General features: G+C 38.3%; 57 protein-coding genes and 2 pseudogenes (1 of these 59 running past the window's edge). 46 read left to right on the top strand and 13 right to left on the bottom strand.

Translation table 11 applies throughout. The features are described 5' to 3' along the window. The first annotated feature begins 150 nt into the window (after nucleotides 1-150). Entirely contained in the window at nucleotides 151-483 is a 333-nt protein-coding gene (locus FYJ25_RS06695; RefSeq protein ID WP_096241473.1) for a DUF3784 domain-containing protein, read from the top strand. A gap of 104 nt (nucleotides 484-587) precedes the next feature. Further along, nucleotides 588-734: a hypothetical protein gene (locus FYJ25_RS14390; protein WP_167513785.1), complete on the top strand. Its 147-nt coding sequence runs from the start codon at nucleotides 588-590 to the stop codon at nucleotides 732-734. A 106-nt stretch (nucleotides 735-840) separates the two neighbouring features. Here the strand turns inward: FYJ25_RS14390 and FYJ25_RS06700 are convergent, their stop codons facing one another. Beyond that, complete coding sequence (locus FYJ25_RS06700) at nucleotides 841-1,194, bottom strand: cupin domain-containing protein (protein ID WP_004614173.1); 354 nt, start codon at nucleotides 1,192-1,194, stop codon at nucleotides 841-843. Nucleotides 1,195-1,334: 140 nt separating this feature from the next. Between FYJ25_RS06700 and FYJ25_RS06705 the strand changes: the two genes are divergently transcribed. After that, on the top strand, nucleotides 1,335-1,667 hold the full coding sequence (locus FYJ25_RS06705) for a winged helix-turn-helix transcriptional regulator (protein WP_008373705.1): 333 nt from the start codon (nucleotides 1,335-1,337) through the stop codon (nucleotides 1,665-1,667). 293 nt (nucleotides 1,668-1,960) lie between these two features. Here the strand turns inward: FYJ25_RS06705 and FYJ25_RS06710 are convergent, their stop codons facing one another. After that, the gene (locus FYJ25_RS06710; RefSeq protein ID WP_096241472.1) at nucleotides 1,961-2,524 is read right to left on the bottom strand and encodes a TetR/AcrR family transcriptional regulator; all 564 of its coding nucleotides are present in this window, start codon (nucleotides 2,522-2,524) and stop codon (nucleotides 1,961-1,963) included. Between the two features lie 151 nt (nucleotides 2,525-2,675). Here FYJ25_RS06710 and FYJ25_RS06715 point away from each other — a divergent pair, with 151 nt between their 5' ends. Continuing rightward, nucleotides 2,676-3,581, top strand: a complete 906-nt coding sequence (locus FYJ25_RS06715) for a DMT family transporter (RefSeq protein ID WP_096241471.1) — start codon at nucleotides 2,676-2,678, stop codon at nucleotides 3,579-3,581. A gap of 4 nt (nucleotides 3,582-3,585) precedes the next feature. Here FYJ25_RS06715 and FYJ25_RS14990 read toward each other — a convergent pair. Together FYJ25_RS14990 and FYJ25_RS06725 are read right to left on the bottom strand one after the other, a co-directional pair. Beyond that, nucleotides 3,586-3,663: pseudogene (locus tag FYJ25_RS14990) on the bottom strand (ATP-binding protein); the annotation flags it as partial. Between the two features lie 39 nt (nucleotides 3,664-3,702). Next, nucleotides 3,703-5,463, bottom strand: coding sequence for a diguanylate cyclase domain-containing protein (locus FYJ25_RS06725; RefSeq protein WP_330578289.1), 1,761 nt, complete (start codon nucleotides 5,461-5,463; stop codon nucleotides 3,703-3,705). A gap of 230 nt (nucleotides 5,464-5,693) precedes the next feature. On the opposite strand from FYJ25_RS06725, the gene FYJ25_RS06730 reads away from it, so the two are divergent. From FYJ25_RS06730 to FYJ25_RS14605, 5 genes are all read left to right on the top strand, one after another. Then, the gene (locus tag FYJ25_RS06730) at nucleotides 5,694-5,999 is read left to right on the top strand and encodes a winged helix-turn-helix transcriptional regulator (protein ID WP_096241469.1); all 306 of its coding nucleotides are present in this window, start codon (nucleotides 5,694-5,696) and stop codon (nucleotides 5,997-5,999) included. 35 nt (nucleotides 6,000-6,034) lie between these two features. Continuing rightward, entirely contained in the window at nucleotides 6,035-6,208 is a 174-nt protein-coding gene (locus FYJ25_RS14445; RefSeq protein ID WP_205677385.1) for a ParB N-terminal domain-containing protein, read from the top strand. A 225-nt stretch (nucleotides 6,209-6,433) separates the two neighbouring features. Then, nucleotides 6,434-6,883, top strand: coding sequence for a YaiI/YqxD family protein (locus FYJ25_RS06740; RefSeq protein ID WP_096241468.1), 450 nt, complete (start codon nucleotides 6,434-6,436; stop codon nucleotides 6,881-6,883). 84 nt (nucleotides 6,884-6,967) lie between these two features. Continuing rightward, on the top strand, nucleotides 6,968-7,528 hold the full coding sequence (locus FYJ25_RS06745) for a HEPN family nuclease (protein ID WP_096241467.1): 561 nt from the start codon (nucleotides 6,968-6,970) through the stop codon (nucleotides 7,526-7,528). Nucleotides 7,529-7,572: 44 nt separating this feature from the next. After that, a complete protein-coding gene (locus FYJ25_RS14605; protein WP_242970750.1) occupies nucleotides 7,573-7,857 on the top strand; it encodes a response regulator in 285 nt (94 codons plus the stop codon). Nucleotides 7,858-8,045: 188 nt separating this feature from the next. On the opposite strand, the gene FYJ25_RS06755 is transcribed toward FYJ25_RS14605, so the two are convergent. Continuing rightward, entirely contained in the window at nucleotides 8,046-8,762 is a 717-nt protein-coding gene (locus tag FYJ25_RS06755; protein ID WP_154580863.1) for a 4Fe-4S binding protein, read from the bottom strand. Nucleotides 8,763-9,435: 673 nt separating this feature from the next. On the opposite strand from FYJ25_RS06755, the gene FYJ25_RS06760 reads away from it, so the two are divergent. The 11 genes from FYJ25_RS06760 (at nucleotide 9,436) to FYJ25_RS06805 (ending at nucleotide 23,571) form a co-directional block, all read left to right on the top strand. Then, nucleotides 9,436-12,372 (top strand): transporter substrate-binding domain-containing protein, encoded by a 2,937-nt coding sequence (locus tag FYJ25_RS06760; protein WP_096241465.1) that lies wholly within the window; start codon nucleotides 9,436-9,438, stop codon nucleotides 12,370-12,372. A 38-nt stretch (nucleotides 12,373-12,410) separates the two neighbouring features. Then, nucleotides 12,411-13,208 carry a substrate-binding periplasmic protein gene (locus tag FYJ25_RS06765; protein WP_154580864.1) on the top strand — a complete coding sequence of 266 codons (798 nt, stop codon included), beginning with the start codon at nucleotides 12,411-12,413 and terminating at the stop codon, nucleotides 13,206-13,208. 19 nt (nucleotides 13,209-13,227) lie between these two features. Then, on the top strand, nucleotides 13,228-16,116 hold the full coding sequence (locus FYJ25_RS06770; RefSeq protein ID WP_330578290.1) for a response regulator: 2,889 nt from the start codon (nucleotides 13,228-13,230) through the stop codon (nucleotides 16,114-16,116). A 17-nt stretch (nucleotides 16,117-16,133) separates the two neighbouring features. Next, entirely contained in the window at nucleotides 16,134-17,906 is a 1,773-nt protein-coding gene (locus FYJ25_RS06775) for an ABC transporter substrate-binding protein (protein ID WP_154580865.1), read from the top strand. A gap of 13 nt (nucleotides 17,907-17,919) precedes the next feature. Next, nucleotides 17,920-20,172, top strand: a complete 2,253-nt coding sequence (locus FYJ25_RS06780) for an ATP-binding protein (protein WP_154580866.1) — start codon at nucleotides 17,920-17,922, stop codon at nucleotides 20,170-20,172. 54 nt (nucleotides 20,173-20,226) lie between these two features. Next, nucleotides 20,227-20,766, top strand: a complete 540-nt coding sequence (locus tag FYJ25_RS15215) for an AAA family ATPase (protein ID WP_330578291.1) — start codon at nucleotides 20,227-20,229, stop codon at nucleotides 20,764-20,766. Further along, nucleotides 20,708-21,523, top strand: a complete 816-nt coding sequence (locus FYJ25_RS06785) for a P-loop NTPase family protein (RefSeq protein ID WP_330578292.1) — start codon at nucleotides 20,708-20,710, stop codon at nucleotides 21,521-21,523. Before FYJ25_RS15215 ends, FYJ25_RS06785 begins: the two co-directional genes overlap by 59 nt. Nucleotides 21,524-21,546: 23 nt before the next feature. Next, nucleotides 21,547-22,224, top strand: coding sequence for a Crp/Fnr family transcriptional regulator (locus tag FYJ25_RS06790; protein ID WP_096241461.1), 678 nt, complete (start codon nucleotides 21,547-21,549; stop codon nucleotides 22,222-22,224). A gap of 193 nt (nucleotides 22,225-22,417) precedes the next feature. After that, complete coding sequence (locus FYJ25_RS06795) at nucleotides 22,418-22,675, top strand: heavy-metal-associated domain-containing protein (RefSeq protein ID WP_154580867.1); 258 nt, start codon at nucleotides 22,418-22,420, stop codon at nucleotides 22,673-22,675. Nucleotides 22,676-22,781: 106 nt separating this feature from the next. Continuing rightward, nucleotides 22,782-22,997, top strand: coding sequence for a hypothetical protein (locus FYJ25_RS06800; RefSeq protein WP_154580868.1), 216 nt, complete (start codon nucleotides 22,782-22,784; stop codon nucleotides 22,995-22,997). Between the two features lie 10 nt (nucleotides 22,998-23,007). Continuing rightward, nucleotides 23,008-23,571, top strand: coding sequence for an alpha/beta hydrolase (locus FYJ25_RS06805; protein ID WP_154580869.1), 564 nt, complete (start codon nucleotides 23,008-23,010; stop codon nucleotides 23,569-23,571). 55 nt (nucleotides 23,572-23,626) lie between these two features. On the opposite strand, the gene FYJ25_RS06810 is transcribed toward FYJ25_RS06805, so the two are convergent. After that, nucleotides 23,627-23,983 (bottom strand): hypothetical protein, encoded by a 357-nt coding sequence (locus tag FYJ25_RS06810; protein WP_154580870.1) that lies wholly within the window; start codon nucleotides 23,981-23,983, stop codon nucleotides 23,627-23,629. Between the two features lie 204 nt (nucleotides 23,984-24,187). Here FYJ25_RS06810 and FYJ25_RS06815 point away from each other — a divergent pair, with 204 nt between their 5' ends. The 6 genes from FYJ25_RS06815 to FYJ25_RS06835 all read left to right on the top strand — a co-directional run bounded on the left by FYJ25_RS06815 (nucleotide 24,188) and on the right by FYJ25_RS06835 (nucleotide 29,338). Next, the gene (locus FYJ25_RS06815; RefSeq protein ID WP_096241458.1) at nucleotides 24,188-24,625 is read left to right on the top strand and encodes a MarR family winged helix-turn-helix transcriptional regulator; all 438 of its coding nucleotides are present in this window, start codon (nucleotides 24,188-24,190) and stop codon (nucleotides 24,623-24,625) included. 3 nt (nucleotides 24,626-24,628) lie between these two features. Further along, nucleotides 24,629-25,972, top strand: a complete 1,344-nt coding sequence (locus FYJ25_RS06820) for an MATE family efflux transporter (protein ID WP_154580871.1) — start codon at nucleotides 24,629-24,631, stop codon at nucleotides 25,970-25,972. A gap of 84 nt (nucleotides 25,973-26,056) precedes the next feature. Then, nucleotides 26,057-27,418 carry an MATE family efflux transporter gene (locus tag FYJ25_RS06825; protein ID WP_154580872.1) on the top strand — a complete coding sequence of 454 codons (1,362 nt, stop codon included), beginning with the start codon at nucleotides 26,057-26,059 and terminating at the stop codon, nucleotides 27,416-27,418. Between the two features lies 1 nt (nucleotide 27,419). Then, nucleotides 27,420-27,740 carry a macro domain-containing protein gene (locus FYJ25_RS15220; protein WP_330578293.1) on the top strand — a complete coding sequence of 107 codons (321 nt, stop codon included), beginning with the start codon at nucleotides 27,420-27,422 and terminating at the stop codon, nucleotides 27,738-27,740. A 104-nt stretch (nucleotides 27,741-27,844) separates the two neighbouring features. Continuing rightward, on the top strand, nucleotides 27,845-28,039 hold the full coding sequence (locus tag FYJ25_RS15225; RefSeq protein ID WP_330578294.1) for a hypothetical protein: 195 nt from the start codon (nucleotides 27,845-27,847) through the stop codon (nucleotides 28,037-28,039). A 369-nt stretch (nucleotides 28,040-28,408) separates the two neighbouring features. Beyond that, nucleotides 28,409-29,338 (top strand): D-2-hydroxyacid dehydrogenase, encoded by a 930-nt coding sequence (locus FYJ25_RS06835; RefSeq protein WP_154580873.1) that lies wholly within the window; start codon nucleotides 28,409-28,411, stop codon nucleotides 29,336-29,338. On the opposite strand, the gene FYJ25_RS06840 is transcribed toward FYJ25_RS06835, so the two are convergent. Both FYJ25_RS06840 and FYJ25_RS06845 read right to left on the bottom strand, forming a co-directional pair. Further along, nucleotides 29,333-30,658, bottom strand: coding sequence for an MATE family efflux transporter (locus FYJ25_RS06840; RefSeq protein ID WP_205677386.1), 1,326 nt, complete (start codon nucleotides 30,656-30,658; stop codon nucleotides 29,333-29,335). The two genes, FYJ25_RS06835 and FYJ25_RS06840, sit on opposite strands and share 6 nt — an antisense overlap. A 57-nt stretch (nucleotides 30,659-30,715) precedes the next feature. Next, a complete protein-coding gene (locus FYJ25_RS06845) occupies nucleotides 30,716-31,018 on the bottom strand; it encodes a hypothetical protein (RefSeq protein WP_154580875.1) in 303 nt (100 codons plus the stop codon). Nucleotides 31,019-31,169: 151 nt separating this feature from the next. On the opposite strand from FYJ25_RS06845, the gene FYJ25_RS06850 reads away from it, so the two are divergent. The 8 genes from FYJ25_RS06850 (at nucleotide 31,170) to FYJ25_RS06885 (ending at nucleotide 41,843) form a co-directional block, all read left to right on the top strand. Then, the gene (locus tag FYJ25_RS06850; protein WP_154580876.1) at nucleotides 31,170-32,936 is read left to right on the top strand and encodes a transglutaminase domain-containing protein; all 1,767 of its coding nucleotides are present in this window, start codon (nucleotides 31,170-31,172) and stop codon (nucleotides 32,934-32,936) included. A gap of 217 nt (nucleotides 32,937-33,153) precedes the next feature. Next, entirely contained in the window at nucleotides 33,154-34,974 is a 1,821-nt protein-coding gene (pepF, locus tag FYJ25_RS06855; protein ID WP_154580877.1) for an oligoendopeptidase F, read from the top strand. Nucleotides 34,975-34,994: 20 nt separating this feature from the next. Further along, nucleotides 34,995-35,651: a hypothetical protein gene (locus FYJ25_RS06860; protein WP_154580878.1), complete on the top strand. Its 657-nt coding sequence runs from the start codon at nucleotides 34,995-34,997 to the stop codon at nucleotides 35,649-35,651. A gap of 3 nt (nucleotides 35,652-35,654) precedes the next feature. Next, nucleotides 35,655-36,959 (top strand): ATP-binding protein, encoded by a 1,305-nt coding sequence (locus FYJ25_RS06865; RefSeq protein ID WP_096241449.1) that lies wholly within the window; start codon nucleotides 35,655-35,657, stop codon nucleotides 36,957-36,959. Between the two features lie 330 nt (nucleotides 36,960-37,289). Next, the gene (locus FYJ25_RS06870) at nucleotides 37,290-37,469 is read left to right on the top strand and encodes a hypothetical protein (RefSeq protein ID WP_021906847.1); all 180 of its coding nucleotides are present in this window, start codon (nucleotides 37,290-37,292) and stop codon (nucleotides 37,467-37,469) included. A gap of 9 nt (nucleotides 37,470-37,478) precedes the next feature. Continuing rightward, complete coding sequence (locus FYJ25_RS06875) at nucleotides 37,479-38,225, top strand: glycosyltransferase family 2 protein (RefSeq protein WP_154580879.1); 747 nt, start codon at nucleotides 37,479-37,481, stop codon at nucleotides 38,223-38,225. Nucleotides 38,226-38,228: 3 nt separating this feature from the next. Then, nucleotides 38,229-40,850: a YfhO family protein gene (locus FYJ25_RS06880; RefSeq protein ID WP_154580880.1), complete on the top strand. Its 2,622-nt coding sequence runs from the start codon at nucleotides 38,229-38,231 to the stop codon at nucleotides 40,848-40,850. Nucleotides 40,851-40,958: 108 nt separating this feature from the next. Further along, nucleotides 40,959-41,843 (top strand): DUF1002 domain-containing protein, encoded by an 885-nt coding sequence (locus tag FYJ25_RS06885; protein ID WP_021906844.1) that lies wholly within the window; start codon nucleotides 40,959-40,961, stop codon nucleotides 41,841-41,843. Between the two features lie 2 nt (nucleotides 41,844-41,845). Here FYJ25_RS06885 and FYJ25_RS06890 read toward each other — a convergent pair whose 3' ends face one another. Continuing rightward, complete coding sequence (locus tag FYJ25_RS06890; protein ID WP_147608359.1) at nucleotides 41,846-42,118, bottom strand: pro-sigmaK processing inhibitor BofA family protein; 273 nt, start codon at nucleotides 42,116-42,118, stop codon at nucleotides 41,846-41,848. A 238-nt stretch (nucleotides 42,119-42,356) separates the two neighbouring features. Between FYJ25_RS06890 and FYJ25_RS06895 the strand changes: the two genes are divergently transcribed. The 12 genes and pseudogenes from FYJ25_RS06895 to FYJ25_RS15005 form a co-directional block, all read left to right on the top strand. Then, nucleotides 42,357-43,406 carry a hypothetical protein gene (locus FYJ25_RS06895; RefSeq protein ID WP_154580881.1) on the top strand — a complete coding sequence of 350 codons (1,050 nt, stop codon included), beginning with the start codon at nucleotides 42,357-42,359 and terminating at the stop codon, nucleotides 43,404-43,406. After that, entirely contained in the window at nucleotides 43,390-44,646 is a 1,257-nt protein-coding gene (locus tag FYJ25_RS06900; protein ID WP_243145700.1) for a TadA family conjugal transfer-associated ATPase, read from the top strand. The genes FYJ25_RS06895 and FYJ25_RS06900 overlap by 17 nt, the downstream gene beginning before the upstream one ends. A gap of 88 nt (nucleotides 44,647-44,734) precedes the next feature. Continuing rightward, nucleotides 44,735-45,400 carry a type II secretion system F family protein gene (locus FYJ25_RS06905; RefSeq protein ID WP_154580882.1) on the top strand — a complete coding sequence of 222 codons (666 nt, stop codon included), beginning with the start codon at nucleotides 44,735-44,737 and terminating at the stop codon, nucleotides 45,398-45,400. A gap of 97 nt (nucleotides 45,401-45,497) precedes the next feature. Beyond that, on the top strand, nucleotides 45,498-46,862 hold the full coding sequence (locus FYJ25_RS06910) for a type II secretion system F family protein (protein ID WP_154580883.1): 1,365 nt from the start codon (nucleotides 45,498-45,500) through the stop codon (nucleotides 46,860-46,862). 27 nt (nucleotides 46,863-46,889) lie between these two features. After that, complete coding sequence (locus FYJ25_RS06915; RefSeq protein WP_021906839.1) at nucleotides 46,890-47,126, top strand: Flp1 family type IVb pilin; 237 nt, start codon at nucleotides 46,890-46,892, stop codon at nucleotides 47,124-47,126. A 43-nt stretch (nucleotides 47,127-47,169) separates the two neighbouring features. Further along, nucleotides 47,170-48,690 (top strand): DUF5702 domain-containing protein, encoded by a 1,521-nt coding sequence (locus tag FYJ25_RS06920; RefSeq protein WP_154580884.1) that lies wholly within the window; start codon nucleotides 47,170-47,172, stop codon nucleotides 48,688-48,690. Nucleotides 48,691-48,987: 297 nt separating this feature from the next. Next, complete coding sequence (locus FYJ25_RS06925) at nucleotides 48,988-49,632, top strand: hypothetical protein (protein WP_167513786.1); 645 nt, start codon at nucleotides 48,988-48,990, stop codon at nucleotides 49,630-49,632. Between the two features lie 2 nt (nucleotides 49,633-49,634). Beyond that, nucleotides 49,635-50,153: a hypothetical protein gene (locus FYJ25_RS06930; RefSeq protein WP_154580886.1), complete on the top strand. Its 519-nt coding sequence runs from the start codon at nucleotides 49,635-49,637 to the stop codon at nucleotides 50,151-50,153. A 127-nt stretch (nucleotides 50,154-50,280) separates the two neighbouring features. Further along, nucleotides 50,281-51,774: a DUF6382 and FHA domain-containing protein gene (locus tag FYJ25_RS06935; protein WP_154580887.1), complete on the top strand. Its 1,494-nt coding sequence runs from the start codon at nucleotides 50,281-50,283 to the stop codon at nucleotides 51,772-51,774. An 83-nt stretch (nucleotides 51,775-51,857) separates the two neighbouring features. Next, a complete protein-coding gene (locus FYJ25_RS06940) occupies nucleotides 51,858-52,898 on the top strand; it encodes a rhomboid family intramembrane serine protease (RefSeq protein ID WP_096241436.1) in 1,041 nt (346 codons plus the stop codon). Between the two features lie 371 nt (nucleotides 52,899-53,269). Further along, nucleotides 53,270-53,908, top strand: a complete 639-nt coding sequence (locus tag FYJ25_RS14610) for a PBECR4 domain-containing protein (RefSeq protein WP_242970745.1) — start codon at nucleotides 53,270-53,272, stop codon at nucleotides 53,906-53,908. Nucleotides 53,909-54,132: 224 nt separating this feature from the next. Continuing rightward, nucleotides 54,133-54,504 (top strand): annotated as a pseudogene (locus FYJ25_RS15005) (site-specific integrase); the annotation flags it as partial. A gap of 12 nt (nucleotides 54,505-54,516) precedes the next feature. On the opposite strand, the gene FYJ25_RS06960 reads toward FYJ25_RS15005, so the two are convergent. From FYJ25_RS06960 to dnaX, 4 genes are all read right to left on the bottom strand, one after another. Next, entirely contained in the window at nucleotides 54,517-55,590 is a 1,074-nt protein-coding gene (locus tag FYJ25_RS06960) for a 6-phosphofructokinase (protein ID WP_096241435.1), read from the bottom strand. A 146-nt stretch (nucleotides 55,591-55,736) separates the two neighbouring features. Further along, entirely contained in the window at nucleotides 55,737-56,336 is a 600-nt protein-coding gene (gene recR / locus FYJ25_RS06965) for a recombination mediator RecR (RefSeq protein ID WP_096241434.1), read from the bottom strand. Then, nucleotides 56,336-56,680, bottom strand: a complete 345-nt coding sequence (locus tag FYJ25_RS06970) for a YbaB/EbfC family nucleoid-associated protein (RefSeq protein ID WP_021906831.1) — start codon at nucleotides 56,678-56,680, stop codon at nucleotides 56,336-56,338. The genes recR and FYJ25_RS06970 overlap by 1 nt, the downstream gene beginning before the upstream one ends. 120 nt (nucleotides 56,681-56,800) lie before the next feature. Then, on the bottom strand, nucleotides 56,801-57,671 hold the 3' portion of the coding sequence (gene dnaX / locus FYJ25_RS06975) for a DNA polymerase III subunit gamma/tau (RefSeq protein WP_154580899.1). The gene runs 785 nt beyond the window's last position; the window shows 871 of its 1,656 coding nt (coding positions 786-1,656); its start codon lies off the right edge, out of view; the stop codon is at nucleotides 56,801-56,803.

Consider the following 57,671-nt stretch of genomic DNA (forward strand, 5'->3'; position numbering starts at 1 on the left):
GTTGAGTTTGGTCACTTACATTATACATGAAAAAGGGGGTCATTGCTTTTTTATTCGTAAAAAGTGATGAAATCCTTGAAAATATAAGGTTTTAAACAAAAATAGGACTGTAAAACTTTACAGTACCGGAATTTAAGGAGGAGTATGTAAATGAAATTAGCAGATTTAGCAACAGGCTCTGATTGGATAGTGTGGATTGTCTTTGCGATATTTGCTGTACTTTCTATTATTTTACTTTCTGGACATGGAAGCTGGTTCATTTCTGGATATAATACAGCTTCAAATGAAGAAAAGGAAAAATATGATGAAAAGAAGTTATGCAGAACAATGGGAATTGGAATGTCTATTATAGCAATTCTTGCATTAACTATGGGCTTGTTTGAAAATATTTTGCCTGCATTTTTTGTATATATTGCATTGGGGATTATTTTGGTTGATGTCGTGGTAAATATCATTTTAGGAAACACACTATGCAGAAAGTAATAACTTCAAGTTTGGAGAAATTTACGACATTGTTATTGAAGATATGGACAGGCAAGCGAAAGGTTTAAAAGGCTAAATTTCAGTTTGTAACGAAGGTATTTGCGATGAAAGGAATTAAGATTGAGTTATTGGGGATTGCAATAATACCTTTAGGAATTGCTGTGACAACAAATAATTTTGGGGGATATGTCCTAGGTGTTCTTGGATTTGGCGTTGCTGTAGTTGGCTGTTTTCTAAAAGATAATCACTGATAACTTCTTGTTTAAAAAATTGAGAAAACGTAATATTGAACAAAAAAGAAATGCACAGTTCTTAGCTTATCGTGAACTGTGCATTTTTGTAAATAAATACTTTTAATTAGCCGATTACGGCATCCTCTGCTGTAAAATGTTCCAGAGAATTTTCTTTTACCTGAATGCAGATATAAGTAATTCCAGAAATATCGGATGCAAAAAACTGACGCTTTGCAGCAGGTGCGATTTTTAGCCAGTCTCCAGTTGAAAGGCTAATTTCTTCTCCATCAATTATGGCTTTGCCGTTACCTGAAAGAATTCCATAGATTTCTTCATTTTCTTTATGAGAATGAACAAATGGGACATTTGCTCCTGCAGGTAGTTCGTTCAAACTGATTTCTGCACCTGTTAAAGACAACTTTTCATGCAGCTCAATTCGGTTTTCCTTTCCAATAGTTGTTTTTGTGTAATTTGCCATAATAACCTCCATAGTTAATTTGTAGTTTCTGGTTGCTTGGTATTAGTATAGTATGAGGCACATACAAAAACAAGTACGCACCTTTTTGTAACTGTACACTCAAAAATGAATGTGTTACAATAGACTCGGAGGTGAGAATTATGCGAGCAAAAGAAGAATTACCGGAATGCCCAGTTGCAACAGCAGTATCTCTTATCGGAGGAAAATGGAAACTGCTGATTTTGCGTAACTTGAAAGAGCGTCCATGGAGATTCAATGAGCTACAACGAAGTATAGATGGTATTTCACAAAAGGTTTTGACAGATAGTTTAAGACAAATGATGAGTGATGGGCTGGCATATCGCCACGATTACCATGAGCAGCCACCGAGAGTTGAATACGGCTTAACGGAACTCGGAACAAAAATGCTTCCAATTGTTAATTCACTTGCTGACTTTGGTAACTACTATAAATCAATTATTGAACAGAATTAAGGACGTTAGTATTTGAAAAGTTCGAACAATTCCAGTTTGTCAATTACAGGTGACATTGAAAGAGCCAGCCCATTCAAGGTGCTGGCTGTTTCAAAAATTCCATTCTAATAAATCGCACGACAACTTAGCGAAAAATAAGCTCTCCATTAGCAAAAAATGAATAGAAAATGTATAAAAGTGGCAAAAACGAATAATTATAAGGGCTTATGCATTAGACACACATTTGTAAAAAAGGAGTAATTATAAATAGTGGGCAACGATATCAAAATGAGATTTGTTGCCCACTTAATTTTTTATAAAATCGGCTCAATAACAGCACGAAAATAGTAATCTAATTCTTCTGGTGTATGTTTTTTTTTATCTTTCAACCACCATAAAACCATTTCTACAAAGCTTCCTGAAATATGATTAACAAGAAATTCTTGGGGTAAGTCTTGATTTCGCTTGCGGTTGTGATTTATAAATTGTGTTTGTACCAATTCATTTAAGCTATCCTTAAAGTAACGAAGGAAAATTTCGCTACTTTCACAAGATAGTAATCCTAAAATATTGTTATCATTTTCTTGCAAATGCTGTAAAAGATGGCAAAAAACAGATTGTGGCAGTTCTTCATTTGAGTAAAGCCCGTGTATATGAGTTTTATCCATAGCACTGTCGATGATATGTCCGAACAGTTCCTTACAGACTGCATTTAATAATTCGTCTTTCGTTTCAAAATGGGCATAAAAGGTACTTCTGCCGATGTTTGCGGTATCAAGTATTTCTTGTACTGTGATATGATTGTAGCTTTTCTTTTCAAGCAATGTGCTGAATGCATGAAAAATTGCTTCTCGTGTCTTTTGCTGTCGTCTATCCATTATCTTCCTCCGTACAAATTTGAAGAAATGTTCAATAACGTACATTTCTTTTGATTTAATTATTGTTCGCCTAAATATGCTAATGATATAATCGAACAAGATGTTAGATAACATACAAATTATATCGTAGTACTTTGGAGGTGTCAAGAAAATGGAAACTGAACAGAAAATCAAGAAAGGGATAGCATTTGCGATACTTGCAGCAGTACTGTATGCCATAAATGCTCCTTTTTCAAAGATATTGCTTGAATTTATGCCGCCTACTTTAATGGCTGGTTTTCTTTATGTTGGTGCAGGAATAGGAATGATATTTATTGCTCTTATGCGGAAAATAAAGAAATATGAAGCAAAAGAATTGAAATTAACAAAATCAGAATTACCATACACCATTGCAATGATAGTTTTAGATATTGCTGCTCCTATTTGTTTGCTGTTTGGTCTAAACTCTACAACTGCCGCAAATGCGTCGTTACTTAATAACTTTGAAATTGTAGCAACAGCGATAATTGCCCTTATGGTATTCAAAGAAAAAATTAGCACAAGATTGTGGTTTGGAATATTTTTTGTAACGTTATCCTGTGGAATACTGTCTTTTGAAGATGTATCAAGTCTGCGTTTCTCATATGGTTCGTTATTTGTTTTACTTTCCACCATTTGTTGGGGGTTTGAGAATAATTGCACTCGAAAAATATCGTCAAAAGATCCATTGCAGATTGTTCTGCTAAAAGGAATATTTTCGGGTATCGGATCCCTCATTATCGGCTTGTTTATTGGAGAACGGATAGAGGCACTTTGGAGTATCGTTGCTGTTCTTTGTGTAGGATTTGTGGCATACGGATTGAGTATTTACTTTTATGTATATGCACAAAGATTACTTGGTGCAGCACGAACAAGTGCTTATTATGCCGTTGCTCCATTTATAGCGGCAATTCTTTCGTTGATTATCTTTAGAGAAATACCTGATGTTACTTACTTTGTCGCACTTGTGTTAATGATTGTAGGTGCTTGGCTTTCTTCGCAAGATAAGCCGCTAATCAGAAAAGTTAAAAATGAGTAAAGGAAATATAAAACTTCTCGTTGCTTCTCTGAGCAACAAAGTCGATTTCCTTTTGATAGAGCTTGCCGACATAAACATTATATGAAAATAGATCATACGCTCTGTTTTTTGCAATATTTTATTATTTTGCGAATTTATCATTGTAACGAATATGCATATCTTCCCAATCCATGAACAATACATAAAATACTTTCCCGTATTGCGGGCTCTCTACAATTCTTCCATGATCAAGCACAGAAAAATAAGTTCCGTCAGCTTTTCGAAGATGGAAGTGAATATAGTCATTTTCATTACCACTGTCAATCTGTTCCCAGATACTTGATTCTATCTGTTGCTGTTCATCTTCCCGGATCAAGTTGCGAAAACTTTTCTTAGTAAGTCTGAACAGTTCATCTATATCTTTATATCCTGACATATGAAGAAATTCATCATTTGCAAAAAATAGTTCATCATCTTCTTTGTCAGCTCTGTATATGATGAATGCACCTGGAAGATGTTCAGAGATATCCTTGAATGCGAATCCAAGTTGTTTGCGGGCACCTGACCGAAGTCCTTCTCTGTAGACCATACATCCATTTTTTCCATGAAGTTTTATTTCATAAAGAGCGGCATCTGCGCAGCGCATGAGTTGTGAACGATTGGATGCAAATGTTGGATATTCTGCATATCCTAGAGAAATATAAAATGCATGTTCCTTACCATGGTATGAGAATGATTTAGGAAGTTTGGTGAATTTCTGCAGCTGTATAGCTGCTTCTGCAAAGGTACAATTTGGTAAAAGAATGCAGAATTCGTCACCACCATTTCTTCCAAGTAATGCATCGGATGGGAAAAAAGCCTTCATGCTGTCTGCAAGATTTTTTAATGCCCTGTCTCCGTAATTATGTCCATAGATATCATTAATAAACTTAAAATCATCGATATCAAGGAGCGCAGCCACAAAATGTGCTTTTGGATTTTTTTGAATCATTTTTTCTGCAAATTCATCAAATCCATAGCGGTTATAAATATTTGTAAGAGAATCTGTGCGCGCCAGTATCTGAAACTTTTTCTTATGTTCTTTTTCTACTAACCATACTCTGCTAAGAACTGACAGGAGAAGGCTTATTGTAAGAAACATTCCGATGATGATTATCAGTAATGTGGCATTTCTCCATCCACTTTTAGGAGTTACTTCAAATTTCCAGTTTTCATCTCCTATTTTAAAAGTATAAGAAACAGGATGATTTATTTGCCCATCTGATTGATAAACCACTTTATAAGTATCACTCCATGGAGCGTCTGTTTTTGAAATTTTGTATTCGTATCCAAAATTTGAAAGTGCACTGATTGAATCTGAAAAAATATCCGGAACACGCAGGATAACAATAGTAAATCCCCAGAAATACTCATGTCCGTTTTTATCTTTCAGGTATATGGGATTGCGGACTGCAATTCCATATTCTCCCTGTTTTAATTTGAAGGGGCCCTGCGTAATGATTGTATGGTTGTCTCTTGCGTAACAGGAAATTTTTCCGCGGTCTTTATCATGGATCAAATCAATCTTACCTGCCTCATTTCCATTAGCCGGATAAATATCTGTAACAACACCATTAGGAGCGAGCTGTACACTTTCAATAGAATCAGACATAATATTTCCGGCAATTGTTTCAAACTGATGGATTTCGCCATTTTCACTTATTAAGATTTGCTTCAAGGTATCTGTGATCTCAATTCCATTTATAATTTTATTCTTTATTCGTTCGCCATAGTTGGTTACGTTTAATTGTGCTGTTATGTGTCTCTGCTCTTTTTCGTGGGTGTCTGTTTTGTATACAATCAAACTAATAAGGCATATGCCCAGTAAAAAAGTGATAAGAGGCACAAGTGTTTTCTTTTTCACTTGGTTCACCTCATTTTGTCTATGGGAATTATTATAATAAAGCATTATATCACAGAAGTTGAAAAACAGAATAAGTTTTATGAAAAAAACGAACTGTGCAAAATCCTTATACATCTATGACAGAAGAATGTATATCGATAGGGATTTGTGAAATCTATATATTTTAAGAAGGAGCCTTCGCTTATTCGAAAGCTCCTTTTCTGCATACCTTACTTTTACAGCCTTAAGCCATCTCGAAATACTTCGCCCACACGTTGTCGCTGATCTCCGGCAAGCACAAGATGGTCATTCTTTACTGCCTGATGGAGTTTGAAACCGTGCGATTCAATGAGTTGAAACGGTATCTGAAAACCATTTCCGACAAGACTCTCAGCACGAATCTCAAGGAGCTGGAAGCAGACAAACTGATCGTCCGCACCGAGTATCCGCAGATTCCGCCGAAGGTGGAGTACTCCTTGTCTGAGCGTGGAAAGTCGCTGATGAAGGTGCTGGATCAGCTCTGTGTCTGGGGCGAGGAGAATCGACTGACAGAGTAATAACTTCAAGTTTGAAAAATTGAGAAATCGTAAAATTGAAGAAAACAGATCTTAGAGAACAGGATGAAAAGGTTGTTGAAATTGAAATGGAGAGATTAGTGTCATTCAACAATCATCCGTTTAAGGTAATACTCGACAACCGGATGCAGGAGCTTCAGGACAGTATTAAGAAGTATGGAATACTGAATAGGCAAAAAAATATAGCATAAAAGCACATATCGCTACGAGATAAAAAACGGATACAAGCCTTGATTTTACTGGCTTTGCAACCGTTTTTTTACTCTTCAACTGTCAAAGATGGGATATTACTATAGTTGTTTTGAAAATAAAGGAAATCATGATACGATAGGAATATTTGGTTTATCTCGGAGAGAAAAAGAAACTTGGGCATCCATTGTAATCCAAGGAATTAAGCCAGGTATGGAGAAAATAGTATGAGAGTTTTTGTTGATGCAGATGCCTGCCCGGTAGTGGGTATTGTTGAAAAAGTTGCAAAAAAGCACAATGTTCCGGTGACATTGTTGTGTGATACAAACCATGTGTTATCCTCTGACTACAGTGAGGTGATTGTAGTTGGAGCCGGAGCAGATGCAGTGGATTATAAATTGATCAGCATTTGCCATAAAGGGGATATTGTTGTATCGCAAGATTATGGAGTGGCAGCAATGGCACTTGGAAAAGGTGCATATGCAATTCATCAATCTGGGAAATGGTATACCAATGAGAATATTGACCAGATGCTTATGGAACGGCATTTGAACAAGAAAGCACGAAGGGCATCTAGAAAGAATCACTTAAAAGGGCCAAGAAAGCGAACATCAGAGGACGATGAGCGTTTCAGAGAATCTTTTAAGAAAATGATACAGGTTCTTCAGAACGGTTAGTTACGTGTAGAATGATGCCGACCATTGTATCAAGTTTATAGTATCTGGCATAATAAAAAGTTATAATTTGAAAAGGAGAACACAATGAATTTAACTAAACAAGAGTCTATTTTTTGTCAAGCATTAGCTATGACTTCTTTACTTGAAGAATTATCCAACAGAGATTTTTTAAACAGTGACTACTACAATGAAAACATTACTTTTGTTGAAAATAATGACAATTTTAAAAAGATTCTGAAAGCGTCAGGCTTGGGAAATCCAGCTACAATGCAAATGTTTCTCTATATTCTTTTGGTGATGCCAAAAGAAATCCTTTCAGGTCTTGATGATGGAATTATTAATTTATGGGGGGATGATTTAAAAAAAAACCTTCAATTATATAGACTAAGTGTAACCACAACATATCCCGGAGAATCTAGCAGTGAGTTATCTACGATTGACTATTATAGACATATTCGAAATGCGGTTTCACATGCCAAGTGTGTATATGAAACAGAAGATGGGCGTACATATGTCACTTTTAAAGATAAAAATCGAAATCCCCAAAACCAATATCATTGTGAAATTAAAATGCTTACAAGTGATGTGGGAAGCATGCTTGAAGTATTACAAAATCAAATAATGGAATATTTAAACAGACACTGAAGTATCTGATAACTTCAAGTTTGCTTAACTGGATGTAAGATGGAATGGAGAATTACTTTGATGAAAATATTAGTCTGATTGGAACTGGGAAACATGAGTTTTTCACGAATCTACATAAGTTTTTAGAATCATTTAAATTTGATGTAAAACGAAGAGGTAAAATCAGAATCGAAGTACAAAATTTATATCAGGAAGAAGGATGTATTGTTGAGACTGCCAATGCTTTCGCAGAAGATGCACAAAAGGTTCTTTCTGTTGGAATGAATGCTCATGTTGCAAAGCCTGTTGATATGAACATTCTTGTGCCAGCAATGATGAAATATTTATAAAAGAAAAGATTCGTTGACCCAATGCATTACTATAGATGTGGGGCTGTCGCACTAATTTTTAATGCGACAGCCCCCTTTTGTCTACAGTCTTCCCATTTATATTATATAGGGGTGACTTCAAAAAATATTCTCAAATGTTTATTTAACGGTTGCTTTCACTGCTTTTTTCTTTTTACCGCTTGCGAGAGTTACGATAATTTTCCGTCAATACTTATCGTTACAACCTGCCAGGGAATGAATTTTCCACTATTCTGAAGTGCTTTTTTGGCTGCCATCTCAAGACCGCCGCAGCATGGAACTTCCATTCTTACAATCGTTACACTTTGGATATTGTTATTTTGAATGATCGCAGTCAGTTTCTCACTATAATCTACCTGATCTAATTTAGGACAGCCAATTAATGTTATTTTGTTTCGGATAAAATCCTGATGGAAACTTGCGTAAGCGTAAGCAGTACAATCGGCTGCGATCAGAAGTTTTGCACCGTTAAAATATGGTGCACTGACAGGTGCCAGTTTAATCTGTACCGGCCAGTTCTGAAGTCTTGATACTTGATCTGCGGTTGAAGATAGTTTTTTTGTTTCAGATGTTTCCTTTCGCTGAATCTGCATACTTTTAGATCCAGGACAGCCGACATGTGCAGTCATTGTCTGATTTTTTGCTAATATTTTTTTCTGAGCTTCTTTTACAGCTTTTTCATCGTATTCCGGTGCTTCTCTTTCTTCAAAGGAAATGGCTCCTGTTGGACATTCCGGGAGACAATCGCCTAGTCCGTCACAAAAATGTTCTCTTACCAATTCTGCTTTTCCATTAATGATATCAATAGCACCTTCATGGCAGGCATCTGCACAGGCACCGCAGCCATTACATTTTTCTTTATCAATTCGAATAATCTTTCGTATCATTTTTACCTCCATCAATAATATTTAACTTTTGTTTTTATTAGGATTATAATATTATAAATATATCTTGTATGTTTGATTTCCAACAGAAAGGATGGTTTTTAAAAGATAAAAATGCGGCGTGTGTTTTGATATATAAAAGTCGGTATAGGCAGGCTGGATTCTATAGCCGTAAGCCTTTAATATCTTTAATACGTGATAAAATTATATCAGATGTGAGATGACTCCCACCTCTGTAGGTGGCGAGCAATAAATCAGTATCAGTGAGGGAGTCAATCTCCCATCTGATATAGCCTCCGGCAGGATTGCAGAGATGCGCAGAAGAAGTATGTCATGCATTGCATGACGCGCATCTCGCAGCAAGAATGCCGGGGCATTCTTGAAAAATAAATCAAAAAATATTGATGAAGTCTACCCATCAGAGTTTTTTCATTGTATAATATTTTATCATACGGAGTCACTTTTCTTTGTAATGTTTTGTGGCAAATTCATTATACATCAGAAAGTTCGGTATGATATTTTTTTACAAAAAAGTTGTAAAGTGGTGTTATATAATATACGTAAAGGATAATAAAATGCAGGGATATGGATTAGTTTTTGATCAGGTATTTGGAACATAAACTACATATACATAATAAAACCATGATTGATAAATTAAATTGTGGAAAGGAATAATATGCAGCAAAAAAATTTAAATCAAGTGAATCATATTTTAAAGAGAATCTGCTGTTTCTGTTTGAGCATATTTGTATTATGCCTAACTTTATCGGTTTGTGTTCCTGTAAATGTAGCAGCAACAACAGGTCAATCGGTAGTGGATGATACAACGCAACAGGAAACAAAAAAAGCAGACACGCAGAGGAAGAAGCAGAGGATCATACGTGTCGGTTCATTTGAAGATACTTTTAATTATGTCGATAAAAACGGTGTCAGACGAGGATTTGGTTACGAACTGATGCAGGCGCTCGCAGGCTATGCCGGATGGAAATTCGAGTATGTGAAATGTGACTGGTCCAACTGTTTTGATAAGCTTGAAAATGGTGAGATTGATGTCATGGGCGATATCTCTTACACCGATGAACGTGCACAAAAGATGCTTTTTTCAGAGGAGCCGATGGGCGAGGAAAACTATGTTCTTTATGCGGATCTGTCACATACGGATATTATGACATCTGATTTCAAGTCTCTAGATGGGAAACGTGTAGGTGTACTCATGGGTACAGAATCAGAAATTATGCTGACAGAGTGGGAGAATAAGAATGGCATACATACAGAGCATGTAAATGTGTATAATAATGACGATGTCGAAAAGAAATTAGCGAATCATGAGGTTGATTGTTTTGTGTCTCTAGAGGAATCCATCTGGTCTGAACAGGGAATATCATCTGTTACCAATGTTGGTAAATCAGGTATATATTTTGCAATAAACAAAGAAAGAAGCGATATCAAGACGGAGTTGGACTGGGCTATGAGTCAGTTGGATAAAGACAGTCCTTTTTTTAAGACAGATTTGTATAAGAAGTATTTTACTCTTGATTATATCCAGATTCTTACAGGCAAAGAAAAATCATGGCTGGAAGAACATGGGCCTATAAAGATAGGATTTTTGAATAATGATACGGCGGTATTTTCTATGGACGAAGAGACTGGAAAACTTACCGGTACACTGACGGAGTATATCTCTTACGCAAAAGACTGTTTGGGAAATCAGACGCTGGAATTTAATATACAGTCATATGACGATTATGACGAAATGCTTCGGGCATTACAGGAGCATGAAATTGACATGATTTTTTATGCGAGCAGAAATCCTGACCTTGCAGAAAAAAAAGGTTATGCACTTACAAATACAGCCTGGACCTACAGCCTGATGGCAGTAACTGACGAGAAATATTTTAATGAGAATGAGGTATATACAGTAGCTGTGCCAAAGGAAAAAGAAGCCTTAAAGCAGCATATGGCTTTCAGTTATCCCCAATGGAAGTTTGTAGATTGTGATTCACTTGCTGATGCGGCAGATATGGTCATGAATGAAAAAGCAGACTGTTTTCTCATGGGAACCAGCCAGGCGCTGAAATATGATAACGATCGAGATTTCAAGAGTGTTCCACTTACAAAAACAATGGAAGCATGCTTTGCAGTAAGTGGAGGAGAGGGACATCTTTTGTCGATACTGAATAAAACCTTGAAGGCCATGCCGTCAGATATGCTTACAAGTGCACTTGCTATTTATGACAGTACAGCAGATAAGGTAACATTTTTGGATTTTGTAAAAGACAATATGCTTGCTTTTTTTGTCGCCACAGGATTTTTTGCACTCAGCATAATTGGCATTATCCTCGTACTTTTAAAAAAGGCAAGGAAAGCAGAATCTGTTGCAAAGCTTGCGGCAAATGATACACAAAAGCTCAATAATAAACTGGAAATCGCTCTGAAAAAAGCAGAAGCTGCCAGTCTCGCAAAGACCTGTTTTCTTAATAATATGTCGCATGATATCCGTACTCCTATGAATGCAATTCTGGGCTATGCACAGCTTATGGAGGATGAACTAAAAGAAAAAGAACTGCCTGAAACTTCAGAACATTTGGAAAAACTGCAGCAGTCAGGAAAGCTTCTTTTGTCAATCATAAATAATGTACTTGATATGGCCCGGATTGAGAGTGGAAAAATGGAAATTGATGAGAACTATGGCCGGATTGAAGAAATCCGGCAGACTTTATTTGAAATATTTGATGATGAAGCAAAGAAAAAGAATATTGCACTTCATTATACGATAAATGTAGAGCATGAGCATGTGCTGACAGATACTATCAAAGTAAAAGAAATATTTGTCAATATCCTGAGCAATGCCTTAAAATATACTCCGGCTGGTGGTTCTGTTATGATGAACGTAGCTGAATTACCATGCGATGAGTCTGGGTACATGATCGTGAGGACCAGAGTGAGCGATACCGGAATCGGTATGAGTGCGGATTATCAGACAAGGATCTTCGAGGCATTCACACGTGAGCAGAACACTACAAAGAGTAAAATCGCAGGAAGTGGACTTGGAATGTCAATAGTTAAGAAATATGTTGAACTGCTTGGTGGAACAATAACTGTAGAGAGTGAGCTTGGAAAGGGTAGCACCTTTACAGTTACATTAAAGCATAGGATAGCGGATGCAAACTATTATGTAAAAAAACACGTTGAAAGTTCTGGAACAGGCAGTGAAGTCCTTGAAGGCAGGAATATCCTTTTGGCAGAGGACAATGATCTGAATGCGGAGATTGCAGAAGCAATACTTGAACGTGCTGGTCTTAAGATAGAACGTGTGGAAGATGGTATTCAGTGTGTAAATAGGATAACAAAGATGCCGGCAGGAACATATGATATAATCCTCATGGATATCCAGATGCCCAAAATGGACGGTTATAAAGCAACACAGGCAATCAGGAATTTACCAGATAAGGATAAGGCGAGGATACCTATCATTGCAATGACAGCAAATGCATTTGAAGAAGATAAGAGAGAGGCTATTGCAGCTGGAATGGATGGTCATATAGCAAAGCCGATCCAAGTCGATAAGTTGCTGTCGATGTTAGCGGAAATGATCAGGAAACAAGAAAAGTAGTACATATAGAATAGGTATCTAAAATTAAGGAATAGGATATGAGAAAGAATCGAAGGAATCGAAAGAATAGCTCCCGTACCCGAGGAAACAGAATTTGTATTGCTGCATTTCTTCTGACTTGCAGTCTTATGCTGGGAGGATGTGGAGTAAAGAAAGAGAAAGCGGCTGATAGTGAACTGCCGGAGATTATTATTGGAATGGATTATTTTGAACCTTACAGTTATCAGACAAGTGATGGCAAATATAAAGGTATTGATGTGGAACTTGCTAAGGAAGCATTTCAGAGGCTGGGATATCAGCCAAAGTTTGAGAATATAGTCTGGGAAGATAAGGATGAACTTTTGGCAGATGGAACAGTAGACTGTCTGTGGAGCAGCTATTCCATGAATGGAAGAGAAGACAAATATCAGTGGGCAGGTCCATACCTGTACAGCCGCCAGATGGTAGTTGTAAAAAATGAGAGCGAAATCCAAACACTTTCGGATTTGAAAGGAAAGAGGATTGCAGTGCAGGCAACTACAAAGGCAGAGGATCTTTTTCTTCATAATATTAAGTCAGATCTTCCACAGATGCAGCAGGTGAACTGTTTTTCTACAACGAATGAAATTTATGCGGCACTTAGAAAGAATTATGTAGATGCGATTGCCGGGCATGAGGCAATGCTTGGCAGTCTGGTGAAAGAAGGTAAGGATGCTTACCGAATGTTGGATGAAAGTATTTATAAATCAGAACTTGGAGTGGCTTTTAAAAAAGGAACGCACGAGGAAGTTGCAGCAGATCTTACAGAAACACTTAAAAAATTGCAGAGGGAAGGAATTACAGAAAAAATAGTTTGATAGAAATGCATGTTTACTGGTGTTTACGCTGATTTTTGTTGGAATCCTAATCTTTTCTCTGCTGACAGCAAGTGATAATAAGAAGCTAAATCGTACACTGAATGAGACATTTGACTTTGTAAAAACGCGGATTGAAAGTTATGAGATTTATGATACGAATGATCAGGTGAAGAGTCTGGTACGTCTTATGGATAAAACAACAGAATTGAGCCGTGTCATAGCGCAGGAAGGGAATTTTAGAGCAGAAATGCTGGATAAGTACGCAAAAGAACAGCGTCTGACAGGAATACTTGTGCTAGATAAGAAGCTGAAGGTGATAGAACAGACTACGAGGGATGGAGATGCGACGCCGTTGTGGCAGAAGCTGATTGAAAGTGATTATGTACGTGATATTGTCGAACATCCGGAAAAAACGTATACGACCCGTCTGAGAAATGAAGGAAAACTCTATGATTTTGCAGCGGTGGCAAGGCAGGATGCGTCAGGTATCTTAATTGCATATGCGCAGAAAGAGGAAGTAAATGAGATAAACGGAGACCTGACGATGGCATCGTTGTTTTCAAATTTTCCTTTTGAAATGAATGGATGTGTTGCAATCTGTGATGAGGATAAGATTGTCAGTACAAATAAACAGAACCTTGTTTCTAGTTCTGTAGAGGGCGCAAAGTCTTTGTATGAAAATGAATTTAAGTCAGGTGGAAATGTAATCGTCCATCTTCGTTCAAAGAATGGAAATTGGTACGGGCGCCAGGAGAAGATAAAAGACTATAATGCATACGTTTTTTTCCCGAAACATCAGGTATACATTACACGCAATACAATATGCGTGATCTATGCTCTGCTTGCACTGCTTATTTTCTTATTTTATCGAGTGCTAAGGAACAGAACAGAAAAAAGAAGTATCCTTCAGGATCAAAAGAGACTTCGCGTGATCAATGCACTTGGTCATGCCTATTCCTCTATTTCTCTTGTAAATTTAAAAACAGAGGAAATAGAAATCGTAAAATCTTCAAAAGATATGAAGCCGGATCAGCAAGGGGACATACTCTCTAAAGCACATCTGGAAGAACTGATACAGCAGGTTATTGCAGAACCATTTCAGGAAGCCTATTGGGAATTTGTTGATATGAGTACGGTGGCAAAGCGTCTGGAAGAACACGAAACGTTGAGTTTTACAGCGCAGACAGTAGATGAAAAATGGCTGACGATAATCATTGTACCGCAGGGATATGATAAAGATGGAAAATTGAATACTGTTCTGGTTGCGAACCGTGATATGACAGAAGAAAAAGAACATGAGATAGAACAGGATAAGAATCTGAGAAATGCACTTGCAGCCGCTGAACATGCGAACCGGGCGAAGACAGCGTTTTTAAATAATATGTCTCATGATATCCGCACGCCGATGAATGCGATTATTGGATTTACTGCACTTGCAACAACACATATTGGCAGTACAGAGCTTGTTTTGGATTATCTGAAAAAAATTCAGACATCCAGTCAACATCTGCTTAGTCTGATCAATGATGTGCTGGATATGAGCAGAATTGAGAGTGGCTCTGTCAGGATTGAATATACAACGGTACATTTGCCAGATATTCTGCATGATTTAAGAACAATCATTCAGGGATCTGTTTATTCTAAGCAGCAGGATCTTTATATTGATACACAGGATGTATTTCATGAAGATATTATTATCGACAAGCTGCGTTTGACGCAGGTACTTCTGAATATTATCAGTAATGCTGTGAAGTTCACACCAGTCGGCGGGATGATTAACATTCGCGTTTTGGAGAAACCGTGCAGAAGAGAGGGATATACAACAGTAATCTTTAGTGTGAAAGATAACGGAATCGGAATGTCACCGGAGTTTTGTAAGCAAGTGTTTGACTCATTTTCAAGAGAACATACTGTTACGGAGAATGGAATCGGAGGAACCGGTCTTGGGATGGCGATTACCAAAAATATCGTGGATATGATGGGAGGTACGATTCAGGTTGAAAGTGAAGTTGGAAAAGGAACAGAGTTTACAGTTATACTTGAATGTGAAACATCAGCAGTAACGGTAAAAAGGGAACCTATTCCGGAACTGAAAGGTGCCAGAGCACTTGTGGTGGACGATGATGCGGAAACATGCATGAGTGTAAGCAAGATGCTGCGTGAGATCGAGATGACAGCAGATTGGACTACTTCCGGAAAAGAGGCAGTACTTCGTGCGAGAGAAGCTTATGAACAGAATCAGGAATTTAAAGTTTATATCATTGACTGGCTGATGCCGGATATGAATGGAATCGAAACTGTCCGAAGAATCCGCATGGTAGTCGGACCGGAGAGTCCGATTATTATTCTGACTGCTTATGACTGGTCAGATGTTGAACAGGAGGCAAGGGAAGCGGGAGTTACTGCGTTCGTATCAAAACCACTGTTTCTTTCCGAATTGCGGGAAGTGCTGATGAGTCCGGAACAAAGAAAACTCATTCAGAATGAGAATCAGAAGATTCAGGCAGCGAGTCAGAGAAGCTATGCAGGGAAGAAAGTTCTTCTTGTAGAGGATAATGAGCTGAATCGTGAGATCGCAACAGCAATCATGGAGGAAATTGGCCTGAATGTGGATGTTGCTGAGGATGGCACGGATGCTGTGAATATCATGTCATCTGAAAGAGGCAGCAACTATGATCTGATCTTCATGGATATTCAGATGCCAAAGATGGATGGATATACAGCGACAAGGGAGATACGTACATTGAATAGTACAAAATGTGCGAATATACCGATTATCGCGATGACGGCAAATGCTTTTGAGGAGGACCGTAAAAAAGCGATCAAAGCAGGTATGAATGGTCATATTGCAAAACCAATCAGTTCAGAGGTAATTCTGGAGAATCTGGATCAGATTTTTGGAAGATAAAATGAGAGGAGAAAAGTATGAAGATCAAAAGGATACGAAGGGTATGTCTCGTTTTGCTCTGTATAGCAGTAATTGGGATTGTGGGATGTGGGAAAAAAGATGTGAATTCAAAGAAACATGAACCTATTACCTTCATGGCCCCTTATATGGATGTTGATAGCTTTATAAAAGAAGTGCATAAAACATATCCAGAGGTTAATATTAAAGTAGTTCCATACAGTGGGGCAAATACAACGGTATACCTAAATACGATCATGGAGGAAAATGATCTGCCGGATATCTGTACACTTACGCTCTATGACCCGGAACAGCAGGACCTCAGTGACAAGATGCTTGATCTTTCAGGATATGCTTTTACGGATAATTATGTAGAGTCTCGTCTCAAAGAGGTATCAGATGACGGGGCAATCTATATGCTTCCGTCTGCGTATAACTGTTTCGGTATTACTTATAACAAAACATTGTTAAAGAAATATGGATGGACACTTCCGCAGTCTTTTGGGGAACTTAAACAGCTTGCAAAAGAGGCAGAGAAAGCAGGGGTTCAGTTATGCCTGCCCCAGATTCAGTATCCGGGATATGGTTTTCAGTATTTATGTAATATTGCCGACACAGGATTTTTAAGTTCTCTAGATGGAAGACAGTGGCAGAAGGATTATTTGTCAGGAAAAGCAAATGTCAGTACGACAAAGGGCATGATGGACAGCATGGAATATATCGAGAAATGGAAAAAACTTGGTATGCTCGATGGCAGTAACAGTGATCCAATTGATGACGCAGTAACAAGAGAGAATTTTATCAAAGGAAATACGCTGTTTATGCTTGGCTCACAGAATGGTATTACAGACTCAGATGCTACAACAGATGAATTCGGGCTGATGCCGTATCTTTCAGAAGATGGAAGTAAAAATGTCTACATATTATCGGTGGGTCGTTATTATGGACTGAATAAACAGCTTGAGAACGATTCACAGAAGCTTGAAGATGCGTTAAAGGTGATGGAAGTGTTGTCTACGGTGGAAGGAACATCTTCCCTTTATCCAGAGGAATCACTAAAAGCAAGTCTTCTGCCATTTAAGGATGCAAAAGCAGACGATACCTATTATGGTGATATTGCAGAGGCGATTAATGCAGGAAATACAGCACCGCTTATTTACACAGGATGGGAAAATACACTGGTTACTACAGGAACAAAGATGCTGGAATATATGCAGAACAAAGCAACGATAAAAGATGTAGTAAAGCAGCTTGAAGATGACCAGAAAAGCGTGGTAAATAATAAACCGGAAGTTATTACTACGACAACGGAAGATATTTCACAGAAAAACTGTGCGAAATTGGTAGGCAGATGCTTTGCACAGGCAACGAACAGTGATCTGGCGCTTGTTTCTCTCGGAACATGGATCAGTGGAAATGGATTGGAGCAGAATAATGACGGTGTGAGTGGGAAATTGTATACAAAAGATATTACTGTTGATGATCTCAGTACTATTATTCCTACAGGCTGGTCGCGGACAATCCAGACCGTCAGATTAACAGGAAAACAGATTCAGGATTTATATAAAGAGGGATACGATGCAGTTGGTACAGGAAATAATTACTCTTATATATTAGTAAGTCCGATGAAACTGGAAGAAGATAAGACCTATCAGGTTGCTATTTCCGGAATCAGTGATAAACTAAAATCAGAAACGGAAGTAACAGACAGTGGCATTGTAGGTATAGATGCCGCAAAAGAGTTTTTTGGAAAGTTTAAGACTTTAAGTGAAGCAGACGCTGAATGGAAATGATTGGAGGAGAAGAATGCAGAAGGCAAACGATTACCGAAACTTAATATTGGGCTGTTGTATGACTGGTATAGCGATGCTTTTGGCATTCTTTTTCCTGTATCAAACTTATATTCAGAATATTATCTATGAGGAACGATTGAATCAGATGGAAGAGGTTACTCATCAGATGTTTCAAAATCTGGAGGATGTGATCGATTCCCACTGGAACCGGGTAACGGAAGAATGTAATTATCTGCGAGAAGCAAATGTACAGACGATAGATGAACTCTGTAAATATATGAAAAAGAAGTATGAATTATCAGCATATGAAGAGCAGAAGATTACATTGATGGCAGTGGATTCAGAAGGTGGATATTATACAGAACGTGGAAACAGAGGACTTTTTCGTGATCTCGATTATTTTGAAGATAATCCTAAGCAGATTAGTTTCGTTTTTGATTCTATAACAGATAATCAGTCAGAGATGGTGTTTCTAAAACGTCTGTCAAAACCGATACAGCTTCAAAATAGAAAAAAGAAAACGACGATTCGTTATTTTGGAATTGCTCAGAACATGGAACAGTTAAATCCTTATTTTAACTGCGATGCATATGACAGGAATAATAGTGTATATGTTTTAGATGATAATGGATTTAAACTGTTCAATAGTAATAAAGTGGAACTGATTAAGGGGCATAATGTATTTTCTGTTTTGCAAAAGATGAAATATCTCCATAATTCTTCTTTTGCAAAAACAAAGACGGAACTGGAAGAAAAAGGCTGTAGTTATTCTAATGCAGTACTGGATGGAACAGAATATTTTTATGCACTAAAAAGAATGGAAAATGCCGAATGGACACTGATTTTTCTTGTTCCGGCAGAGTATGTTGCTACGAATACATTAGAACTTGTCAATTTTATCATGCTATTTATCGTTATATTTACGGTTATCGTAGCTGTCTGTGTTATACTGGGAATTTCTTTTGTTATGCGTAGAAATCAGCAGGAAGCAATTCTTGTGGAACGAGAAAATAATATCAAACTGGAAAATGTAAATACAGAACTGCGGAAGGCGAATCTGGCGGCAGAAGAGGCTTTTCAGGTGGCACAGGAAGCGAACAGATCAAAGAGCAGTTTCCTTGCAAATATGTCACATGATATTCGTACACCGATGAATGCGATTATTGGTATTATATCATTGCTAAGACATGATGCGGGTGATAAGGCAAAGGTAATAGAGTATGCAGATAAAATAGATACATCATCACAGCATCTGCTGGGAATCATTAATGATGTTTTGGATATGAGCAAGATTGAGGCAGGAAAAACTATTTTTAAGTACACTGATTTTTCTATTTTGGATTTTATGGAGGAACTTAATACAATATTTCATTCACAGATAGATGAAAAAAATCAGACACTTACGTTTATGAAAGGAAACATCCGGCACGAGTGGGTGAATAGTGATCAGGTTCATCTAATGCAGATTTTCAGTAACCTGCTTTCCAATGCAGTAAAGTATACACAGGAGGGTGGAGCAATCCAGTTTTTAGTAGAAGAATGTGAGACCAATTCTTTTGTCTATGCAAAGTACCGTTTTTTAGTCAGTGATAATGGTATAGGAATGTCGGCTGATTTCAAAGACAAGATTTTTGATGCATTTACCCGCGCGGAAAATTCTCTTACAAATAAGATACAGGGAACCGGTCTTGGCATGGCTATCACCAGAAATCTGGTTGAAGCGATGGGAGGTACCATTGATGTGGAGAGTGAGCCGGGACAGGGAAGCTGTTTTGAAGTGCTTATGGATTTGAAAATCGCAGAAGAAAGGTCTGTTTCACTAGCATCTCAGGTAGAAAAAGAGGAGCCGGATGTCAATATCCTAAAAGGAATGAGGTTCCTTTGTGCTGAGGATAATGAGTTAAATGCAGAAATCCTTATGGAACTGTTAAAGATTGAGGATGCCGAGTGTACGATTTGTGAAAACGGCGAAAAGGTTTTAGAGACATTTGAACAGTCTGCTCCGGGGGATTATGACATGATTTTGATGGATGTGCAGATGCCTGTTATGAACGGCTATGAAGCAACAAAAGCAATCCGCAGAAGTTCACATGAACTGGCAAAGACAATTCCGATCATTGCCATGACCGCCAATGCGTTCTCAGAAGATATACAACATTCTCTGGCAGCCGGTATGACTGCACATATTTCAAAACCAGTGGAGATGAGGGTACTCAAAAAGACGGTAAGAAATATAAAATCTGGGGGGCGAAACGCAAGCCATTGAATAGTAACAAGTAAACAGATGAATACAACAGTTTGTTAAGGAGGCAATGGCATAATGGGAAATTATCTGAATCCGGGGAACAGTGGTTTCTCAAATATGAGAAATGATGTTTATGTTGATAAAACAGAAATGATAAGACTGATCAATCAAACAATCAACACGCCACGAAATCTGACATGTATTAGCAGACCAAGACGTTTTGGAAAGTCATTTGCAGCTAAAATGTTATGTGCATATTATGATAAGACTTGTGATTCTAAAGAGTTGTTTGATGATCTTAGAATTGCAAAAGCGGATGAATACTTAAAATACCTGAACAAGTATGATGTGATTTACCTGGATATGGCTAGTGTTCTTGGTGTGACATCACCAGAAGATGCAGTCTCCTATGTAAAGCGAAATATAACGGAAGAAGTTCTGGAGATTTATCCGGAAGTAAAAGAAGCCGAGGCATTGTTTGATACGTTGGCAAATCTGGTGACTTATACAGGAAATAAAATTATCATGATTATTGATGAGTGGGATTCACCGATTCGTGAAAATGGTAAAAGAAATACAAAGAGAGTATCTGTTATTTTTACGCTCTTTATTTAAAAATAGTGGAACGACGGATAAGATTTTTGCAGCAGTATATATGACAGGAATTCTGCCGATTAAAAAAGATGGATCACAGTCTGCGATTTCTGATTTTGAAGAATTTACGATGGTAAAACCGAGAAAGTTTGCGCCATATGTAGGATTTACAGAGCAGGAAGTAAAGGATTTATGTAGAGAGTATCAAATAGATTTTTCAAAGATGAAGTTATGGTATGATGGATATTCATTTCCGAATGCAAACTCTATTTATAATCCGAATTCGGTCATGAAAGCACTTAGAAATGATGATTTCGATTCTTACTGGTCACAGACATCGGCAGCCGAGAGCCTGATGGAATATATCAGTCTTGATTATGGTGGGCTTTCTAAGACGATTGCAGAATTGATCGGCGGTATTGAAGTAGAAGTTGATACAAGGGGATTTTCAAATGATCTGGTGACATTTAGAGAGAAAGATGATGTGTTGACTTTGTTGATTCATTTAGGATATCTGGCTTATGATAAAGATTCAGAAAAAGTGCATATTCCGAACGAGGAAATCAAGCAGGAATTTTCAAGGACGATTCGAGGAGTCAGACGGAACGAGACAATTCAGCGCGTGCGTGAAAGCGATCAGATTATTTCGGATACGGTACATCTGAATGCAGATGCAGTAGCAGCTCAGATTGAGAAGATTCATACAGAGGAAACGACAGCTCTTTTTTATAATAATGAGCAGACATTAAGAAGTGTGATTGAAAAATATGGCAAGTAAGATTCCAACAGGGAGGAGTAATCTTGAAAAAATATTTACCTATTTTAAAAAACAGCCCTTTCTTTAAAGGTCTTTCTGATAGCGAGATTTTATCTATACTTCAATGTGTAAATGCCACAACAATTTCTAGAAAACGAGATTCTTATATTTTCAGAGCAGGAGATTCTACCGAGGTAATGGGACTTGTGGTGTCTGGCTGCGTTCTTATCATTCAGGAAGATCTCTGGGGACATCGGAATATTCTGTCGAAATGTCATGCCGGTGATTTCTTTGGTGAGCCATATGCGGCCAGTCCGGGGGCTGTTCTAAATATTAGCGTGGTAGCGGATGAGGATTGTGAGATTATTCTTTTACATGTCCAAAGACTTCTGATATCCTGTCCAACTGCGTGTGAACATCATCAGAAGCTGATTCGTAATCTGGTCAGTGTCCTCGCAAACAAGATACTGATTCTTAACGACAAGATTACGCATGTAGGTAAGCGAACTACCAGGGATAAACTGTTATCTTATCTGTCAGCAGAATCAATCAGACATTCGTCCCTATCCTTTGATATTCCTTTTGACCGGCAGCAGTTAGCAGATTACCTTTGCATTGATCGTGCAGCAATGTCTACAGAGATATCAAAATTACAAAAAGAAGGATTTATAAAAACAAATAGAAAACACTTTGAATTGACAGTATATAGGAATGATAATTAGACAGAATATATGGATCAGATTGTAGAATGGGAAAAAGAACCTCAGAGTCTTGCATAAGCCGGATAGTTGTATTAAAATAATGTTAGATCACACTAACTTTCTTACTACAGGATGTCAGAAAACAGACTTACATTGTGCAATAATCAAGGCATTAGAAAAAAGTAAGATTTTTAAAATGGAAGGAAGAAATATTATGATTAAGACAACAATAAAGGTTACTGGTATGGCTTGTACCATGTGCGAAGCACATATTAACGAAGCAGTTCGGAATGCATTTTCAGTGAAAAAAGTGAAATCGAGCCATTCCAAAGGAGAAACAGTCATTCTATCGGAAGAACCCTTAGATGAAGCAGCACTCCGAAAAACTATTGAAGCCACCGGTTATACTACTGGAGAAATGACTTCCGCCTCATACAAGAAAAATGGGCTTTTTTCTTTTTGGAAAAAATAAAAAAATTTTGAGTAGAAAAAATTATTGTAGCTAGGATGGGCGTCATGCCAGTGGCTTGGTATAACGACAATATAGAAAAGTACATTAGGGTATGAAAGGTGACATTATGATATATACAGTAAAAAGAATAGATGAAGACATAGATTACGGTTGTGAAGAACGCTCAGAAGATGTACCAGTCATGGCAGTAGTTACGCTTACGAACTCTTTGGGAGAAGAATTGGTAGTAAAAGCAGAGGATGCTAAGCTTTATGAATGTAATATCAATGAAGGAGACAAGGTAAGCATTGATGCGAATAATAAGTTAGAAAAAAGCTACTAGGAGGGACAGAATGAGAAACCTTATGATTTTATTCCCGGGAATAGGGTATCATTGTGATAAACCTATATTGTATTATGGAAAAAAGATTGCCGTAATGAATGGGTATACAGATTGTATCAGCCTGTCATATTCTTATGATGGAAAGAATCTTCGAGATAATGCTGCTGAGATGGAAAAAGCTTTTAACAGTTTGTATGAACAGGCAGAAAAACAGCTCAATGGAGTGGAATTTAATCAGTACGATGAAATTCTGTTTGTCTCTAAAAGTATAGGGACCGTCATTGCAGCAGCATATGCCAGGAAGCACAGTATAAAATGCAGAATGATTTTTTACACACCACTGGCACAGACATACTCTTATGATGTGGAAGAAGGGATTGCCTTTATCGGAATGAAAGATCCATGGAGTGATGTGGATGAGGTAATTCACACAAGTCAGAAGCAGAGGATACCGATTTATGTATATGAGGATGCCAACCATTCCCTGGAAACAGGACAGGTAATACAAGATCTGGATATATTGAAAGACGTAATGATAAAAACAAATAACTATCTTTCAGTGGAAAAACATTGATAAATGAAACATTCTTTAACCTGTGTTTGATAAGCGATCTTTTTTACTCAAATATTTACTCAAACACTTCTTCGATTCTACCTGTTTTTTCGTTGTAAACATAAACACTGTTATGTTCCGCTACAAAAGGAGTAAGTGAGCCAAGCTTAATGTTTCGGATGTAAACTACATTTGTTGGTAAAACTCGCACTAAGCTTTCATTTTCATTAATATCAGCGATCCAGCGGAACAATTTGTTCTCTTTTTGTTCAACATCAATTCTTTCTCGAATAATGGTTAAGGTATGGATGGCCCAATTAAGCGTTCCAATACTGTTGTACTTGATGCATTCTTCAATATTTGAGAAGAACGTCTCATCAAAATTTACTTCCTGTGTTGCCATTTTTGTCAGTTCATTTAATGATAAATTCATAGTAATCCCCCTTCGTTAAGCAGGATATTGTATACGATTTAAAAACCATATGTGTATCATAGATACTTTTAGGTTTTGTGATGATTGATGCTACAGGAAGGAAGAGGAAGTATTGTCTTTTTTATTGACAAAAAACAACTACAATATTATTATACAAAGTAATTACATAAAGTAATTATGTAAAATAATAGAAAGGAGAAACTCATGACAAAAGATAAGATAAAGGAAGTTATGGATGCCTGTTATCAGGCAAAGAGGATAAGAGATATGCTTCCGGCATTGCCTGGCGGAGTGACACCATCCCATATTCACTATCTGGATACTCTTAGAAAGTTAGAAAAAATGGAAGGTAAGGTAAAAGTCAGTGATATGAGTGAGAACCTTGGACTTCCGAGACCAAGCGTAACGAAAACCGTAAAAGATATGGAGAAGCTTGGATTTGTCGAGAAAGAAACAACAGAAACGGACGGAAGGTTTGTTTATATTAAGACGACCAGGACAGGAAGAGACCTGGTTGATAAATATGTTGATGAGTATTTTGGTAATCTTTCGGAAGATCTTGGAGGGATTACGGATGAAGATGCAGATAAGATGATTGAAGTAGTAGAAAAGCTCTATATAGTCATGAGTAACAGGAAGTAATATATGAATGCAAAAGAAAGATCAGATTTTACACAGGGAAGTATATTAAAGAAGATGATTCCATTCATGATGCCGATACTTGGAGCGCTTGTACTTCAGGCAGCCTATGGTGCGGTGGACCTTCTGGTCGTGGGCAGATTTGGAACAACAGCCGGGTTATCAGCAGTTTCAACCGGCAGTCAGATTCTTAATCTTGTAACGTTTGTGATAACGCAGTTAGCAATGGGAATTACTGTTCTTATTGCAAGGTATATCGGTGAGAAGCATACAAGTCAAATAGGGGAATTGCTTGGTGGAGCAACGACAGTGTTTACTATGATAGCTGTCGTACTTTTTATGGTGATGGTGTTTTTTGCAAAGCCGCTGGCTGTTCTTATGCAGGCTCCCAAAGAAGCGCTTATGCTTACGTCAGTGTATGTAAGGATTTGCGGGGGAGGTATTTTCTTTATCGTTGCTTATAATGTCCTTTCTGCCATATTCAGAGGGCTGGGAGACAGCAGGTCTCCGCTTATATTTGTTGCGGTTGCCTGCGTGGTAAATGTCGTAGGTGATCTTGTACTTGTTGCGGGATGCCATCTTGATGCCGCAGGGGCTGCAATTGCTACGGTACTTGCCCAGGCGGTCAGTGTGGTGCTGGCTCTTTTGATGCTTAAAAGAAGACAGCTGCCATTTAAAATAACAAAAAAAGATTTCAGGTTTAATAGTCAATGTAAAAGATTCCTGACAGTTGGGATTCCTCTTGCACTTCAGGAATTTCTTACCCAGATGTCATTTCTTGCACTGTGTGCATTTATAAATAAGTTAGGGCTGGAAGCTTCTTCAGGATATGGGGTTGCATGCAAGATAGTAAACTTTGCTATGCTGATACCAAGTGCACTTATGCAGTCAATGGCTTCTTTTGTATCGCAGAATGTTGGTGCCGGTAAGGAGGATAGAGCAAAGAAAGCTATGTTTACCGGAATAGGAATCGGCTTGATTGTTGGAATCGTTGTTTTCATAAGTGTATGGTTCTTTGGTGATGTGCTTACATCGATATTCACAACGGATGAAGCGGTTGTGCAAAAGGGGTTTGAATATCTTAAGGGGTTTGCTCCGGAAACCATTCTTACGGCAATTCTTTTTTCTATGATAGGTTACTTTAACGGACATGAAAAGACGTTGTGGGTTATGATTCAGGGACTTATCCAGACGCTTCTTGTAAGACTGCCACTTGCATATTTTATGAGTATACAGCCGGATGCCAGCCTTACTAATATAGGGCTTGCAGCTCCTGTTGCAACATGCTTTGGAATTATATTAAATGTAATCTTTTTCCTTCACATGACAAGAAAAATGAAAAAGGTATAAGTGAATCAAAGATTTATCCCTTGAAATTTTGTCTACAAGTAGATATAATGCTTTTTACATTTTATAATTTAGGAGAAGGTATTTATGAATAGTAAGTCTAATACACAGGCGATGGAAACAGAAAAAGTACCACGTCTTTTAGCGCAGCTCGCAATTCCTGCTGTTGTTGCACAGGTTATCAATCTTTTATATAACATTGTAGACCGTATTTACATTGGACATATTTCCGATGTTGGTGCAGCAGCATTAACCGGTGTCGGATTATTTACCCCCATTCTTATGCTGATTAATGCATTTGCTATGCTCGCTGGTTCTGGAGGGGCTCCGCGTGCGGCTATTTTTATGGGGAAGAAAGATAATAAGACAGCGGAAAAAATTCTTGGAAACTGCTTTGCACTTCTCATTGTTATGGCTGTGGCACTTACGGCGATTTTCTTTATTTTCGTCCCACAGCTGCTAACATTGTTTGGTGCCAGTGATAAGACACTTCCCTATGGAGTGGCATATGCAAGAATTTATATTCTCGGAAGTATTTTTGTTTTGATCGTGATGGGAATGAATCCATTTATTACGACACAGGGATTTGCAAAGATCAGTATGATGACGACTGTAATTGGTGCAGTGATCAACATCATTCTTGATCCAATTTTTATTTTTGGATTTAATCTGGGAGTAAGAGGTGCCGCGATTGCTACGGTTTTAAGTCAGGCAGTCGGTGCGATATGGATCCTTCGTTTCTTATCCGGAAAGAAGACCATTCTTCATCTTAGAAAGGAAAACTTTAAATTGCAGAAAGACATCATCTTACCATGTCTTGCACTTGGTATTTCTACCTTTGTCATGTTATCTACAGAAAGTATCCTGTCTGTAAGCTTCACGTTCAGCCTTTCAAGATATGGAGGGGATCTTGCTGTTGGAGCTATGACAATTATTACAAGTGTCAGCCAGCTTGCCACATTACCATTACAGGGAATCTGTCAGGGTGGACAGCCAATTATGAGTTATAACTTCGGCGCAGGGAATAAGGAGCGTGTAAAAAAAGCATTTTTTACACAATTTACAGTCTGTATAGTCTTTACTAGCTGTTTTTGGCTGATTATGCTTCTGTTTCCGAAACTGTTTGCAGGAATCTTTTCTAATAATACAGATTTGATCACGTACACTACATGGGCATTGAGAATTTACATGGCTGGTATTTTCTCCCTCGGATTTCAGGTTGCCTGCCAGCAGAGCTTTATGGCATTGGGACAGGCGAAGGTTAGTCTGCTGCTTGCCTGCCTTAGAAAGCTGATCCTGTTGATTCCGTTAATCTTTATTCTGCCATGTTTTATCCAGAATAAAGTATTTGCCGTTTTTCTGGCTGAACCAATCAGTGATATACTGGCGGCAATAATTACAACTTTAACTTTCTTTAGCCGGTTTAATAAAATTTTGGATAGACAGTAGGATGCTCCATGGATGTGAGACAGGGAATGCTAAAATTACAAATGGATATCGTCTTCCTTGTAAATATGTCATTCACACAGTTGGACCAATCTGGCTAGATGGAAAACATCAAGAACAAAAACTTTTAGAATCCTGCTATAATACATCACTGAATCTGGCGAAGGAATATGGCTGTGAATCAGTTGCTTTTCCTCTGATTTCTTCTGGAATTTATGGTTATCCAAAAGATCAGGCATTAAAAGTTGCTATAGATACCATTGGGAAGTTTCTACTGGAAAATGAGATGACAGTCTTCATTGTAATTTTTGACCGGAAGGCATAGCAGATTAGCGGAAAGTTGTTTGCGGATATTACAGCTTATATAGATGACTGATATGTGAAGGAACATTCGGACAGTCGGGAAGAACTAAGCCGTCTAAAACGACAGTGCTGGCATTTGCGCTGGCATTGGAACTGCCAATTGCAGAAATGCAGGATATGCTTGGTAAGGCGGGATTTACTTTGTCTCATTCAAGCAAGTTTGATATTATTGTAGAATATTTTGTTGAACAGGGCAATTATAATGTATATGAAATCAATGAAGCACTGTTTGCTTTTGATCAGAGCCTGATTGGATCATAAAACAATGAATGTTGTTTAATGTCGCTTTCTATGAGACCACTTTCTAAAAGAAAATCATTGTACTATGGCTGTAAGGTACGAAACCAAGCAGCCATTTTTTTGACCAGGTAAATACCGGGATAGTAAACCTAATAGTGAGATTTTCAGAAGCCAATATTGATGCTGTGGAGACCGCCAGTTTGTTTGGCATTGACGAAGACAGAGCAGTTAACTATCTTGTACCCATAGATAGAAAACAAAACTATGTATTGATAATATATTTTGTGGTAGAATGAAGAAAACCAATATAATTTGTAAACTAGATGTACTCAGAGAATCTTTTATTTGATTCTGTGAGTACATCTTGAAGTCGTGGAGGTAGAAATAAATATGAAGCTTGTATTTTTAGATACAAAAACCATTGGAGAAGATATTGATTTATCGGCATATGATGCTCTGGGAGAAGTGGTAAAATATGGATTTTCTACTTTGGAAGAGATTCCGGAGCGTGTAAAAGATGCGGATGTTTTAATTGTGAATAAAATTGCGATTAATGAGCAGACAATTGGGACTGCAAAAAATTTGAAATTAGTATGTGTAACAGCTACAGGAACAAATAATCTGGACAAAGAATATCTGAAAAAGCGTGGAATCGCATGGAGAAATGTAGCCGGATATTCTACAGAATCCGTTACACAGCATACATTTGCTTTATTATTCTATCTTTTAGAGAAGATACGTTATTATGATGACTATGTAAAAGACGAAAAATATATAAATGATACGGTGTTTACTCATTTTGCAGAGCATTTTAATGAAGTTAACGGAAAAACATGGGGAATTATCGGACTTGGAACAATTGGAAGACGAGTTGCTGATATTGCAAAGGCGTTTGGGGCACGTGTAATTTATTACTCTGCTTCGGGAAGTCCGGCACAGGAAGGATATGAACAGGTTGATTTTGAAACGCTACTTACTACATCAGATATTGTGTCCGTACATGCTCCGTTAAATGAATATACAAAAGATTTGATGGATAAGGAAGCATTTGCAAAAATGAAAAAGACAGCTATTTTCTTAAATCTTGGAAGAGGACCGATTGTAGTAGAACAGGATTTATATGAAGCATTGGAAACAGGTGAAATTGCAGCAGCAGGTCTTGATGTATTATGTGAGGAGCCAATGAGTGAAACAAACCCATTGGCAAAAATAAAAGACAGTAAAAAGCTTATTATTACTCCGCACATTGCATGGGCGAGTGTAGAAGCAAGAAACCGATTGATGCAGATTATCGCAGGACAGATTAGGGAATTTTTATAAATCTTTTGCAGACTTTCTGAGTGCCACATAGGAAATCAGAAAGTTTGCAAACCAGCCGGCTGGTACAGCTAACCAGACAAATGCGATACCAAAACGTGGTGCAAAAATCAGTGCAACTGATAGACGAATAGCAAGATTTACCATGTTTGCAATGAGAAATGGACGCATGATTCCGAGTCCACGAAGGACGCCATCTGTTGCCATCTTGATTCCCATGAAGATGAAGAAATAACCGAGCCATCTCATGTAATCACCGGATACCTGGTAGGCTAAGGCTGTTCCATCTTTTCCCAGAAATAGTGAGGAAATTTGCGTGTGCAATGTTTCAATAACCAGGAAGGCGAGGAATGCAAAACATACATCTAACAATAATGCAGCGCGGTAGCCCTTTTTAATACGCCATGGTTTCTTTGCACCAAGATTCTGAGAAACATATGGTGAAACGGCATTGCCGATGGATACAAATATCAGTGAAAAAACATTTTCCACTCTCATTGTTGCGGCATAACCGGCAAGTGCTTGTGTACCGAATGGATTTACAACAGCCTGTACTATCATCATACCAATGGACACAGTGGATTGCTGGAGAACTGACGGTACGGCAATTTGAAGCATTGCAAGGAGTTCCTGTCTGTCAAACCAGTTAAAGTAGCTCTTATATTTCCGAATTCGATGAAGGAAGATTAAAAGCGAAAATACTGCAGAGATACCCTGTGAGATTAGTGTGGCAAGGGCTGCACCGAATACACCCAGACCAAGACCGGCCACCATCCAAAGATCCATAAAGATATTTAAAATAGAAGAAAATATCAGAAGATCTAAAGGAATCTTTGATTCACCGATGGAAGTGAACATAGTGGAGAGAATATTGTACATAAACAGAAACGGGAATCCTATAAAATAGACACGCAGATACAGCACTGCTTCATTCAGTATATCCTCAGGTGTTTGCAAAAGACTCATCATCAAATGAGAAAAACAAAAGCCTAAGCCACCAAGGATTATGCTTAGAATCAAAAAGCTGATCAGTGATGTGGATATGATTGTTTTCATTTTACTATAATTTCTGGCACCGAAATAGCGGCTTACGAGTACACCGGCACCTACACCGGCTCCGAGTGCTACGCAAATGAAAACATTCGTAAGTGCTGCACAGGCACCAACAGCCGCAAGTGCAGAGGAACCGACAAACTGACCAACGATTATGGAATCGGCCATATTATAAACTTGTTGAAAAAAACTGCCGAGAATCATCGGCATTGCAAAAATAGTCAGCGCCTTAAGGGGCGCATCTGTAATTAAATATTCATCTTTTGACATTATCATACTACCTCTGAGATTTAATTAAGTAGTTTTATTCTTTTTATTTTATAGTTCTTAATTTTTATTTTTTGCATTGAAACAGTAAAATGTAATGATATCACCAGATTCTAATGTTGCGGTATATCCAGCTACAGCATCCTCAAACAAATCCTCTTCATCAACTTTGTCGTAGGAAATGATAGATGGAATCGTAACAACACCCTCCTGCCCTGCAAGATTAAACTGAATCTCGTCGTCATCTGCATAATAATTAAAGAAGCAGGAATCAAAAGAAATCCAGAAGTTATTAATACGTATATTGCCCATAATTCCGCGGTAATTGCGGAGTAAAGTATGGAATTCAGCGGTTTTAGCCATGAAATGTTCCTCCTGTTTATCGTGCCTGTGGCATAGTATTTATATTCTATCACGTTTCGACAATAATTGCTATTTTTAATATATGATGATAAGATAGATAGTAAGGTACAAAACAAATGTACTGGTTATCTATTTGAGAGGAGGTATACATGTGGATGAACAGAGAGGGTTGAGTAAATGTCTGCAAAGAGCAGGTCATATTTTGATTTTATTATGTGTTATTTTAGCAGGGAGCGTTTTTTTTACAAAGGATGTGAATGCGGCGTCATTTTCGAATACACAAAGAGAATATATTAACGTACTGTCAAAGCTGATGATGGAAGGAACGGTGACACAGAATATGGATGTTTACGGTTCTGTCAGTCAGGGATCTTCAGGAAGGGCGTGCCTTCGGGCGGCGGCGATTAATAACAGGGCGGCGATTATGGCGGAACGAATCGATTTCCTTGATTCGAACTGGTCCCAGTATTATGCGGTAGAAAAAGAAGGAAATGCAACGGTATTTAACAGTACGAAGCTTATCAGCAGGACAAAGTTTCAAAGACGATATAAAAAGATTATCAAAGGTCTGGATGAAGCGTTAGAGCCTGTAGAATCTTCTATGACACAGGCAGATAAGGCGATGGCGGTATATACGTATTTTGCGAAGAATACCATATACAGCGAATCTGCAGATGCGCATACAGGATATGATGTTCTGGTGAAGCACGTCGGGGTTTGTGATGGTCTTGCGAATGCGTATGCTCTTGCAATGAACACGCTTGGAATTCCCTGTGCGGTCGTAAGTAACTATTCGAAGAACCATTCCTGGAACGTTATAAAGTTGAATGGAAAGTGGTACTATGTAGATTTGACGAATGGAGTTGGAACGGGAAAGCATGAAGGTGCTGTAGTCAGTTATGAAAGTTTTCTTGTTGGAAAGAAAGGGTTTTTAAAGACACATCCGGGATACAAGGCGAAAGATTTATATGGTCAGGGTAATTCGAATGATTTGAATATGAGGGGTATTCCGATTTCTAATTCGGATTATATAAAAGATAATAAAGAAATAAAGAATGCACTGAAGGCAAGAACATGTACATTTTACAGAAAAGGTTTCTGGTACTGGATTTCTCAGGATAATTCTTTGAAGTGTTCTACTCTTCAGGGAAAGAAAACAAAAACGGTATACATTCCTTCCTACGGTAGATATATTGGATGGATTGAATTATATAATAATTACATTATATTCTCAATGGATTCGGGCATCTACAAGATGGGCTTTGTTAAGAGAAATCCTGTTTTGCTGAGAAAAGTAGATGAGAGAGAAGACAGTTCAGAAGTTTCAGATCCGTTATGGAAGCTTATATATATTGGACGTTTTACAGTAAATAAACGGGGATATCTTTCTTATTATATCTCGGATTTTCATGGAGTGAGAAAGGGACATTTAAAAGTTTATCTTGGAAAGCAAATAAGAATAGGAAAGCTTACGAAACGGGGAAGGAAGCGCCTTTCTATGCAGGCTGGACAGGTAAGACAGATGACACCAAGCCATATGCATGACCGGGCAGCAAGAACTTCCGGATGGACAAGTGGGAATTCTTCGGTTGTAAGTATCAATAATACCGGATATATGATAGCGAGAAAGGCTGGAGAAACGTATATTTCTGTAAGAATTAACGGAAAGCGCCAGAGGTTTAAAGTAAAGGTTTCGGGATATACTATTACGTATCGGAATGCGGGAGTGAATTCTTCGAAAAATAAGGTGCGGGCTTCTGGTAAAAGTGATATTTTATTAAAAGAACCGACAAGGAGAGGATATTATTTCCGAGGATGGTATGATAAAGAAGGGAATCAGATTAAAGTAATTCCAAAGGGGAATGAAAAGAATATTACAGTATATGCCCGATGGGATAAAATCACTTCAGTGAAATAAGCAGCAAAAAGATTCTTAGAGGCATAAAAATGTACTTTCGGAGTCTTTCTTGCACTTGCTTTTGTGGCTGATTTTCCGCCAGTCGCACCCGAATTTCATCAACGTACGCACCGCGTACGCCTCAAAAATTTAGGCACAACTGACAAAAAATCTTCTCACGAAATCAAGCACAAAAAGATTCTGAGAGTACATAAAAGAGACAGGAGGCACAGATAAGATGGCAGAAAGAGAAACAGAAAGAACGGTTAAAAAAAGAGCGGAAAGTGATCCGGCATACCAGTGGAATATTCAGGATTTATATGCATCAGATGAGGTATGGGAAAAGGATTATGAAGCGCTTGCAGAGCAGGCGAAGGAGCTTGCGGCATATGAAGGAAGACTGAAAGAAGGTTCTGAAGTTTTTGTAGAGTATATGCGTAAAAAAGAAGAAGTCATGAAGAAGTTTGAAGCCATATATGTTTATGCCAATCAGCGATATCATGAAGATACGGGGAATAGTTTTTATCAGGGGCTTGCAGGAAAGGCGCAGGCATTATCTTTACAGCTTGACAGTGCAGTTGTATTTGAAGAGCCGGAACTTTTAGCAATAGGCGAGGACACGATAGAACTGTGGTTTTCACAGAATCCGGATATGGAATTATACAGAAGATATTTTTATGAATTATTCCGTCAGCAGGAGCATGTTCTTTCCAAAGAAGAAGAGGCGATTCTTGCTGATGTATCCGATATGTCTGCTGATGTGTCGAATATTTTTTCTATGTTTAATAATGCAGATATTCGATTCCCGTCAATTGAGGGAAAAGAAGGCGAGAAGATTCCGGTAAGTCATGGAAGATATACTCTTCTTTTAGAGAATAGAGATGTGAATATTCGAAAAAATGCATTTGAGTCGGTCTACTCACAGTATGGACAGTACAGGAATACGTTAGCGGCACTGTATGTGGCTAATCTCAAGAATACAGCGTTTTTTGCAAAGAGAAGACATTATAATTCCTCCTTAGAGATGGCATTAGATGGAGGAGAGATTCCAGTATCTGTGTATACAAACCTGATCGATACAGTACATGAGCATATGGATCTCATGCATCGTTATGTTGCACTCCGCAAAAAGGCATTAAAAGTGTCGGAGCTTCACATGTACGATCTGTATGCGCCGATGGTTGAAGAGTTTGAGATGAAAGTCCCGTTTGCACAAGCAAAAGAAATCGTAAAAAAGGGGCTTGCACCATTAGGGGAAGCATACGGGAAGGTTCTCTCCGATGGAATGGAGAATGGCTGGATTGATGTATATGAGAATGAGGGAAAGCGCAGCGGTGCGTATTCCTGGGGAGCATATGGATGCCATCCATTTGTGCTGATGAATTATCAGGACAATTTAAATAATGTATTTACATTAGCGCACGAGATGGGACATTCCATGCATTCTTATTATTCAGATAAGAATCAGCCATATATTTATGCGGGATATCGTATTTTTGTTGCAGAAGTAGCTTCAACATGTAATGAGGCTCTGTTAATGGAATATTTATTAAAGAATACGGAAGATACAAAAGAAAAAATGTATCTTATTAATTATTTTTTAGAACAGTTTAAAGGAACACTGTACCGCCAGACTATGTTTGCGGAGTTTGAGAAGATTACACATGAGATGGCAGCGAAAAAGGAACCTCTTACGGCAGAAGTATTATGTGACATTTATTATAAGCTGAATCAGCAGTATTTTGGAGAAGATATTGTTATTGATAAAGAAATCGCATTAGAATGGGCGAGAATCCCACATTTCTATACACCATTTTATGTATATCAGTATGCGACAGGTTATTCTGCAGCGATTGCTATTAGTAGAAAGATTTTAAGTGGGGATGAAAAGGCGAAAGAAGGATATTTTAAGTTCCTGAGTGGTGGAAGTTCCATGAATCCGATTGATCTGCTGCGCCTTTGTGATGTTGATATGGCAACGAAAGAGCCAGTAGAATCTGCATTAAAGCTGTTTGGTGAACTGCTTGATGAGATGGAAGAGATTTTAAAAACACAATAAAGTATTGGGAGAATGAATTTATGTATGAATTTACGTTATTAAAAAGTATGTTTTTTGAATTAGATAAATATAAAATCGAGGGTGTTACACAGACACAGGAAGGACAGAGAACATTTCACCGGCTGGAAGTCTCTTATGACAGTGTGCCGGAAGTAACATCTATTACTGCAGAAGAACGTATTTTGCCGTATGTAGACAGATATTATCTGTTTATTAATGATGAGAGAGTAGAGACAGATATTCGCGACCCGAAAATAAAGCAGGTTATTTATGAATTTTATAAGCAGTACCATCCAGAGTATTTAAAAGAAGATTTGCCGGATGATATGACAGATGTGGATATTTTAGAATGTTTTGATGTATTTAAGATGCCGGATTACCGGCCGGAACATGCATTTCCTGGACTGGTAACCTTAGAAGACCTTAAGAATGGTAATGTTCATGATGAAAATAAACCAAAGTTTGCATTTCCGGGTCTGGAGTTGTATTCTAAGGGGGATGCATTAGATGAGGATAAACCAATGGTAGCATCTTTTAAAGGATACACGTCATTTGATGGAGATCGTGAACAGGCGAAAGATAAGATAGAACAGTTAAAGAGTCAGTTCGCTTCTCAGATTGATGCATTAAATGTAGATGAGATCTTGAAAAACTGTTCTGAGAATCAGGAGGAATAGAAAATGTACAGAGAAGTATCAAAGTTGATTTTATATCGTGATTTAGGAGAAGACAGTATTCTTTTAAAGCTCGCGGATATTTTTAAGAGATTTGACAGCTGCCATTACAGAGCAGATGAGCTGATTACCGATATTTATAAAGAGATGAAGGCATTGCTTGATCTGGCAACTACATACGGTTTTGATAAAAACTTATGGCATAATTATCTTACATTTGTACTTGTGACGAATGAGAATTCTTTTAGTATGACAAGTGAAAAAGTGGGGGCGAATAACGGAACAGTAAATCATTTTGCAAAGAATGATTTTCAGGTATTTATGAACCTGTTTCACTATGATTTCAGAGCAATCGAGGAGACACTGGGAATCGATTGTTTCCGTACGATCTTAGACTATAAGGCAATCGGCAAGACAGAGCGTATGTATAATAAGAACGTAAGTGAAAAGGTGCGTGCATTGTCAGATGAACTTGCAGCAGCAGAAGATGTGGATACTTTTTTTGATGCAGTTGTGAAGTTTTATAAAGATTATGGAGTAGGAATGTTTGGTCTTAACAAAGCGTTCCGTATTGTAGAGAATAACGGAAAGCCAGACTTTGTTCCAATTAACAATTTAGATAAGGTTGTATTAGATGATCTGACAGGATATGAGATTCAGAAGAAGAAGCTGGTAGATAATACAGAAGCTTTTGTTCAGGGAAAAGTAGCAAATAACTGTTTACTTTACGGTGATGCCGGAACCGGTAAGTCTACAAGTATCAAGGCAATCTTAAACCAGTATTATGGCGATGGCCTTCGTATGATTGAAATTTATAAACATCAGTTTAAATATCTTTCTGCGATCATCAGCCATATCAAGAATCGAAATTATCGATTTATTATTTACATGGATGATCTTTCCTTCGAGGAATTTGAGATTGAATACAAATATCTGAAGGCTGTTATTGAAGGTGGAATGGAAACGAAACCGGATAATGTTTTAATCTATGCAACATCGAACCGCCGCCATCTGATTCGTGAGACATGGTCAGATCGTTCTGATAAGGATGAAGAACTGCATCGCTCCGATACAGTACAGGAAAAGCTGTCTTTAGCAGCACGTTTTGGTGTAAGTATCAATTACTCCAAGCCAACACAGCAGGAGTATTTCCAGATTGTAACCAATTTGGCAAAGAAATATCCGGAAATTACAATGAGCGACAAGGAATTATGTGCGGAAGCAAACAAGTGGGAACTTTCTCATGGAGGAATTTCCGGACGTACTGCACAGCAGTTCATTAACTACATAGCCGGAAAGTCTGATAAATAAATACAAATGGACACAAAAAGAACCCTCGGGGAAAGGGTTCTTTTTGTGCCTCTTAGAGGCATTCATTAAAAGGAGGAAGCCCATATAATTCTTCTATACGGGCTTCAAAATATGAAAAAAATCTTTAGCCACAAGAAATAGAGGGATTTCTTTGTTGCTGTCTATACTATAAAGAAAAAATATGTCCGTTTTTTGACGAAAATTTGAACAAAAGGTGAAACACATCGAAAAATATAGATACTAAAGAATGAGAATAATGAGAAAATAGGAAAAAATTATTTTGTAAAGTGTTCAAAATAGCTCGAAAACTCGAAAACAGGAGGAGATATCATGGGTGTTGTAATTGGAAAAATGGATGGGCAGGTAGAAAAAATTTTTTTGGGGAATAATTTAACAAGAAGTACAAAAAACTATGCTAAAATCTTGAAAGACAAAGACTTGTCAGAAGAAGAAAAAAAGCGTATTCTGGCAGCAGAGAAGAAAAAGCAGGAAGACGATATTATTTTGTAGGAGATTTTTATGAAGATTTCAGTGGCAATGGCATATTATAATGGTGGGATGTATATAGAAGAACAGATGGATACGATTTTGACACAGCTTAGTGAACAGGATGAAGTTATCGTATCTGTTGATGGAGCAAGTGATGGTTCAAAGCCTTTGCTCCTTAAGATGGCAGAAGAGGACAAGCGGATTCATGTTATAAAGGGACCGGGCAAGGGCGTTGTAAAGAACTTTGAGAATGCGATTCGTCATTGTAGTGGAGAGATTATTTATTTATCTGATCAGGACGATATATGGAAGCCAGATAAGGTAAAGAAGGTAAATGAAGCTTTTTTGAATCCAAAGGTGAAGGCAGTTCTTCATGATGCGCAGATTGTGGATGAGTGCGGTAATCCAACCGGTGCAGAAGGCCTTTTTGCGAACAGAGGAAGCAGGAAGGGAATACTTAAAAATCTTATAAAGAACAGTTATGTCGGATGCTGCATGGCATTTCGCAGGGAGCTGATCCCTGTAATCTGTCCGATACCAAAAGAAATGTACATGCATGATTATTGGATCGGAACTGCTGCGGAGTATATGGGTGAGGTCTGTTTTATAAAGGAACCGTTGATCGATTATCGAAGACATTCTTCGAATGTAACACAGATGACCCATGGAAGTATGAGTTTTATGATAAAGAAAAGAATAGATATCGTGCGATGTCTGGGGCTTTTGAAAAGGCGTGTGAAAGAGTCTGGTGAAGAGATAGAGAAGGTGAATGGATAGAAGATGGTGAAGAAGAAAGAAGAACAAACGACAGGTAAGAATATAGGTAAAAATATGTGCAAGATAGAGCAGAAGCTGCAGAGAAAGCATCTGATAGCCCTTTCTTTTTTCCTTCCGCTTCTTGTTATGACAGGCTGTTGTATTGTATTTGGTGTACAGCCATTTGGAGATAATTCGCTGTTGATCATTGACGGGCTTCACCAGTATATGCCGTTTTATTCTGTGTTGTATGATAAATTAAAAGGTGGGGAAACCCTTTTTTACAGTTTCCGTTCCGGACTGGGAATTAATTTTTTGTCGTTATTTTCCTACTATTTGTCCAGTCCATTTAACTTATTGATTTTATTTTTTAAGAAAAGTCAATTAAATATGGCAGTGAGTATGATCATTGTTTTGAAGATCGCATGCAGTGGAATGACTGCGGGTATTTATTTTTCTTCAAAGAGTAAAAAGCAGGGATTTTCCATAGTGATGATTTCGATGGCATATGCTCTTTCAAGTTATATGGTTGGCTATTGCTGGAATGTAATGTGGCTGGATGCCATAATGATATTCCCGATCATTATGATGGGATTGGAGCGGCTCATAGAAAAAAAGGATGGCAGACTGTATTGCATCGCACTGTTTTATGCGCTGTACTGTAATTATTATATCGCCTTTATGATCTGTATTTTTGCAGTGATATGGTATCTTCTCTATTCTTTTAAAAGTATAAAACAGTTTTTCTTCCGAGGGATAGCTTTTGCATTTTATTCTTTTCTGGCGGCAGGCATGGCAGCTATTTTACTCATACCTGCTTATATGGGAATCAAACAGACTGCATCAGGAGAGACAATGCAGCTTCCGGAACATAGCTTTCTGACTAGTGTAGCGGACTTGCTTAATCGGCAGTTTGCTTTGTGGAGTCCGATCAGCCATGACAACTTTGATGGGAATGCCAATCTGTATATTGGAATTTTTTCCGTTCTTGCGGTTGGGCTGTATGTATTAAACGGAGAGATCAAAGTCAGTGAAAAGATTAAAAAAGTACTATTAATCGGTCTTTTTTATCTGAGCTTCAGCGAAATGATTCTCAATTTTATCTGGCATGGTTTTCATGATCAGTATGGAATACCGAATCGTTTTTCTTTCTTATTCGGTTTTGTTCTTCTGTATATGCTATGGGAAGTATTTGAGCATTTAGAAGGAGTAAAAGGCTGGCATGCCGCATTTGCCTGTATGGCGGGAGTTGCACTGATGGCTTATGCGAAGTTAAAAGGAACGCAGGTATTAGAAGATAATGTCTATGGTGTGGCAGGAATGCTCTTACTCCTTTATGGGATGTTGTTATTCTTTTATACGCTGTCATGTAAAAGAAAGTATATATACAAGTTTATTTTCTGTGTAGTGGCAGTGATTGAAATTATAGTAACTGCTTTTATGGGATTTAATGAGAACGGACAGATTTCTGTTTCAAAGTTTTTCTATGGAACAGAAGATATGGAAAAAGCAACGGAATCATTAAAGGATGGAACCTTTTACAGAAGTGAGCTTGCCAGTGCGCTTATGGTAGATGAGAATGCCTGGTATCCGATAAACAGTGTGGGGCTGTTCGATTCTACAGCAACAGACCGCATGGTAACTATAATGGATAATCTGGGATTTTACACCGGATGTAATGAGTATCTTTATAAAGGAGCGACACCGGTAACGAACTTCCTTCTGAATGTAAAATACCTGTATTACCATCAGGAAGACAGCCTGCAGACAGATTTTCAATATGTAAAGTCAGAAGGTTCTTTTGATATTTATGAGAATCCGGCAAAGGGAATGTCCATTGGATATCTCATGAATCGTTCTGTAAAAGACTGGTATTATGACAGTGCCTATCCTTTCCGGGTACAAAATGATCTCGGTGAGCAGGCATTTGGGGTATCAGAGTTGTTCCATAATATCAGGATTTCAGACCCGGAAACGAACGGCTGTACAGCATCAAGGACAAATGATGGAGAGTACTATTTTGAATATAAGGATTCCCGTCCGGATAACATGACATTTACGATTCCAATAACAAAAAATGTAGAGAATCTATATCTTTTCTATGATGGTACGCAGGTAGAGAATGCACAGATTAGCGTAGACGGGGTGAATGTAAAGTCCGGAGATATTGATGGCTATATGCTTCCGATTGGTAAAGCAGCCGCAGGTTCCGAGGTGAAAGTAACCTTTGAATTAAAAGGGGAGACAGAAGATGGCTATGTAAGACTTTCGGCGGCTGATTTTGATCAACAGGCATATGGTGACCTGAAAAAGATTGTTGCAACAAGAGCATTTTCTGTAGATCGTTATTCAGACCGATTGATAGAGGGAAGTGTCAATGCCGCGCAGGATCAGACTTTATTTTTCTCTATTCCATATGACAAAGGATGGAAAGTTACCATAGATGGAAAGGAAGCAAAAACACATAAGATTGGAGATGCTTTTCTTGGAGTAAATATTTCTTCCGGAAAACATAAAGTATCTTTAAAATATACTCCGCCGGGATTTACCGTCGGATGGAAGATAACTGTTTTATCAGCAGCTATTTTCCTGATTCTTTGTAAGATAATACATTCTCGGAAGCTTCGTCAGCTTCATGGCAAGTGATTTTGTAAGAAGATTTTGAATGTACAGGATATGCACTCTCGGAACTTTTGATACTTCATCTTGTGAGAAGACTCTGAGAGTACATTGATATAAAAAGGAGGCTTAATTATGTTTAAAAAGAAACTAGTTGCTTTATCAGCGATTATGATAGCAGGACTTATGACATTTCAGGCAAATGTATCCGCAGATGCGGTAGAAGAGAAACCATATTTGTCATTGGGCGCAGATCTTAGTGCCAGTCAGAAGAGTAAAGTACTCGAACTTCTTGGAGTAAAAGAAAATGAGCTGGACCAGTATAAAGTAGTGAAGGTTACGAATAAAGATGAGCATAAGTATCTGGATGATTATCTGGATTCTTCAGTAATCGGTACTCATGCCTTATCTTCTGTTCTTATAGAGAAAAGAGATAAGGGCGAGGGAATTGATGTTACAACAAAGAACATTACGTACTGTACCGCAGGAATGTATGAGAATGCATTAACAACTGCCGGAGTGACCGATGCGAATGTAACTGTAGCCGGACCATTTAATATTACAGGTACGGCAGCATTGGTTGGTGCGATGAATGCATATGAAGATATGACAGGAGAGAATATTTCAAGTGAGAGTAAAGATGCAGCAACGAATGAGCTGGTCGTTACAAGTAAGCTGGCAGACCAGTTGAATGATTCTGAGAAAGCAGAGCAGTTTTTAGCATTGATTAAAGAGAAGGTTCTTTCCGATGATGCAAAAACAAAAGAGGATATTAATACAATTATTGATGAATGTAGTAAAGATCTTGATGTAAACATTACAGATGATCAGCGTGAACAGATTGCTGAATTGATGCAGAAGATTAATAAGCTTGATTTAAATGTAAATGACTTAAAAGAACAGGCAAGCAAGATTTACGATAAACTCAGTGAAATGGATATTGATGCGCAGGGTATCTTTGCCAAAATAAAGACGGTATTATCGTCTATTTTTGCAGCGTTGAGTGGCTTACTGCAATAGGTTTACAGGAAGCTATAGAGCCGTACAGCATATAGAAGAATTGCGCCGGGAATTCCAAACAAGGTACAGACGGTACCGGTTATGGGATTAATTCCTACGCCGGTAACGATGTCTCTTGCGGCACAAAAAAAGTTAAAAAAGTAAATGAATCCAAGGCCGGCAGTGCTTCTACCGATAACGAAGAGAAGCGCTGACGGTCTTTTTTTTATGTATGCGATAAAATATCCGGCAAAGCAGGCGACACAAAAGATGAGAAGAATTTGATTCTGGGACATAGTATACCTCCAAAAAGGTTGTTTTTAGATTGTATGAAGAAAAAGCGGAAAATATGAGAGAAGATAAATGAAGTTGATGGAAAATAAAATAAAAAAAGTAAAAATAGTAAAAAACAGGTAGACAAAATACTTGCGATGTGATATATTGATTTTGGAATAACTGTTATATATTTACATAATATAAATGGGAGCAGAGTGCTTCCGGAAGATTACATAGGAATGTAGGAGGTGTTATAGTATGCGTTTTTCAGATATTCATATGATTATGATCGGAGAGGAAGGGGAATATGGGAGAAGATTGGTAAGATATCTGGAGACACACCTTTCTACTGCGATACGGGTATATCATTTTACAACAACAGAAAGTTTTTTAGCTTTTAAGGAGCGGGCAGACATTTATCTTTTAGATGAAGCTTTTTTTCAGAGGCTTTCCGAGGAGAAGCAGAATGTTTTGCTAAGAGAGAAGCGGCTGATTTTGCTGACTGCACAGGAAGAGGAAGGCACCTTTTGCAAGTATCATAATCCGAAGGAACTGTTAGACAGACTGAGACGGTTTTCAGATGAGATGGAAGATCTAGCTAGTAGAGAAGGCAGAAGAGAAGAAGAAAGAGTGGAAGGGAGAGAGGAGGGAAGAGAGACTGCAAGAACAAGATTAACCATGATATATTCTCCGGTTTATGAAGAGAAACTTAAGGAGATTGCGCGGTCTTTTATGAAGGAAGGAGATGTATATATCGGTGCGGAAGACCTGGGATATAAGGAGAATATTTCAGCATATGGGCAGGGAAGTGATATGGGAGATCTGTGTTACTATATTCATCTGCGTGAAGAACATGTCATGGATATGATGCGGGACATGCTGGTAAGAGAAGAGGATATCGAAGTGTTACATCCTCCGGATATGTATTTTTATTTACGGGAACTGACGAAGGAAGATTATATATGGTTTTTTGACAAGGTAAGGAAGGAGGGGACATACAGGGAAGTGTTTTGGGGAGCCGGAATGGGCTTTGTATCAGACCTGGATATACTGCGCTGTTTTGACAGGATTATTTTGTTGGATTCGAGAGAGAATATACGTCTGAATCTCTTCTGTGACCGCTTAGAAAAAGTGCTGAATCTCAGAAGTTTTCATCAGGGGGCAGCAGAGCAGAAGGAGCAGTGTCAGGAGTCTTTTCACCAGAATACTTTGTGGCAGGAACCTGTGGATTCTCGTAGGGAAGCTCCTGGTCAGGAATCATGGAAACGTGTATACAGGGAGGATATTTTGAATGGAACTGCCTGGTAGGAGAGAACTTCGGGAACAGATTTTACATCAGATGGATGGAAGAACGTCTTATGTCAGTGATGCAGATGTGTATAGAGAGATCGATAAGGCTATTTTGCGTTCAGGACATAGTGGATATGGAACACTTTCGGAGAAGGAAGAGCTAAGAAAGCAGATGTTTTCCTCCATCCGGGGTTTTGATGTTCTTGAGAAGTATTTAGAAGACAGCAGTATCAGTGAAATTATGGTTATAGGAGCTTCTCACATTTTTGTGGAGCAGAATGGCAGGGTAAGAAGAACAGGAGACCATTTTTTTGAAGAAGCCGATGTATATCGACTGATTGAGCAGATTGTAGCGCCAACAAACAGGATGGTGAATGAAGCTTCTCCTATTGTGGACAGCCGCCTTCCGGACGGTTCAAGAGTACATATCGTATTACCGCCCATATCTTTGGAGGGTCCGGTTATCACTATTCGAAAGTTTTTAAAGGGAGGAATGACCATTGCAAGATTACTCGCTTTTGGAGAATTTCCCGAAGCGCTTACAGGGATACTTTCTGCTTTGGTGAAGGGAAAGTACAATATTTTGATCAGTGGGGCGACAAACTCAGGGAAGTCTTCGCTCTTGAACGCACTTGCAGAATATATAGGACAGGAGGAACGAGTGATCACAATAGAAGATTCAGCGGAACTCCAATTGTTTCATGTTGATAATCTTGTGCGGTTAGAGACAAGGAATGCAAATGTGGAGGGAGCGAATGAGATTACGATGCAGGATCTGATCAAGGCTTCTTTGCGAATGCGTCCGGACCGAATTATTGTCGGTGAAGTTCGCGGTGCGGAAGCGATGTCGATGCTTCAGGCGTTATCTACAGGGCACAGTGGATCGTTTTCTTCGATTCATGCGAATTCCTGCCGGGATGCGCTCCGGCGTCTTGAAACGATGGTCCTTATGGGAATGGATATGCCGCTTGGAGCAATTCAGGGTTTGATTGCTTCTTCTGTAGATATTCTTATACATTTGGGAAGATGCCTGAACGGAGAGAGAAAGATATTAGAGATAAGTGAGATTAAAGATTACAGCCGGACAGAGTATGAAACGCATACATTGTTTCAGTATGATAAAGATCATGGATTAGAGATTCGGGAAGATCTGTTCCATGTAGAGAAGCTTAAAGATTATGGACAGTATGAGAAGTATTGTGAGGCGGTGAAGTTGTTTCGTGAAGGAAGGGCAGAACAGAAGAAGGAGAAAGCGTAATCTCAGCAGTATAACTTCAGACAGAATCAATCTGGATAAGTGCAAGGAGAATGTAATCTTTTTTCTGGCAGGAGAGCTGGGATTATTGTTGCTGAATATATTGTGCTATGGAGATATGTACTGGATGATTCCGGAACAGGTATTAATGGTTCCCTGTTTTAAGATAATGAAAGAAAGGAAGAAAAAGAAGGAACAGCAGCTATATCAGAAAGGGTTTCAAGATCTGCTGCAGTCACTGCTGACTTCTCTTCAGGCAGGATATTCTCTTAATAATTCCTGCAGGATCGCACTAAGAGAGCTGGAAAGTCTATATGAATGGGAGCAGAATCCGATGCTTGGGCAGATGAGAAGAATCGTGCAGGGAATTGATCTGCATATTGCGTTAGAACAGCTTTTTATGGATTTTGCGAAGCGTACGAATCTGGAGGAAGCGAGACAGTTTGCGGTTGTGATAGAGATTGTGCAAAGTACAGGTGGGAACGTAGTGGAGATTTTGAAAAGGACAATGCAGCACTTGAAGTATAAGATGGATACGGAAGAAGAGATTCGGGTTCTTCTTAGCGGAAAGCTTTTTGAGAAGAATATTATGTTGTCTATGCCGTTTTTCATTTTGGTATATCTTCGCTTGGCAAACCCGGAATATGTTGCCTGTTTTTATAAATCCGTTGCGGGACATCTGATTATGTCAGCGATGATTGGTATTACAGTAGCATGCTTTTTCTGGTCAGATAAAATTATGGATATTCAATTTTAAGATAGTATACAGGAGTTTCAGAATCCTTTGTTTTGGTTTTCACAGATAAGGAAGAATCACCAAAATATAATCAGCATCAGTGGAGGCGGAAATCTTTATGTCAGAACGATTTTTATATACTATTTGGAACAGGCTTCCTTTTCGTTTTAGACAGCGCCTGAAGCAGAATGTAAAAAGAAATATGCAGGAACAATATGCAGAGTCAGAACAGGAATTATATAAAAGGACAGAGCAGTTTCTTTTAAAACAGGGAAAGATTATACTTACAGAAGTTATGATTGGAGGGCTGTTGTTAGCGGTTGTTCTTGCCTGGCATATTTTCAAGCCGGATTATATTTTGCTAAAGCGCAATCCCTTTGGACAGGGGACAAAGCAAGTCCAGATTTCTTTACAAAAAGGTAATAAGAAAAAACAGATACAATATAAGTTAGAGGAACAGAAGATTTCATTAAAAGAACGACAAAAAGTATATCAAGCTTTTTTTAAACAACTAAAAAAGGAGATGAGGGGAAGGAATCCTTCTTTGTATAAAGTAAGTGAAGCTTTGAATCTCCCGGAGAGTATTGCGGGATATCCGTTTGAAATTACGTATGAATTGCCGGAAGACGGCTCCGTTCATTTAGACGGAACGTTAAGTGAGGAAGTACAGACACCGTTACATAAAGGAGAACGTTATAGCAGATATATTATAGTGACAGCGCATTACCGAGAGTATAAGGAGAAGAGAAAGTATAAGATTTCTATTGTTCCAAAAGAAGCTTCTTCTAGGAAGAGTGCGTTTTACCAGGTGCAGAAGTATTTGAAAAGAACAGAGAAAGCAAGCCGTCATGAGTCAGATGTTAAAATAGTATCGTCTTATGGAGAAGCCAAGATCAGGGCGGGACAGCAGGAAGCAGGAGGAAGAGGAGCTGCAGTTTTATTTCTTGTGACGTGTCTATGTATACCTGTACATAATTATTTGAAACTAAAGGAAGAGGGCGAGAGACACCGTAAAGAAGCAGAGAAAGATTTTCCTGTGATTGTTCACCTTCTGACATTGTATATGGGAGCGGGTTTATCTTTTCTTTCTGCAGTGCGAAGAATTGGTTTTCATTATCAAGAACAGAAGGAAGCCGATGCGAAACAGAAAAAGTATGCGTTTGAGAGGGTGCTGCTTATGGAACAACAGATGAATAACGGAATGAGCCAAAAAGAAGCATGTCAGAATTGGGGAATGCAGTTTCATTCAGAAGCTTACCAAAAGCTGGCGCTGATTCTGGTACAAAGTTTTACAAAGGGTTCTAAAGAAGCATCAACGATGATGGAGGCAGAAGAACGGGAAGCATTTCAAAGACGGGTGGAGAGAGCAAGGCAGGAAGGAGAGGAGGCCGCAACTCGATTACTTTTTCCGATGATCGTATTACTGTGTCAGGTAATATTACTTGTAATGTATCCGGCGTTGATTCGGTTTCAGGGATTTTAGATTTTCAAAAAGATAGGAGGAGTAGCTATGTGTTTTTCAGTAGTAAAAAGAAGATTTACAAAGCGATGCGAGAAAAAGGATGTGCCGGCAGGTAGAAATCGACTGAGGATGATTCTGGCTTCCCAGGATGGAATGGGAGTGGTGGAAGTTATATTAATTATCGTTGTCCTTATCGGTCTCGTCATTATTTTTCAGACGAATATTAAAGGAGTGGTAGCATCCATTTTCTCCACAATACAGAAAAATGCAGGCTCTGTTCGGTAGACATTTGTCTGGGCAATTAAGATATAGCAGCAAGAAGATTACAGTGATATTTGAGGAAAAGGGACAGATAACAGTTTTTTTATCTCTCCTGCTGATTGTTCTTATAGGATTTAGTTTTGTTGTTGTAGAAGGGGTATCCAGTTATAGTGCAAGTGCACTGGGGGAAGACGCGGTAAAGAATGCCGGAGAGAATATTCTTGCGAATTATGACAGAGAACTCTTTAATAAATATCATATATTTTTTCTTGATCCACGAGAGAAAAATTATATTCTATCTGATGGGAAGGCAGATATGGACCAGTATTTTTCAGGGAATTCATTTTTTAATGTCTTCTGTAATTCTCTTAAGATGACAGAAGAAGTGACAGCAGTAGAAGAAGATGGACTTTATCTTAAACATGAGATTCGGGAATGGATGAAGTACCGTCAGGAAGAGAAGGTGAAGGATACATTAAAGCAGCTCATAAATAATGTAAAAAAGAACAATGTAGATAGAAAAGAATATCAAAATGAAGCGGAGGAAGAGACAGGTAACATTGAGCAAAGTGAGGAAAATAAAGTAGAAGATACAGCAGAGGAAGAAACAGTGAGCCAGGAAGTACAGAAAGAACGTACAACGTGGAAGGAGATTAAGGAAGCGTTACAGCTTCTGACAAAGACAGGAATTTTATTTTATGTTTCCGATCATCCAGAACAGCTTTCCCGAAAAAGTATTCCAGAGGAGAATCTGCCATCAAGAGCGAAAAAAAGAGAACAAGAAGAACACAAAGTTGAGGAATTTTTGTTTTCCGGATCAGGATTAAAGGGGATAAAAAGTATGCTTTCTGTGGATTTCTCCATCAATACGAACAGTACATTGTGGACAAAAGAGAACTATATTGTTCCATATATAGAAGAATGTTTTTTAGATTACAGTGAGGAAGGAAGAGAAGGAAAAGAAGAAAAAGAAGAAAAGAACGATGTGCAGGAACAGGTTCTGGCATATGAAAAAGAATATCTAATCAAAGGACAGCCCTCCGATCTGGATAATCTTAAAAGAGTGGCGAATGATATTCTTTTGTTACGATTTATAAATAATTACATTTTTACAGGCAGGGATGCGGAAATACAGTCCCAGGTGAATCTAATGGCTTCGGCACTAACCGGTGTTGTGGGAATACCACAGACCGCAAAGGCAGTGCAGATGATGTTGAGAGCGGTTTTAAGCTATGGGGAATCTCTTCTGGAGCTGCACACATTATTTGAAGGAGGGGAGATTTCATTAACAAAGGACAGAGGAAACTGGAATCTGGAACTGAAAACAATGGTAAAGCAGTTAAAGGAAAAGAAGACCGTAAAAAAAGGAAAACACAATATATCATATAAGGATTATCTGAAAGTCTTACTTTTTATGAAGGGAAATTCTACAATACTATGTTATCGCATGATGGATATTATGCAGGAAAACACAGCGTGTAAAGAAGCAGGTTTTTTAATGGAAAACTGTCTGTTCTCCTACAAATGGGAGGGAAGCCTTTCTTTTGGATCAATAAAAATGAAGTTTGAAAAGCAGGTTAGTTATTAGTGAAAATCGGGCAGATATTTTTTTAAGAGTATCTGCTCGAAGAGGGGGTGAAGCAGGGTGCTCTTTTTAAGACACATAATAAAAAACTCCTTTTTGGGTATGTGTAATGTTCTATGTTCGAAAAATAAATTAATAGGAAAAGAAAAGCCTCTCCAGGCACGAGTCGAAAGATGGATTTTACTTAAGAGAAACAGAGCATCCTGCTTTGGCTCCTCCAGAGCATCGATAACCGTAGAAACTTCATTAGTTTTTCCTGTTTTTATATGCGTATTATGTTGTTTTATGGCATTAGCGCAGATGGTTTTAATAGAAACAGAAGTACATTATGCAGCATCTCAGGCGGCAAAGGTATGCGCCCAGAAAGCAGTCGTACAGCAGCCACAGAATGCAAGAGGAGTGTTTTTTTCGATATATGAAGGCGGTTCCTTATGTGAGAATCTTATTGATGGCGGGAAGAGAGGAATTTCAATACATTCTACTTTATTAGAGAGAGAACAACTGCAGATAAAAGCGGCATATACATTAAAGGTTCCGGTACCCTTTTTTTCAGGATTGCGGTTTCGAAAAAAAACAACGGTAAAAAGAAGGATATTTTCAGGGTATGTAAAGCATTGGGGAGAATATGAGGAAGCCGGGGATAATCAGATTGTTTATGTTGCAGAAAATGGAGTAGTATACCATAAGGATTCTTCCTGCTCACATATCTGCTTAAAAATTACCGGCAGTGCAGCAATACAGGGAGTTCTTCACTCATCAAAATATGCTGCCTGTGAGAAGTGTATAAAGAAAGGGAAAAATCCATCGGCATTATTTGTAACGGCCTATGGGGACTGCTATCATTCTACACTGGGATGTAGTGGATTAAAAAGAACGATAAAAGCGGTAAAGTTAAAGGATGTCGGAAACATGCGGCCGTGTTCACGCTGTGCTTCTGGGAGGTAATTATGATAGGAATGAGAAAAATGGATAATCGGGGGATGATGACAGTAGAAGCAGCCTGCATTGTACCGATTATTTTGATGATAATCGTTATAGAAATATTCTTTGGTATTTTTCTAATTGATATATCGTCAGTAAAGAGCGAGACGATTCGACTAGCCGATGAGACGGCAGATGTATGGAAGACAGATGGGAATTTGATAGATGGAACGTATAAGCCACAGCAATTATTAAGTCGTAATAAAAATTTTCTTCGACATAATAATAGAGGTCAGCTTATCGGAAAGGCAAAAGCAAGGCTGACAAAAAGAATTTCAACACGTTTAAGTGGTACAACCCTGTGCAAAAACGGAGTGAGTTTTTCAGGAGATAAAGTATCAGCAAGTGCATCGATTCGGTTTTTGATTCCTGTGTGGGGGAGCAGGGAGTATACGGGAACAGCTGGATGGACATTTACATGCAAAGAAAAAGCAGTTATAAGCAATGAAGAGGAACTTCTTAGAAAACAGACAGCGAAGAAGTAAGAAGAAATAAAGAATCAAAGAAAGATTGCAATAAAGAAAGATTACAATACAGAAATAAAAATCAAAAACAATGCACAAACAGATAAAAAGACAAACAAAAATAGAAGAGGAGAGAGTGTGAGGGATTGTGGATATTGTAAAAGAAGGGACACATACCTATCTGTTAAGTGTAATTGAACATAAAGAAATATTAAATAAAGAAATACTAGATAACGAAATATCAGATAAAGAAGATGTCGGTTTTGAAATAAAACAGAACATGACTGATTGTGGGTTAGATTATTATTTATCTGTAGAATATGAAGTGTTGAAGCGTAATTCTCTAAGAATGCTGGTGCCGGTACAGCTTCGGGAAAAAGATGGAGAAAAAAGCCTGCTATTTGACATAACAGGAAGAAGATCATTAAAAATGCAGGAAAAAAATGAACCGTTATCACAGGATAAATGCAAAAGGATCCTGCAGAGTATAAGTGATTTAATACAGGAAATAGATGATTATATGTTGAACCTGAATTATGTGGAATTATCACCGGAATATATTTATGAAAGTGCAGACGGAACGATGCAGTGGATTTACAGTCCTAAAACATATAGGGAAAACCTCCAGGCCAGAATAGAAGCTTTCTTTGAATGGATGCTCATCCAGATAGATTATGAGGATGATAAAGCAGTGCGGTATATATATAAGGTGTATAATAAAGTTCGTAAATTGGGATTTTCAAAAGAATTATTGGAAAATTATCTGTGTACAGAAGAAAAAGAGGAAGAATATATAAAAAGAAATTCATACGAAGAATTTTTCAGGGAAGACTTAGCAGAGGAAAGAGTGAAAGAACCGGAAAGGGAATACTTTAAAGAAGCAGATCAACCTTCTGTTCAGAAAATAAATGCTAAAAAGCCATCGTATCAGAAGTTCATATATATAAGCTTGCTTAGCATTCTCGGAATTGCCAGTATCGCAGCAATTGTGTTTGAGAGTATTTGTATAGTTTCCGGAATCACAAAAGGGTTTACAGAAATTCTTCTCAGATATTGTATCGGGGGAATATTATTTATAGCAGCCTTTGTACTTGCAATATTAAAATGTTTTAGAGAACTTAGACGAATCAGAAAAGCGCCAGAGACATGTTTGGCTGATTATAATAAGAAAAATAGAGAAAATGATAATGCAGAGCAATACAATAGAAGAGGAAACAAAGATATGTCAGTAGTAAAAACAGAAGCGGAATGGGATATGAAAACAGATTGGAATACCGAGGGAGAAGGAACAACTATTTTGAGTTTAGAAAAAGAATCTTTTTATCCGATGCTTCGAGATATGGAAACCGGCATTGTTTCTATCATAAAAAGCTGTCCGTTTTACATTGGCAGTGCAGAAGGGGTAAATCAGTTAAAAATATCAGACAAAACAGTAAGCAGAGAACATGCAGTGATATTAGAAGCTTTTTACGAAAACGGGGGAGAAGGATATATTCTGCGAGATTTAGATTCAACAAATGGAACGTGGATAGACGGAAGGAAAATAAAAAAAGGCAGCCAGGAAAGATTACAAGAAGGAGCAACGGTGCGTTTTGCACAAAAAGAATATAGATTTCTGTTGGAACACACAACAATCCAGTAATATAGTATGCGGTCTCTTGCACTAAAATGCCATCCCTTATATAATGGGGATAATACGATAAAGAAAGGTAAGCAGGAGATTTTATGGAATTTACAGAAGCATTGCAGGAATTCTTATTTCACCAGGGATTTCAGAGAATAAAATATGATTCAAAGATTTTATGGGGAAAGGATACCAATGGAAAGTTATCGCTGCTTGAGATTGTTCCTCCGGTATTACCGGGACAGAAAAAGATGTCGTTAGAACAACGGGAAAGAGAAATGGCGGATATCGAACGTCAGATTATGATAAAGTACCAGAAAAAAGTAGAACATCTGCTATTGATACTGAGACAGGGAGCGCCGGATACAGAGGAAAGAAAAGAAGCAGAAAGTTATCCGGATGTATGGTTTTTTGACATAAAGGCAGGACAGCTCTATATTTATGAGTATCAAAAATCAGAATATTATAATCTGGAAAATGATCTAGAGCCATTTACGCAGAAATTTTTGCAAAAACAAGCCGCAGAAGAGAAAAAAGAACTTCATCAGATGTTAACACCAGTGAATACGATGCTTGTTCTTATCAACGTGTTTGTCTTTGTGGTATTGAGCTTTTTTGGAGATACAACAAATGCAGAATTTATGGCGACACATGGCGCGATGGATTGGGTAGATATTGTAGAAAAAGGACAATATTATCGCCTGTTCACATCAATGTTTCTCCACTTTGGAGCAGACCATCTTCTCCAGAATATGCTCATTTTATTATTAATTGGATGCAGATTAGAAAGAATCACCGGAAAGCTGGCATATTTTATTATATATATCGGAGCAGGATTAGCAGGAGCGGTAACCTCAGTAATTTTTACCTTGGGAGCCAGTCCAAACACAGTAGGAGCTGGAGCATCCGGAGCGATCTTTGGAGTTATGGGTGGACTGCTATTCTGTATCCTGGCAGATCTTATTCAGAAAAAGAGACACAGAGTAGAAGAAATCGGATTAACAGGAATGATCTTTATGGTATGTTCCGCATTATCCTATGGTTTCTTCTCTAATGGAGTTGATAATGCAGCTCATATAGGAGGACTTATAGGAGGATTTCTACTCACTATGTTAAGTAGACTATTATGTAAGAATAAATAGAGTTGGAATCGTACGAGACCGATTTAATCATATTGGAAATAATTAAAATTTGCAGAGCTGTGTTGATTTTTTTGATTGATTGAGTATAATAAAAGTAAGAACAGAAATGTTCTCGATGTAAGAGCATCGTTAAAAGTTGGGCTGCAGATGGAGCAGGATAAAATTCCATCTCATTAGATGTCTTAACTGGGCATCGAGCTTGGCAACTTGGATAAAGTTGTAGTCCACGTGGGGGACTTAATGATTTCCACGTCGTTATGGGTATCTTAACTGGGTACCGAGGCTGACAACCAGCAGAAAACTCTTTTACAAAAGTAATTCTCAGAAGAGTGTGGTTAAATGCCACACTCTTCTTTGCGTGTGAGGTATAAATGGCAACAAAGGTAGATAAGAAAAACGCAATACGACAAGGTATTATAAAGGCGGCAATTGTATATAGCCAGAGTTTAGCGGGTAAAACGTTTCTGTATGTATATGGAGATGAATATTTTGAAGTTTCTTTTCCGGTGGATCATTTTCTGCATTTAACAGGAGTGGAGACAAGACTTTCTGCAAAGGATTTTTATAGGAATGCAAAAAAGGCTATTCTTACAAATAATCAGTTCTATTTTGATGCAAGACATGTATATGCAAATGCCAAAAAGAAACTTCCATGTTTGAAGCGGTTGCCAGAATTAACAAATGAGATGGTTTGTGTTCTTAAGGATATGCAGACTATGACAATTACATATAAGCTCAGCGTTACAAATTTGGAATTTACATTAGGGCTGACAGAAAACATAGATAGAGGTGGAAACAAGATTAATGATTTTTTCTTGCCAATGTCTTTACGAGTTAAGGATTCATCTGTTGAAAAAAGTAACGATGGAGAAATCATAGATTTCATTTTTTCAAAGGACGCCAGTGTAGCGAAGTATGATGTTTTATTGGTTGAAGATAAGGATAAGAAAATTCCAGATTGCATAAAGCATTTGATTAGTAACAGCTTTTATAATGAAGCAAATGAATAATTACATATAGAACAATCAGAGCATCGGGGAACAGAATCCTTACAGCGATTGTAAGTGTTATTTATTGTGTTTCTGTGCTATCATTTACCCAGAAATGGATAGGAGGTATTCACATGAAACCAATTTTGAATATTGAAAATCTTACCAATGTTCTGGATAAGTTTCCGTCCAAGATGTCCGGCGGCCAGCGTCAGCATGTTGCGGCAGCAAGGACTCTGATCTTGCATACAAAATGTTGGCTGATACATCTTTAGCAGGTAGAAAAGAAAAGCTATAGTTCCATTCATTCAATCCGAGGAGTTCTTCACCCGGCATTTCAGTTGGCGGTGGATGATGACCTGATCAGGAAAAATCCATTTCAGTTTCAGCTAATGGAAGTGGTTGTGAATGACAGTGTGACAAGAGAGGTAATCAGCAGAGCAGAGGAACGTAAGTTTCTACGATTTGTGAAGGAAGATTCTCATTTTTGCAGGTATTATGAGGGAATCTACATATTATTTAAAACCGGTCTACGCATCTCGGAATTTTGTGGTTTGACGATTTCTATGTTATATATGCACCACTCTGTCATAGGGTTAGAGGCTGTTTTGCGACAGCCTCTGTTTTTCTTAATCCCCAAAAGAGATTCCAAGATGTTTTGCCTGAAGCACAATCTGATCATCTGGGGAGACATACTTTAACTTTCCAGCTGTTTTTTCCAGAGGAAGTGTAGTTACATCATACCCTTTCATGATAAGCAGTTTGCCGTAATCTTCTTTGGCAATCAGTTCTGCAGCTGCCACTCCGAGGCGGCTGGAGATAACGCGGTCAAATGGAACAGGGCTTCCGCCACGCTGTGTATGACCAGGAATCGTGACACGCACTTCCTGACCGGTTGCTTTTTCAATCTGTGAAGCAAGCTCATAACCAACGGTAGAATATTTACGCTTAGCAAGCTTTGCTTTGTACTGTTTCTTTGAAAGCTGGGCATCTTCTTTTGAGATCGCACCTTCTGCAACTGCCAGGATAGTGAACTGTTTTCCATGTTCATTACGGCGTTTAATAGCTTCAATGACGTGTCTAAGATCATAAGGAATTTCAGGGATGAGAATGATATCCGCTCCTCCGGCGATTCCGGCATGGAGGGTAACCCATCCTACTTTATGTCCCATCAGTTCTACAATAAATACACGATTGTGGGAAGCTGCAGTTGTATGAATACGGTCAATTGTCTGTGTAGCGATATCTACGGCACTCTGGAAACCGAAAGTCATATCTGTTCCCCAGAGGTCGTTATCAATTGTTTTTGGAAGGGAGACAATATTAAGGCCTTCTTCTCTTAAAAGGTTTGCTGTTTTCTGGCTGCCATTACCGCCGAGAATGACGAGGCAGTCTAAATCAAGGTAACGGTAAGTTGCCTTCATTGCTTCTACTTTATCAAGACCGTTTTCATCAGGAGTTCTCATTAACTTAAAAGGCTGTCTGGATGTACCGAGGATTGTACCACCGGTTGTCAGAATACCTGAAAAATCCTGAGAAGTCAGTCGTTTGTAGTTGCCGTAAATTAATCCTTTATACCCATCAATGAAGCCGTAAATCTCAACATTTCCCTCAAGGACATTAAGACCCTTTACAACACCACGCATGGTAGCATTTAAACTCTGACAATCTCCACCGCTGGTCAGCATACCAATTCTTTTCATCGTAGTCATCTCCCATTCTTATCTGATGGTCTCTTAAAAATCCGCAAGTACTGTTACAAAGAATTTTTAAGAGAGTAATCTAAGTTATGCAATTAAAGTCCTGTATTTAAAACTTTATATTTAAAGTGCTATATTAAAATCTGTATCTAAAGTTCTACTCGTCCATCCAGCGCTCTTGAGAGGGTTACCTCATCAATATATTCTAATTCACCGCCAATAGGAACACCGCTTGCGATGCGGGTCACCTTTATCCCAAGAGGTTTGACCTTCTTGGTGATATACATTGCAGTAGCTTCTCCGTCAAGACTGGAGTTTGTAGCAAGAATCAACTCTTTTACTTCTGGATTTTTAAGGCGTTCTTCAAGTTCTTTGAAGCGAATATCATCGGGACCTTTTCCAAGACTTGGAGCGAGGGTTCCCTGAAGAACATGATAAACACCATGATACTGACCGGTTTTCTCGTAAGCAGCCAGGTCCTGTGTATGTTCTACGACCATGATCGTACTGTGATCTCTTTTCGTGCTCGCACAGATTGGACATACTTCAGAATCCGTCAGTGTACAGCAGTATTTGCAGTAGCGGATCTTTTCTCTTGCGGTGACAAGTGTCTGTGCAAGGTGATGTACATGCTCTTCCGGCATGTTTATGATGTGAAAAGCAAGACGCTGTGCAGACTTACTGCCGATACCGGGAAGTCGTCTGAGTTCATCAATAAGATTAGTAATCTGGGTACTATAATAATTCATTAAAATCCGAATCCTCCGCCAAGGCCGCCAGTTAATTTAGAAAGCTGAGCCTGGGAATCTGATTCCATCGCACGAAATGCTTCATTTGTAGCAGCCATGATAAGATCTTCTAACATTTCGATGTCATCAGGATCTACCACTTCTTCAGCAATCTTAATAGCAGTCACTTCTTTTTTACCGGAAACAGTAACAGAAACAACACCGCCGCCTGCAGTTGCTTCGTAAGTCTTCTCTTCTAAAGCCTTTGTAGTCTCAGCCATCTGCTTCTGCATCTTCTGAGCCTGTTTCATTAAATTGTTCATGTTACCAGGCATGCCACCTGGGAATCCACCTCTTTTTGCCATAATAAAAACCTCCATAAAAAATAAATAATTAATAAATTCATATATCACACGCAGATGTACATAAAGATGCGTAAATTCACTGCAAAATCTGCGATGGAATAACGGAATATTTTAGAGTATTTATTCAAAAATAACCGTCTGATGAATCTTGCTTAGATCAATATAGTTCGATTGTTCTGCCGGCTGATGGGAGTCAGACGTACATTCAAATGTTACGACCTTTCCAGTCTGTTCTGCAACAAGTTCGGATAAAAGGTCCAGATTTTTGTGATGTTCCCGCTCAAAGTATTCTTTAGCAAGGCTGTTGTTTGAGAAAACAAGCTGTAAAATAGTACTGTTGTCTGCAACAGCGACTCTTGCCGCACGAAGAAACTGCTGCATAGGCATGGATGATTGATTGACAATGTCATTCCAGCGGTTCGCTATTTTCTTTAAATCCTCCGCTTCCGCAGGAGAAAAACGCTTCTCCAACGCTTCTTCTGGTGAAATCTGCGCTGCCTGACTTTGTGACGCACTGTTACCGGCAGATACACCGCCGTTTGCAGCACCTCCAATGGCTGTGTCAGAAGACGGGTTAATACCACTGTTATTCCATGTACCACCAGCAGGAATCACAGGAAGTCCCTGTGCAAGCATGGTCTCTAACTGCCGGACACGTTCGGAAAGACTTTCGGCATCCGATTCTGTTTCTGGACGGCAAAGCTTAATAAAGCCGACTTCTAAAAGAACTCGCTTCTGTGTGGCAGTTCGAATCTGGTTAGATAGCTCGGAAAGCAGTCGGATATAACGCAGGAGAGCAGTAGTGTCTACCATGGCACATTCCTCTTTTAAGGTAGCGATCGTTTCTTTTGACATATCAAGGCTTTCTTCTGCACCTTCTTGATCCTTTAATATAAGAAGGTTGCGAAGGTACCAGAGAAAATCAGAAAGAAACTGTGAAAGCTCCCGTCCTTCAGTGATCATGGTATCAATAATATCAAGAGCGGACATG

Source organism: Anaerobutyricum soehngenii, from assembly GCF_009697165.1.
Taxonomy (GTDB): domain Bacteria; phylum Bacillota; class Clostridia; order Lachnospirales; family Lachnospiraceae; genus Anaerobutyricum; species Anaerobutyricum soehngenii.

Coding starts and splice junctions, on each gene's coding strand:
- FYJ25_RS06695 (WP_096241473.1), top strand. CDS start 151: ATGAAATTAGCAGATTTAGCAACAGGCTCTGATTGGATAGTGTGGATT.
- FYJ25_RS14390 (WP_167513785.1), top strand. CDS start 588: ATGAAAGGAATTAAGATTGAGTTATTGGGGATTGCAATAATACCTTTA.
- FYJ25_RS06700 (WP_004614173.1), bottom strand. CDS start 1,194: ATGGCAAATTACACAAAAACAACTATTGGAAAGGAAAACCGAATTGAG.
- FYJ25_RS06705 (WP_008373705.1), top strand. CDS start 1,335: ATGCGAGCAAAAGAAGAATTACCGGAATGCCCAGTTGCAACAGCAGTA.
- FYJ25_RS06710 (WP_096241472.1), bottom strand. CDS start 2,524: ATGGATAGACGACAGCAAAAGACACGAGAAGCAATTTTTCATGCATTC.
- FYJ25_RS06715 (WP_096241471.1), top strand. CDS start 2,676: ATGGAAACTGAACAGAAAATCAAGAAAGGGATAGCATTTGCGATACTT.
- FYJ25_RS06740 (WP_096241468.1), top strand. CDS start 6,434: ATGAGAGTTTTTGTTGATGCAGATGCCTGCCCGGTAGTGGGTATTGTT.
- FYJ25_RS06745 (WP_096241467.1), top strand. CDS start 6,968: ATGAATTTAACTAAACAAGAGTCTATTTTTTGTCAAGCATTAGCTATG.
- FYJ25_RS14605 (WP_242970750.1), top strand. CDS start 7,573: ATGGAGAATTACTTTGATGAAAATATTAGTCTGATTGGAACTGGGAAA.
- FYJ25_RS06755 (WP_154580863.1), bottom strand. CDS start 8,762: ATGATACGAAAGATTATTCGAATTGATAAAGAAAAATGTAATGGCTGC.
- FYJ25_RS06760 (WP_096241465.1), top strand. CDS start 9,436: ATGCAGCAAAAAAATTTAAATCAAGTGAATCATATTTTAAAGAGAATC.
- FYJ25_RS06765 (WP_154580864.1), top strand. CDS start 12,411: ATGAGAAAGAATCGAAGGAATCGAAAGAATAGCTCCCGTACCCGAGGA.
- FYJ25_RS06775 (WP_154580865.1), top strand. CDS start 16,134: ATGAAGATCAAAAGGATACGAAGGGTATGTCTCGTTTTGCTCTGTATA.
- FYJ25_RS06780 (WP_154580866.1), top strand. CDS start 17,920: ATGCAGAAGGCAAACGATTACCGAAACTTAATATTGGGCTGTTGTATG.
- FYJ25_RS15215 (WP_330578291.1), top strand. CDS start 20,227: ATGGGAAATTATCTGAATCCGGGGAACAGTGGTTTCTCAAATATGAGA.
- FYJ25_RS06795 (WP_154580867.1), top strand. CDS start 22,418: ATGATTAAGACAACAATAAAGGTTACTGGTATGGCTTGTACCATGTGC.
- FYJ25_RS06800 (WP_154580868.1), top strand. CDS start 22,782: ATGATATATACAGTAAAAAGAATAGATGAAGACATAGATTACGGTTGT.
- FYJ25_RS06805 (WP_154580869.1), top strand. CDS start 23,008: ATGAGAAACCTTATGATTTTATTCCCGGGAATAGGGTATCATTGTGAT.
- FYJ25_RS06810 (WP_154580870.1), bottom strand. CDS start 23,983: ATGAATTTATCATTAAATGAACTGACAAAAATGGCAACACAGGAAGTA.
- FYJ25_RS06815 (WP_096241458.1), top strand. CDS start 24,188: ATGACAAAAGATAAGATAAAGGAAGTTATGGATGCCTGTTATCAGGCA.
- FYJ25_RS06820 (WP_154580871.1), top strand. CDS start 24,629: ATGAATGCAAAAGAAAGATCAGATTTTACACAGGGAAGTATATTAAAG.
- FYJ25_RS06825 (WP_154580872.1), top strand. CDS start 26,057: ATGAATAGTAAGTCTAATACACAGGCGATGGAAACAGAAAAAGTACCA.
- FYJ25_RS15220 (WP_330578293.1), top strand. CDS start 27,420: ATGCTCCATGGATGTGAGACAGGGAATGCTAAAATTACAAATGGATAT.
- FYJ25_RS06835 (WP_154580873.1), top strand. CDS start 28,409: ATGAAGCTTGTATTTTTAGATACAAAAACCATTGGAGAAGATATTGAT.
- FYJ25_RS06840 (WP_205677386.1), bottom strand. CDS start 30,658: ATGTCAAAAGATGAATATTTAATTACAGATGCGCCCCTTAAGGCGCTG.
- FYJ25_RS06845 (WP_154580875.1), bottom strand. CDS start 31,018: ATGGCTAAAACCGCTGAATTCCATACTTTACTCCGCAATTACCGCGGA.
- pepF (WP_154580877.1), top strand. CDS start 33,154: ATGGCAGAAAGAGAAACAGAAAGAACGGTTAAAAAAAGAGCGGAAAGT.
- FYJ25_RS06860 (WP_154580878.1), top strand. CDS start 34,995: ATGTATGAATTTACGTTATTAAAAAGTATGTTTTTTGAATTAGATAAA.
- FYJ25_RS06865 (WP_096241449.1), top strand. CDS start 35,655: ATGTACAGAGAAGTATCAAAGTTGATTTTATATCGTGATTTAGGAGAA.
- FYJ25_RS06870 (WP_021906847.1), top strand. CDS start 37,290: ATGGGTGTTGTAATTGGAAAAATGGATGGGCAGGTAGAAAAAATTTTT.
- FYJ25_RS06875 (WP_154580879.1), top strand. CDS start 37,479: ATGAAGATTTCAGTGGCAATGGCATATTATAATGGTGGGATGTATATA.
- FYJ25_RS06880 (WP_154580880.1), top strand. CDS start 38,229: ATGGTGAAGAAGAAAGAAGAACAAACGACAGGTAAGAATATAGGTAAA.
- FYJ25_RS06885 (WP_021906844.1), top strand. CDS start 40,959: ATGTTTAAAAAGAAACTAGTTGCTTTATCAGCGATTATGATAGCAGGA.
- FYJ25_RS06890 (WP_147608359.1), bottom strand. CDS start 42,118: ATGTCCCAGAATCAAATTCTTCTCATCTTTTGTGTCGCCTGCTTTGCC.
- FYJ25_RS06895 (WP_154580881.1), top strand. CDS start 42,357: ATGCGTTTTTCAGATATTCATATGATTATGATCGGAGAGGAAGGGGAA.
- FYJ25_RS06900 (WP_243145700.1), top strand. CDS start 43,390: ATGGAACTGCCTGGTAGGAGAGAACTTCGGGAACAGATTTTACATCAG.
- FYJ25_RS06910 (WP_154580883.1), top strand. CDS start 45,498: ATGTCAGAACGATTTTTATATACTATTTGGAACAGGCTTCCTTTTCGT.
- FYJ25_RS06915 (WP_021906839.1), top strand. CDS start 46,890: ATGTGTTTTTCAGTAGTAAAAAGAAGATTTACAAAGCGATGCGAGAAA.
- FYJ25_RS06925 (WP_167513786.1), top strand. CDS start 48,988: ATGGTTTTAATAGAAACAGAAGTACATTATGCAGCATCTCAGGCGGCA.
- FYJ25_RS06930 (WP_154580886.1), top strand. CDS start 49,635: ATGATAGGAATGAGAAAAATGGATAATCGGGGGATGATGACAGTAGAA.
- FYJ25_RS06940 (WP_096241436.1), top strand. CDS start 51,858: ATGGAATTTACAGAAGCATTGCAGGAATTCTTATTTCACCAGGGATTT.
- FYJ25_RS14610 (WP_242970745.1), top strand. CDS start 53,270: ATGGCAACAAAGGTAGATAAGAAAAACGCAATACGACAAGGTATTATA.
- FYJ25_RS06960 (WP_096241435.1), bottom strand. CDS start 55,590: ATGAAAAGAATTGGTATGCTGACCAGCGGTGGAGATTGTCAGAGTTTA.
- recR (WP_096241434.1), bottom strand. CDS start 56,336: ATGAATTATTATAGTACCCAGATTACTAATCTTATTGATGAACTCAGA.
- FYJ25_RS06970 (WP_021906831.1), bottom strand. CDS start 56,680: ATGGCAAAAAGAGGTGGATTCCCAGGTGGCATGCCTGGTAACATGAAC.